Source organism: Intestinimonas butyriciproducens (assembly GCF_016901775.1).
Taxonomy (GTDB): Bacteria; Bacillota; Clostridia; order Oscillospirales; family Butyricicoccaceae; genus Pseudobutyricicoccus.
This window is the reverse complement of the sequence record NZ_JACJKW010000015.1, coordinates 1-57,671: the sequence shown is the minus strand read 5'-3', so window position 1 is coordinate 57,671 and position 57,671 is coordinate 1. Positions and strand designations below refer to the sequence as shown.

The 57,671-nt window shown below is 51.9% G+C and carries 54 protein-coding genes and 5 pseudogenes (1 of these 59 running past the window's edge); 13 read left to right on the top strand and 46 right to left on the bottom strand.

What is annotated here, in order from left to right; translation table 11 throughout:
• Positions 1–2,208: the 5' portion of a hypothetical protein gene (locus tag H6A25_RS09100; RefSeq protein ID WP_204751834.1), read on the bottom strand. 759 nt of this gene lie to the left of the window's left edge; 2,208 of the gene's 2,967 nt are visible here — the first part of the coding sequence; the start codon lies at positions 2,206–2,208; its stop codon lies beyond the left edge, outside the window.
• Positions 2,208–5,507: a UvrD-helicase domain-containing protein gene (locus H6A25_RS09095; protein ID WP_204751832.1), complete on the bottom strand. Its 3,300-nt coding sequence runs from the start codon at positions 5,505–5,507 to the stop codon at positions 2,208–2,210. Before H6A25_RS09095 ends, H6A25_RS09100 begins: the two co-directional genes overlap by 1 nt.
• A 371-nt stretch (positions 5,508–5,878) precedes the next feature.
• Between H6A25_RS09095 and H6A25_RS09090 the strand changes: the two genes are divergently transcribed.
• Both H6A25_RS09090 and H6A25_RS09085 read left to right on the top strand, forming a co-directional pair.
• Positions 5,879–7,387, top strand: coding sequence for a DNA methylase (locus tag H6A25_RS09090; RefSeq protein ID WP_204751830.1), 1,509 nt, complete (start codon positions 5,879–5,881; stop codon positions 7,385–7,387).
• Positions 7,384–7,812, top strand: coding sequence for a hypothetical protein (locus tag H6A25_RS09085; protein WP_204751827.1), 429 nt, complete (start codon positions 7,384–7,386; stop codon positions 7,810–7,812). Before H6A25_RS09090 ends, H6A25_RS09085 begins: the two co-directional genes overlap by 4 nt.
• Before the next feature lie 263 nt (positions 7,813–8,075).
• Here the strand turns inward: H6A25_RS09085 and H6A25_RS09080 are convergent, their stop codons facing one another.
• The 10 genes from H6A25_RS09080 to H6A25_RS09035 all read right to left on the bottom strand — a co-directional run bounded on the left by H6A25_RS09080 (position 8,076) and on the right by H6A25_RS09035 (position 22,654).
• Positions 8,076–9,647: a hypothetical protein gene (locus H6A25_RS09080; RefSeq protein WP_204751826.1), complete on the bottom strand. Its 1,572-nt coding sequence runs from the start codon at positions 9,645–9,647 to the stop codon at positions 8,076–8,078.
• The gene (locus H6A25_RS09075; RefSeq protein WP_204751824.1) at positions 9,605–9,784 is read right to left on the bottom strand and encodes a helix-turn-helix domain-containing protein; all 180 of its coding nucleotides are present in this window, start codon (positions 9,782–9,784) and stop codon (positions 9,605–9,607) included. The genes H6A25_RS09080 and H6A25_RS09075 overlap by 43 nt, the downstream gene beginning before the upstream one ends.
• A complete protein-coding gene (locus H6A25_RS09070) occupies positions 9,769–10,209 on the bottom strand; it encodes an RNA polymerase sigma factor (protein WP_204751822.1) in 441 nt (146 codons plus the stop codon). The genes H6A25_RS09075 and H6A25_RS09070 overlap by 16 nt, the downstream gene beginning before the upstream one ends.
• 266 nt (positions 10,210–10,475) lie before the next feature.
• Positions 10,476–13,010, bottom strand: coding sequence for a leucine-rich repeat protein (locus tag H6A25_RS09065; RefSeq protein ID WP_204751820.1), 2,535 nt, complete (start codon positions 13,008–13,010; stop codon positions 10,476–10,478).
• A gap of 64 nt (positions 13,011–13,074) precedes the next feature.
• Complete coding sequence (locus H6A25_RS12820) at positions 13,075–17,673, bottom strand: S-layer homology domain-containing protein (RefSeq protein WP_243423305.1); 4,599 nt, start codon at positions 17,671–17,673, stop codon at positions 13,075–13,077.
• Between the two features lie 43 nt (positions 17,674–17,716).
• Positions 17,717–18,799 (bottom strand): S-layer homology domain-containing protein, encoded by a 1,083-nt coding sequence (locus H6A25_RS09055; protein WP_204751818.1) that lies wholly within the window; start codon positions 18,797–18,799, stop codon positions 17,717–17,719.
• A gap of 29 nt (positions 18,800–18,828) precedes the next feature.
• Entirely contained in the window at positions 18,829–19,965 is a 1,137-nt protein-coding gene (locus H6A25_RS09050) for a hypothetical protein (protein ID WP_204751816.1), read from the bottom strand.
• A 44-nt stretch (positions 19,966–20,009) separates the two neighbouring features.
• The gene (locus H6A25_RS09045) at positions 20,010–20,363 is read right to left on the bottom strand and encodes a hypothetical protein (RefSeq protein WP_177660187.1); all 354 of its coding nucleotides are present in this window, start codon (positions 20,361–20,363) and stop codon (positions 20,010–20,012) included.
• A gap of 495 nt (positions 20,364–20,858) precedes the next feature.
• Positions 20,859–22,328 carry a LuxR family transcriptional regulator gene (locus H6A25_RS09040; RefSeq protein WP_204751814.1) on the bottom strand — a complete coding sequence of 490 codons (1,470 nt, stop codon included), beginning with the start codon at positions 22,326–22,328 and terminating at the stop codon, positions 20,859–20,861.
• A gap of 41 nt (positions 22,329–22,369) precedes the next feature.
• Entirely contained in the window at positions 22,370–22,654 is a 285-nt protein-coding gene (locus H6A25_RS09035; RefSeq protein ID WP_204751812.1) for a type II toxin-antitoxin system RelB/DinJ family antitoxin, read from the bottom strand.
• A gap of 386 nt (positions 22,655–23,040) precedes the next feature.
• Between H6A25_RS09035 and H6A25_RS09030 the strand changes: the two genes are divergently transcribed.
• Together H6A25_RS09030 and H6A25_RS13195 are read left to right on the top strand one after the other, a co-directional pair.
• The gene (locus tag H6A25_RS09030; RefSeq protein WP_204751809.1) at positions 23,041–23,370 is read left to right on the top strand and encodes a plasmid mobilization protein; all 330 of its coding nucleotides are present in this window, start codon (positions 23,041–23,043) and stop codon (positions 23,368–23,370) included.
• Positions 23,331–23,711 (top strand): annotated as a pseudogene (locus H6A25_RS13195) (relaxase/mobilization nuclease domain-containing protein); the annotation flags it as partial. The gene H6A25_RS09030 and the pseudogene H6A25_RS13195, both read left to right, overlap by 40 nt.
• A gap of 733 nt (positions 23,712–24,444) precedes the next feature.
• Here the strand turns inward: H6A25_RS13195 and H6A25_RS12810 are convergent.
• The 14 genes and pseudogenes from H6A25_RS12810 to H6A25_RS08970 all read right to left on the bottom strand — a co-directional run.
• On the bottom strand, positions 24,445–25,611 hold the full coding sequence (locus tag H6A25_RS12810) for an antirestriction protein ArdA (RefSeq protein WP_243423311.1): 1,167 nt from the start codon (positions 25,609–25,611) through the stop codon (positions 24,445–24,447).
• On the bottom strand, positions 25,608–26,096 hold the full coding sequence (locus H6A25_RS09020; protein WP_204751805.1) for a DUF3846 domain-containing protein: 489 nt from the start codon (positions 26,094–26,096) through the stop codon (positions 25,608–25,610). The genes H6A25_RS12810 and H6A25_RS09020 overlap by 4 nt, the downstream gene beginning before the upstream one ends.
• Before the next feature lie 5 nt (positions 26,097–26,101).
• Positions 26,102–26,311 carry a transposon-transfer assisting family protein gene (locus tag H6A25_RS13190; RefSeq protein WP_204751803.1) on the bottom strand — a complete coding sequence of 70 codons (210 nt, stop codon included), beginning with the start codon at positions 26,309–26,311 and terminating at the stop codon, positions 26,102–26,104.
• Positions 26,312–26,454: 143 nt separating this feature from the next.
• Positions 26,455–26,937, bottom strand: a pseudogene (locus H6A25_RS09010) (ImmA/IrrE family metallo-endopeptidase); the annotation flags it as partial.
• A complete protein-coding gene (locus tag H6A25_RS12805; protein WP_243423303.1) occupies positions 26,876–27,544 on the bottom strand; it encodes a hypothetical protein in 669 nt (222 codons plus the stop codon). The gene H6A25_RS12805 and the pseudogene H6A25_RS09010, both read right to left, overlap by 62 nt.
• Before the next feature lie 462 nt (positions 27,545–28,006).
• Positions 28,007–29,116, bottom strand: coding sequence for an XRE family transcriptional regulator (locus H6A25_RS09005; RefSeq protein WP_345941601.1), 1,110 nt, complete (start codon positions 29,114–29,116; stop codon positions 28,007–28,009).
• A 249-nt stretch (positions 29,117–29,365) separates the two neighbouring features.
• Positions 29,366–31,039 (bottom strand): C40 family peptidase, encoded by a 1,674-nt coding sequence (locus H6A25_RS09000; RefSeq protein ID WP_204751797.1) that lies wholly within the window; start codon positions 31,037–31,039, stop codon positions 29,366–29,368.
• Positions 31,005–31,382: a hypothetical protein gene (locus H6A25_RS08995; protein ID WP_204751795.1), complete on the bottom strand. Its 378-nt coding sequence runs from the start codon at positions 31,380–31,382 to the stop codon at positions 31,005–31,007. The genes H6A25_RS09000 and H6A25_RS08995 overlap by 35 nt, the downstream gene beginning before the upstream one ends.
• Positions 31,383–31,491: 109 nt before the next feature.
• Positions 31,492–31,920: an RloB domain-containing protein gene (locus H6A25_RS08990; protein ID WP_345941600.1), complete on the bottom strand. Its 429-nt coding sequence runs from the start codon at positions 31,918–31,920 to the stop codon at positions 31,492–31,494.
• Between the two features lie 19 nt (positions 31,921–31,939).
• The gene (locus H6A25_RS12800) at positions 31,940–32,167 is read right to left on the bottom strand and encodes a hypothetical protein (protein ID WP_243423310.1); all 228 of its coding nucleotides are present in this window, start codon (positions 32,165–32,167) and stop codon (positions 31,940–31,942) included.
• 161 nt (positions 32,168–32,328) lie between these two features.
• A complete protein-coding gene (locus tag H6A25_RS08985) occupies positions 32,329–32,574 on the bottom strand; it encodes a PrgI family protein (protein ID WP_204751791.1) in 246 nt (81 codons plus the stop codon).
• Between the two features lie 16 nt (positions 32,575–32,590).
• Entirely contained in the window at positions 32,591–33,421 is an 831-nt protein-coding gene (locus H6A25_RS08980) for a hypothetical protein (protein ID WP_204751788.1), read from the bottom strand.
• Positions 33,422–33,493: 72 nt separating this feature from the next.
• Positions 33,494–33,850: a glutamyl-tRNA amidotransferase gene (locus H6A25_RS08975; RefSeq protein ID WP_243423302.1), complete on the bottom strand. Its 357-nt coding sequence runs from the start codon at positions 33,848–33,850 to the stop codon at positions 33,494–33,496.
• Positions 33,840–34,715 (bottom strand): annotated as a pseudogene (locus H6A25_RS08970) (VirD4-like conjugal transfer protein, CD1115 family); the annotation flags it as partial. The pseudogene H6A25_RS08970 and the gene H6A25_RS08975, both read right to left, overlap by 11 nt.
• A gap of 157 nt (positions 34,716–34,872) precedes the next feature.
• Between H6A25_RS08970 and H6A25_RS08965 the strand changes: the two are divergent.
• Entirely contained in the window at positions 34,873–35,130 is a 258-nt protein-coding gene (locus H6A25_RS08965) for an AbrB/MazE/SpoVT family DNA-binding domain-containing protein (RefSeq protein ID WP_087348856.1), read from the top strand.
• 1 nt (position 35,131) lies between these two features.
• A complete protein-coding gene (locus tag H6A25_RS08960; protein ID WP_087348858.1) occupies positions 35,132–35,530 on the top strand; it encodes a putative toxin-antitoxin system toxin component, PIN family in 399 nt (132 codons plus the stop codon).
• A gap of 69 nt (positions 35,531–35,599) precedes the next feature.
• Here H6A25_RS08960 and H6A25_RS08955 read toward each other — a convergent pair whose 3' ends face one another.
• The 4 genes from H6A25_RS08955 to H6A25_RS08940 all read right to left on the bottom strand — a co-directional run bounded on the left by H6A25_RS08955 (position 35,600) and on the right by H6A25_RS08940 (position 37,942).
• Positions 35,600–35,770, bottom strand: coding sequence for a transposon-encoded TnpW family protein (locus tag H6A25_RS08955; protein WP_430651171.1), 171 nt, complete (start codon positions 35,768–35,770; stop codon positions 35,600–35,602).
• Positions 35,771–35,835: 65 nt separating this feature from the next.
• Positions 35,836–36,699 (bottom strand): ATP-binding protein, encoded by an 864-nt coding sequence (locus H6A25_RS08950; RefSeq protein WP_204751784.1) that lies wholly within the window; start codon positions 36,697–36,699, stop codon positions 35,836–35,838.
• Positions 36,696–37,430 carry a phage replisome organizer N-terminal domain-containing protein gene (locus H6A25_RS08945; RefSeq protein ID WP_204751782.1) on the bottom strand — a complete coding sequence of 245 codons (735 nt, stop codon included), beginning with the start codon at positions 37,428–37,430 and terminating at the stop codon, positions 36,696–36,698. The genes H6A25_RS08950 and H6A25_RS08945 overlap by 4 nt, the downstream gene beginning before the upstream one ends.
• Positions 37,431–37,543: 113 nt before the next feature.
• Complete coding sequence (locus H6A25_RS08940) at positions 37,544–37,942, bottom strand: cysteine-rich VLP domain-containing protein (RefSeq protein WP_044992645.1); 399 nt, start codon at positions 37,940–37,942, stop codon at positions 37,544–37,546.
• A 258-nt stretch (positions 37,943–38,200) separates the two neighbouring features.
• Between H6A25_RS08940 and H6A25_RS08935 the strand changes: the two genes are divergently transcribed.
• On the top strand, positions 38,201–38,476 hold the full coding sequence (locus tag H6A25_RS08935; protein ID WP_204751780.1) for a type II toxin-antitoxin system RelB/DinJ family antitoxin: 276 nt from the start codon (positions 38,201–38,203) through the stop codon (positions 38,474–38,476).
• A 90-nt stretch (positions 38,477–38,566) separates the two neighbouring features.
• Here the strand turns inward: H6A25_RS08935 and H6A25_RS08930 are convergent.
• Positions 38,567–38,698, bottom strand: a pseudogene (locus H6A25_RS08930) (topoisomerase I); the annotation flags it as partial.
• Positions 38,699–38,943: 245 nt separating this feature from the next.
• On the opposite strand from H6A25_RS08930, the gene H6A25_RS08925 reads away from it, so the two are divergent.
• Positions 38,944–40,368 (top strand): ATP-binding protein, encoded by a 1,425-nt coding sequence (locus H6A25_RS08925; RefSeq protein ID WP_204751778.1) that lies wholly within the window; start codon positions 38,944–38,946, stop codon positions 40,366–40,368.
• A gap of 34 nt (positions 40,369–40,402) precedes the next feature.
• Here H6A25_RS08925 and H6A25_RS08920 read toward each other — a convergent pair whose 3' ends face one another.
• Positions 40,403–41,044 (bottom strand): RcpC/CpaB family pilus assembly protein, encoded by a 642-nt coding sequence (locus tag H6A25_RS08920; RefSeq protein WP_345941599.1) that lies wholly within the window; start codon positions 41,042–41,044, stop codon positions 40,403–40,405.
• A 4-nt stretch (positions 41,045–41,048) separates the two neighbouring features.
• Between H6A25_RS08920 and H6A25_RS08915 the strand changes: the two genes are divergently transcribed.
• The 5 genes from H6A25_RS08915 to H6A25_RS12960 all read left to right on the top strand — a co-directional run bounded on the left by H6A25_RS08915 (position 41,049) and on the right by H6A25_RS12960 (position 45,909).
• Entirely contained in the window at positions 41,049–41,288 is a 240-nt protein-coding gene (locus tag H6A25_RS08915) for a hypothetical protein (protein ID WP_204751776.1), read from the top strand.
• A complete protein-coding gene (locus H6A25_RS08910; protein WP_204751774.1) occupies positions 41,285–41,917 on the top strand; it encodes a hypothetical protein in 633 nt (210 codons plus the stop codon). Before H6A25_RS08915 ends, H6A25_RS08910 begins: the two co-directional genes overlap by 4 nt.
• A gap of 284 nt (positions 41,918–42,201) precedes the next feature.
• The gene (locus H6A25_RS08905) at positions 42,202–43,962 is read left to right on the top strand and encodes an ABC transporter ATP-binding protein/permease (protein ID WP_243423301.1); all 1,761 of its coding nucleotides are present in this window, start codon (positions 42,202–42,204) and stop codon (positions 43,960–43,962) included.
• A complete protein-coding gene (gene cydC / locus H6A25_RS08900) occupies positions 43,955–45,649 on the top strand; it encodes a thiol reductant ABC exporter subunit CydC (RefSeq protein ID WP_204751772.1) in 1,695 nt (564 codons plus the stop codon). Before H6A25_RS08905 ends, cydC begins: the two co-directional genes overlap by 8 nt.
• Positions 45,646–45,909, top strand: coding sequence for a hypothetical protein (locus H6A25_RS12960; protein WP_204751770.1), 264 nt, complete (start codon positions 45,646–45,648; stop codon positions 45,907–45,909). The genes cydC and H6A25_RS12960 overlap by 4 nt, the downstream gene beginning before the upstream one ends.
• A gap of 90 nt (positions 45,910–45,999) precedes the next feature.
• On the opposite strand, the gene H6A25_RS08890 is transcribed toward H6A25_RS12960, so the two are convergent.
• The 14 genes and pseudogenes from H6A25_RS08890 to H6A25_RS08825 form a co-directional block, all read right to left on the bottom strand.
• Positions 46,000–46,296: a DUF3847 domain-containing protein gene (locus tag H6A25_RS08890; protein ID WP_204751768.1), complete on the bottom strand. Its 297-nt coding sequence runs from the start codon at positions 46,294–46,296 to the stop codon at positions 46,000–46,002.
• Complete coding sequence (locus tag H6A25_RS08885; RefSeq protein ID WP_204751766.1) at positions 46,236–46,778, bottom strand: RNA polymerase sigma factor; 543 nt, start codon at positions 46,776–46,778, stop codon at positions 46,236–46,238. Before H6A25_RS08885 ends, H6A25_RS08890 begins: the two co-directional genes overlap by 61 nt.
• Complete coding sequence (locus tag H6A25_RS08880) at positions 46,775–47,236, bottom strand: RNA polymerase sigma factor (RefSeq protein WP_204751764.1); 462 nt, start codon at positions 47,234–47,236, stop codon at positions 46,775–46,777. Before H6A25_RS08880 ends, H6A25_RS08885 begins: the two co-directional genes overlap by 4 nt.
• Positions 47,237–47,246: 10 nt before the next feature.
• On the bottom strand, positions 47,247–47,699 hold the full coding sequence (locus H6A25_RS08875) for an RNA polymerase subunit sigma-24 (RefSeq protein ID WP_204751762.1): 453 nt from the start codon (positions 47,697–47,699) through the stop codon (positions 47,247–47,249).
• A 103-nt stretch (positions 47,700–47,802) separates the two neighbouring features.
• Positions 47,803–48,215: pseudogene (locus tag H6A25_RS08870) on the bottom strand (RNA polymerase sigma factor).
• Positions 48,216–48,694: 479 nt separating this feature from the next.
• The gene (locus tag H6A25_RS08865; RefSeq protein WP_073261157.1) at positions 48,695–49,066 is read right to left on the bottom strand and encodes a metal-dependent transcriptional regulator; all 372 of its coding nucleotides are present in this window, start codon (positions 49,064–49,066) and stop codon (positions 48,695–48,697) included.
• 18 nt (positions 49,067–49,084) lie between these two features.
• Positions 49,085–50,833 carry an ABC transporter ATP-binding protein gene (locus H6A25_RS08860; protein ID WP_204751760.1) on the bottom strand — a complete coding sequence of 583 codons (1,749 nt, stop codon included), beginning with the start codon at positions 50,831–50,833 and terminating at the stop codon, positions 49,085–49,087.
• Positions 50,834–52,618 (bottom strand): ABC transporter ATP-binding protein, encoded by a 1,785-nt coding sequence (locus tag H6A25_RS08855; RefSeq protein WP_204751758.1) that lies wholly within the window; start codon positions 52,616–52,618, stop codon positions 50,834–50,836.
• Between the two features lie 128 nt (positions 52,619–52,746).
• A complete protein-coding gene (locus H6A25_RS08850; protein WP_204751756.1) occupies positions 52,747–54,213 on the bottom strand; it encodes an ABC transporter ATP-binding protein in 1,467 nt (488 codons plus the stop codon).
• Entirely contained in the window at positions 54,210–54,962 is a 753-nt protein-coding gene (locus tag H6A25_RS08845; RefSeq protein WP_204751754.1) for an energy-coupling factor transporter transmembrane component T, read from the bottom strand. The genes H6A25_RS08850 and H6A25_RS08845 overlap by 4 nt, the downstream gene beginning before the upstream one ends.
• On the bottom strand, positions 54,962–55,558 hold the full coding sequence (locus H6A25_RS08840; protein WP_204751752.1) for an MptD family putative ECF transporter S component: 597 nt from the start codon (positions 55,556–55,558) through the stop codon (positions 54,962–54,964). The genes H6A25_RS08845 and H6A25_RS08840 overlap by 1 nt, the downstream gene beginning before the upstream one ends.
• Positions 55,559–55,699: 141 nt before the next feature.
• Complete coding sequence (locus H6A25_RS08835; protein WP_204751750.1) at positions 55,700–56,665, bottom strand: helix-turn-helix domain-containing protein; 966 nt, start codon at positions 56,663–56,665, stop codon at positions 55,700–55,702.
• A 126-nt stretch (positions 56,666–56,791) separates the two neighbouring features.
• Entirely contained in the window at positions 56,792–57,145 is a 354-nt protein-coding gene (locus H6A25_RS08830) for a TnpV protein (protein WP_204751748.1), read from the bottom strand.
• Between the two features lie 26 nt (positions 57,146–57,171).
• Positions 57,172–57,671 (bottom strand): DUF4368 domain-containing protein (locus H6A25_RS08825; protein ID WP_204751746.1); only part of this gene is annotated, 500 nt, incomplete at its 5' end.

Sequence of the window (57,671 nt, the reverse complement as noted above, 5' to 3'; positions counted from 1 at the left end):
CGCCTGCTCCCCCACCCCCAAAAGCCGGAGCAGATGGTATTCTTCGGTGGTTTCATCCCCGTACTGCCGCACATAGCTGATGCAGGAATCGCATTGGTTGTAATACAGCCCATAAAAAAGACAATAGCGAAGAAATGAGCTCCTTTCGCAAAGGGCCGCATAATACACCTGAAATTGCAGATCAATGGGGGTATAGGCCGTTTCAATAAAGCGCTCAGAAAGGGGCCAGGGCAGCAAATCGTTGACCGATTGGTTCATATCCCGGTCGGAGACGCAGGCAAAGTGGTAGATCTTGTTCTGCCCCGGCCGGTTTTGTTTCTTGCTGCTCAGGATATCGCCGTCGATCTGCTCGAAGTTTTTCACCAACCAGTTGGGATCGGGCTGTTCCTTTTGTTTCAGGAAAAAGTAAATTCCATTCCGCAAATCCTCAAAGGTACCCTGCATCTTATTGGATTCGGAAGTCAGCTGCACCTCTTCAAACCGCACCAGCAGTTTTGTAATCAGATCCCGCTCTTCCTCATTGGCCAGATCGTCCTGCCGTTCTTTCAAAAACTTCTCCAAATTGCAGAAGTGCTTCCGAAAAGACAGGTAGTGGGAACTGATTTGCTGATCGTCTGAGCGAAACAAATCGCAGGCGATCTTATTGATGGACTGGATAGCCCCCATCAGATCGGTAATATTTTTCTGACTAACCTTGTACTCCTGGTAAATAGTCATGCGCCGAAAGGGAAAGGCATTGGAGCCTGCAACGGCCCTCCGAACCTCCTGATACTGAGGTAAATAATCCTTGTGCAAACGCTCCATCAGCTGGGAATAGGTGGCCACATTGGCGAAGAGGGGCTCTAAATTCATAGCTGTTTTCAGCAGCTCTGCCGCCTGGTATTTAGCCAGAATGCCGGAATTCAGACACTCCCGGATATCCCTGTATTCAATACGGATTTCTCCTGCTTCCCAGTCCCACAAACGGTACAGCGCCGAAAAAAACTGGCCAATGGGGTAGGAGAGAAAATGACGGTTTCTGGAATATTCCGGATAATAAATCTGCAGCAGTTCCTCTACATCCTTGTTGGCCGTGTAGATCAGCTCGTTCATCCGGCTGAGCACCGCTGCCGTCCCCATCTTTTTCTGCGGCCGCTCATACAGATACCGCTCATTTTCTATACGCTCTTTGGCTTCCTCCACCCGATCTGAAATGTACCCCGCATATTCCGACACATTTTCAAAGAACTTCACCTTCATGTCCCGGTATAGGGCAAAGTTTGCTTTGAAGCGGGGATTAAGACGGTTTGCGCCATCTTCACACATCAGGCCCATGGCTTCGGCCAAGGCGTGTCCCGGTCTGGGCAGCTGGCCCGGCACCCGATAGGTCTTGATGTTCTGGTCTGCGTGGGTTTCCGCTCCAAAATATTGGTAGATATAATTCCAGGAAGAATACATCGCTGGAAACTCTTCCTGGAAATTGTGCAGAAAAATGATCTCTGTGCCTTGCTGCTCCAGAGCTATGATAAACCGCAGTTGTATGGGAGAAAACTGATGCACCCCATGGATGACAAGTTTTTCTCCGCTCCACTTTTCCGCCGCAGCAATGCCTCTGTCATACATGGCCAGCCGTTTGCGGTAAAATTCCTGATTTCGTCTGGAGCTTTCCTGGTTTCTGTTTTGAAAATCCTCTTTTTCCTGGGCGGCTTTGTCCCGAATCACCTGTTTCATCACCGGAATGGTGGGCGGGGCCGGAAAAGCAAACAACGGATTCTTTTCTTCCTGTATCCCCCTCAGAAGCTGGATGAACAGCCGTTGTTCCTTGTTGGCCGCCTCCGGATGCAGCGACGCCGCAGGAATATCCAATTCCACAAAAAGGCGGATGGCTTCCAGCATGGAATTTTTATTGTGCTTCAGCGCCGACAGAAAGGCATCGTCAAATTCACCGGTCTTATCGTTTTCAGGCAGTTGTGCATACACACTGGTCAGATATCCATACTGTTGGATCTGGCCTGTGATATTTCTTGTCCAGGAGCGGAATACCCTTTTGTCGCCAATGATCTCATCCAATGGACAGATCAAGCAGTGGATGCTGTCCTGCATCACATCCACCAGGCCATTGACCAGAGTACGGGATGAGCACAGATGAGGGATGGCCTGAATCTCCTCCCAGAAATCTGTCTCGTGTAGCCGGTAGGGATCGGTATATGTATAAATTTTATAGGACATTATACTTCCCCCTCCCAAATCATGCTTTGCCAGCTTACTGTGTTTTTGTTGTCCACTATCAGCCACGAAAAGGACCGTATGGCCCGGGTCATTGCCACATAAAGAATGCGCATTTCTTCCCGCTGCCGCTCTTCTGCCTCTGTGACCATATCAAAAAAACTGTTCTGATAGGTTTGCTTTTCCACTGTCCGGATCTGGTATCCGATGCGGTAATGCCCATCCTCCAGGGATGTGCTGATATGCAGATTGGCATTTTTCGGCCGGTTGATGGCATTCCAGCAATAGGGCAAAATCACAGAACCATACTCCAATCCCTTGGCCTTATGCACCGTGATGCTTCGCACAACAATGGGATTTTCTTCCGGATTGTAGGTGGGATTGCGGCTGTCCACATTCTTGCAGGAGCGGATGTTACTCAGCAGAATATCCGCCAGCGAGTTGATGGTCAGCACATCCAGGTTGCAGGCTGTCATCAGCTGCTCAAACAAAAGGTCTACATTCTGGCGGTAATAATCTTGCTTCCATTGGTTCTCTCCCCCATAGGAAACCCATGGTTTCAGGGAGGAATAGATCGTGCGCATCACCTGCATCACCGGCTGGATACGCAAACTGCGCACCACTTTATTCCAGCTAAATTCCTGATCGCCCCACTTCCCATCAATCAGGCGCTGCAGCGCCTTGGCCTGATCGGTGTCGGTCACTTTGTTCCGCTGACGCCAGCCGCCCTTCTGCTTCTGGCGAAGATGATACAGATAGGCCTTGCTGGCCCCGCCGCCAATAAAGTTGGAAGCCACCAATGTATAAAGATAATCCGCTTCATCATAGTGAAGCAGCGCATTGGCCAGGGTCAGCATATCCAGCGCCGGCTCGGTGCGGTAGAGATCCCCGCCGGTATTGGTTATGACTTCAAAAGGTAGCTTCCGCCGTTTGGCTTCCTGACGGATGGCATCGGCCTGCCAGTTTTCACGCACCAGAATGGTAATTTCCTTTTCTTTGCGGCTCAATGTACGGCCATTCTGCTCTTCACATTCTATGCGGCGAATCTGCCGCTTCACTTCTTCAAACAACGACCCCATCAGGTATCGCTCTTCACTCACATGAATTGCCTTGTAAAACTTAGAACCAGAGCAGTCCTCATTAAAGGACCTGGTTCCGACCAGCTTGTCCTCCTGCGGATCATAAACAAGCAGCGGGTCCTTCTCCCCTTCTGTGATCCCCCACTGCGAAAAGGATTTATCAAATAATTCCAAAAGGCCTATGTCGGTTCTGAAGTTTTTGGTGAGAGAGAATGTCAGCCATTGATCTGTTGTTTCTTCAATATGCAGCTGATCAAAGGCCTTTTCCTTTGCACCTCGGAACCGGTAGATGCATTGTTTGATATCACCCACCACAAACAATTTATATTGCAGCAGCTGTGCAATGGATTTTAGTGTTTCGATCTGCACATCGTCAGTATCTTGAAACTCATCCACAAACATAAACTGGGGTGTGCCGGTCTGCATCTTCCGCAGCCGCTCCACATTGTCCGGATTCTGAATGCATCGCTTCAGCACCGACATCATGGTGCTCAGATGGATCTGATTTTCTTTGAGCAGCTGCGCCGAATAGGCCTTCTCCACATCGGGAACCAAGGATGCAAACAGCTGGTGCAGTTCCTTTGCGCCATCCCAGCCCAGCTGACCATCCAGCTCGCCAAAGCTAGATGCATCCACATTCTGCACATCCACGCTTTGATTGTGAAGATGGTTAATAAACTCCAGAATATTATTCTGTATGGCATACACCGGCTGGCCCAGTTTGGCTGTGTAGTTGTCACCATGCTGTCTTACCTTTTCTTCCAGGTATTGGTCCAGCTTTTCTTCCACAATCTGCTTTCTGATGTACTCCCCCGATGTGACATGGAGTTCCGCACCATACCCCAGCTCCATCCCCAACAGGGAAATCAGGTATTTGCCATAGGAATGAATGGTGCTGATGCGCATATTGTCGATCAAGCCCATAAATTGCAAATAATTTACATTGCCGGTGAGCAGATAGAAGTTGTTGAAATATTGCTTGATTTTCTCCTTCATCTGATTGGCCGCATCGTTGGTAAAGGTGATCATCACAATGCGATTGGCCATCTCCTGCACATTGCAGCTTTGTGTCCGACAAAGAAAACCGATGCGGGAAATCATGGTATATGTTTTTCCGGTACCGGCGCCGGCCCGGATCAGAATATTTTTCGATGCTTCTGCGTGCTCTATTTGGTATTGCTCCCAGTTAAAGGCGCTGTGCTGGCCGATCTCATGGAGACGCCGGTTTTCCTCTTCCCCTTCTGTCTTGCCATCGGCCACACAAAAAGACGGAATATCTCCGCTGAGCCCATCATCGGCCAGGCCGATCAGACAGTTAAAGATACGATATTCTGATTGCGAGGAAATTTTTTCCGTTTTTTCTTCTTCCAGACACAGCTTCAGATTTTCTCCCCAGGCTGTAAGCCCCCGTTGCGTCAGGGCCCCTGCGATCGCCTGCACCAGTTGTTCCATTAAAGCCCTATCCCGTACAACAGCGGTGATCTTCGTTCCATCCAGATAGTATTGCACAATCTGTCGGATCTGTTCCTGGGAGGGATGCTCGCCTTTTTGGAAAAAATAAAAAAGTGAGTATATGGTATCCCTTTCCAGCGGGACGGTGCGCACCATCTCTTCTTTTTTGTCTTCATCCAGGCTGCTCAGATCCAATTCCGACTCAAAAATCTGCCGCACCTGAAGCATGAGCTGCTTGTCCAATGGATTGCAATGGGAAAGGCTCCTCTGGCCATTGCCCATGGCCAGGTTCATTTTCCGATACAAAGCGGCTTTGTTGACAAAGTCGTCTTTCAGCAGTGTGGTCTCCGGTTCACAAACAGATTCCAGATGCTTATTCTGATATTCCTCCGCTGTCAGCTGGGGAAAACAAACCAGAGGAAAGATAAATGGCGTCTTTCCCGTTTTCTGACGGATTCGATTGCGCAATGAAAACACATATCCCCGGGCCTGCTTCGTGGGACTTGCACCCTCTTCCCCTCCGGAAGAAGTCCGGATGACGATTCTGTCTCCATTTTCCACCCGCTGAATGGTTTGCGGCCGCCAGGCCTTGACCTCGATCACGGCAATCCCCTGATCAGGAAGCAAAATGCACACATCAAACTGCGTGCCGAAAACCTCTCTATTGCGATAAATGATGCAGGAGTCGTCCAGATACTCCACGCATTTCTCAATGACATAATCTTCTCCCCAATTATCCGTATGAGGATCAGACCCAATAAAATGTGCCATTTTGTCACATCCTCGCTTCGCCCATTTGTCTGAAAGTCACAAACCCTGCTAAGGCCGATACAAGAATATGGTACCATAAATAACAAAAAACGACAACAACCACAGCCTCATCTCAACTCAAATAAATAGTTTTACTCATAATTCGGATCATCCCTTCAGACGCTCTGCCCGCCAAGTCTAATAAAACTCTTTGCCATCTGTCGTTTTTTATAAATTACCTATTCTTTCTGTTTCTAAAAATTAAACTCTCTCGCACCCAATAGCACAATATGGTTGACGCACAAAAGAAAACTATGATATGATGAATACGAACAAATGTTCGTTTTATCTCATCCCCTATTGGGGACATCCGCAAAGGAGGAAACCGGAGCATGAAAAACCGCACCTATATCGCCATTGATCTGAAAAGCTTTTATGCTTCGGTGGAGTGTCGGGAGCGGGGACTGGACCCCTTGGACACCCATCTGGTGGTGGCGGATGAAAGCCGCACCGACAAAACCATCTGCCTGGCGGTGACCCCCTCTCTGAAAAGCTATGGCATTTCCGGCCGTGGAAGGCTGTTTGAAGTCCGGCAGCGTATCAAAGAGGCCAATGCAGACCGGCGCCATGATGCACCGGGCCGCCGGCTGGCAGGCTCATCCCATTTCCTTTCCCAGCTCCAGGCCGATCCCTCCCTTGCCATCGACTTCATCATTGCGCCGCCCCGTATGGCCCATTATATGGAATACAGTACCCGCATTTATCAGGTATACATGAAATACATCGCCCCGGAGGACATCATCGTCTATTCCATCGACGAGGTCTTTATGGATGTGACAAACTACCTTGCCGCCTACCGGCTCTCTCCCCGGGACCTGGCCCGGAAAATCATTCTGGATGTGCTGGAAACCACCGGCATCACAGCCACGGCCGGCATCGGCACCAATCTTTATCTGTGCAAAGTGGCCATGGACATTGTGGCCAAGCACATTCCAGCCGACCAATACGGTGTGCGCATCGTAGAGCTGGACGAAATGAGCTACCGGCAGACCCTCTGGGCCCACCAGCCCCTCACCGATTTCTGGCGGGTGGGCAAAGGCTATGCCAGAAAGCTGGAAGAATACAGAATGTTCACCATGGGAGATGTGGCCCGGGTTTCTCTTACCAATGAGGACTTGCTTTACAAGCTGTTCGGCAAAAACGCAGAACTTCTCATCGACCATGCCTGGGGCTGGGAACCCTGCACCGTGGAAGCCGTCAAGGCCTACAAACCTGCTTCCAACAGCATGAGCTCCGGACAGGTTCTTCACCAGCCATATGATGCTGAAAAAGCAAGACTGGTGCTGCGGGAAATGGCGGACAGTCTTTCCCTGGATCTGGTGGACAAAGGCTTTGTCACCGATCAGCTGGTCATTACCATCGGTTACGACATGGAAAACCTCACCAATCCCCTCCGCCGGAAAACCTATCACGGCGAAATTGTGAAGGATCCCTATGGGCGGCAAATACCCAAGCACTCCCATGGCACCATCCCGCTGAGACGCTTTACTTCTTCTTCCAAACGGATCATGGACGCCGCCGGAGATCTGTTCGACCGGATTGCAGACAAAAACCTTTTGATCCGGCGGCTGAACATCACCGCAAACCATGTGATCCAGGAAGCCTCTGCCCCCTCCCCCCAAGGGGAGTTTCAGCAGCTTGACCTTTTCACCGACTATGCCGCTCTGGAAGCCAAACACAAGCAGGAAGAAGAAGAGCTGGAGAGGGAAAAAAGAATACAGCAAGCCATGCTGCATATTAAAAAGCGATATGGAAAAAACGCCATCCTCAAGGGAATGAACCTGGAGGATGGCGCAACGGCAAAGGAGCGGAACAGGCAGATCGGAGGGCACAAGGCATGAGCACAACTGAGAAATACGGTGACATCATCCATCTTCCCCACCCTGTCTCGGAAAAACATCCCCGGATGCCCATGCAGGACAGGGCCGCCCAGTTTTCCCCTTTTGCCGCCCTCACCGGTTATGAGGAAGCCATTTATGAGACCGGGCGTCTGACAGAGGAAAAAACGGAGCTGGGCGAAGAGGAAAAAGCAATACTGGACAGAAAACAGCGGCTCCTTCTGGAAAAACTGGATGAGTTGCCTTCTCTCACCGTCACCTACTTTGTTCCCGATGAGAAAAAATCCGGCGGTGCGTATATAAGGAAAGCTGGGAATCTCAAAAAAATCAATCCGTCTGAACGGTGGATGCTTCTCACAGACGGCACAAAGATCCCGCTGGATGATGTGATGAGCATAGAAAGCAAGCTTTTTTGCTATGTTTTCTGAATTCTGCTTCTCAATAGACCAAATAAAATATGATTTCTTTTAATCTATTTTTGTGCTGCTCTAAACCAAATCACCCAAATTCATTTCAAGAATCAATAAAAGCACCATCTTGTAAAAACAGATCATCCGCTCTATGAGTCATGAAGATCATAAAACTAGTAGAATTGTACGCATTCTACATTGCTTTGCTACTCCTTCTTAAAGTTAAAAGTCACGCTTTTCCTAGGAAATGCGTGACTTTTAACCTGCCGATCTTTTCCCTATCAAGAAACTAGATTGATCAATTCTTCAAAGCTTGTTATCACATCATATGTGATGCTGCTGTTGCTGATTGCCGCAAAATGGGCTTTGGCGCACTCAATCTTAGCCTCCTCCACACCGCGCAGCTCCATAGTGTCGTTGTTGCCTTTGGTTTCCGCCACGAAATAGACATGCTTCACAGTACCTTCATGGAAAGCAATCGCCCAGTCGGGGCTATATTTGCCTACCGGTGTAGAGATAAAGAAGGATTTCGGCAGTTTTACATAGACGGCAACTTTTTCATTGATATCCAACTGCCCGGCGAATTTGCGCTCTCCATCCGAATCGTAAATCAGATAGTCGTAGATGCTCCGGTCCACCGGCATGGCATTCTGCCCCAGCTTGCCCCGCAAGGTTGCCGCAGTAAAGATGTCAGTATCATAGACTGCATCCAGCTTATTGTAGGCAATATGCTGGATGATTGCCGTAGCTTTCTCGTTGTTGATAATTTTCCCCGCCTTGAGGATAAACTCCTCCGGGTTGAGGCGGTACATGGCAAACTTGATTGGTGCCATACCTGCCAAAATTGCAGCAACTGTGGCACGGGTCAGGCCTGTCTCTTCCACCAGCTTGCCCACCAGATCATAACGCACACTGCCCAGTACAGAACGGTCCGCCACCTCCTGGTCTCCCTTTTTCTGCCGGAAACCTTCTCCCTGAAGCAGCTGGTCTTTCGACTGGATCTTCGCCTCCTGCTCGCCGTACTCCTTTTTTACAAAAATGCGGGAGACCTCCAGATGGCTATTCAGCTTGTCAATGGCTTTCTGAATGAGATCCTTTGTGTCAAAAGAGACCGTATAGAAGGACTTCTGGTTGATCTTCTCCCAGAGTACCAGGAATTCCTTCTTTTTCAGCTTATCTGGGTCCACCTTGGCCTCTATATTATTTCCGTGGGCGTCCTCAAGCTCAACAGAGTGGCTGTCATAGATGGTAGACAGGATGGATACCACGGAGGCGGCGCAGTCTTTGACTTCGTCCGCCACTTGAACGGTACCGCTGGCTTTGTCGGCGTAGTACTTGTCCGTCAACTCGCCCCGCTTCACATAGCCGCTGCCGATCAAATCCTCGTAAATTGCCTCCGCCAGGTCCTGTGTGACCTTGACCTTTTCGCCGTTGGCATTGACCAGCTCCCTGCCCAGGAACAGCTGTGCATCCACCTTCTTGGGCCGGTCAGCCAGGGACTCAGCCAGGCCGTTCTGCAATGCTGTAGCAAACGCCGCAAATCCCATATCAGTAACCAGCGTCAGCTTGTTCAACTCCTGCACTTCGCTGCCCAGCACACTTTCATCCATGCGCTCACCCTGCTGATTGACGCACAGACGCAGGCCACGGCCGATTTCCTGTCGGTTCTTGATTTCCGAAGCGCTCTGGGGCTTCAAAGTGCAAATCTGAAACACATTGGGATTATCCCAGCCTTCCCGGAGAGCCGAGTGGGAAAAAATAAACCGCACCGGTTCCTTCAAACTGAGCAGCCGCTCCTTGTCCTTCATAATCAGGTCGTATGCGTCTGTATCATCAGAAGTTTGCTTCCACATTCGTCTGTAAGCGTTCTTGTCGCCAAACTGCGTATGTACCGCTGGTAGTGGTTTAATACAGCGCCTAAAGCCTGTCCGTCACCGCTTTTTGCGGCAAAAATAACCGATAAAGGCAGATTTTTCACGTTTGCGGCCATTCAAAACCCTCCTTTTCCAGATATTTGCGCATCAGTTTCAGTATGTAGGCACGGCGTTTTGAAATGTTTTGCCTTACTGTGTCAAGTTCTTTCCCGATTTCAGCGTCCGTCATTTCAAGGAAGTATGACAGCAGAATGACGTCCCTTTTATCCGCCGGAAGTTTTTCCAACGCTTCCGCCAGCAAATCGCCGTTGACAACTACCTCTTTTCCGTGAACATTGAATACATGCTCCGAATTGAAGTAATTATCGTATACCGCCAATTCGGAAAGTTCTTTATCAGAAAGTTCGTCAAACACCTTTTCTTTTACCGCCTGATTACTTAATTCCCGATAGATGTATTTTGCTTCGTTCTTCAAAACACGGGTGCAAAAACCGCCGAATTGATTTTGTATGCGCTCCTCATAAGACTTGGATTTTTTCATTTTCTCACCTCCTTTCTTTGCGAAAGTCGGTGTTGTTTTTCCCTTTCATTTAAGGAGTGCAAAACATGTCCTTTTGGCAACTCGGAAATTAAAAAAAGTTAAAAATTTTTCAGAATAGATTTCTTATAGCCTCAAATCAAGAGGGGCGCACGCTGATTAAAAAGCCGGCGAAAAAAAGAAAAAAGCCGTCCGCAGGAAAGTAAAACCTTCCTGCGAACGGCTTTCGCTGTATCTTTCTGCCTTCGTTTGCGAAGGCGTATTATTTATTACTTTTCCAAAAACCGCTGCAAAATCACTGCGGCTTCTGCGCGGGTGGTGGCGCCCTGCGGGTCGAGGACGCCGTCGCCCTTGCCGGAGATGAGCCCTGCGCCGACCGCCCAGGACACGCCCTCCTGCGCCCAGCCAGATACCGCGCCCGTGTCGCCGAACTGCGACAGGTCGCCACGCCCGGAAGTTTCCATACCCTTAAAGCCCGCATACCGCTGGAAAATGGCGGCAAGCTGCTCGCGGGTGATGCGGTCGTCCGGGGCAAAGGTGGAGGCGTCATAGCCCTGTACAATGCCGTTGGCGTTCGCCCATGCCACCGCCTTGGCGTACCACGCATCCGCCGGTACGTCCGCAAAGGCGCTTGCACTTGCCGAAGGCTCGCCCGCGGCCCGCCACAGCACCGTCACCAGCATACCGCGGGTAACAGGTTCATTGGGCGCGAACGAGGTGTCCGACACGCCGGAAAAGAGGCCGTTATTCACCACGTACTCCACCGCGCCTGCAAACCAGTTGTTTGTCCGCACATCGGTAAAGGAGCCGACCATTGGCGCGGCGCTCGACGGCGCAGAGGGCAGCCCTTCCAGCATGGATTCATCAAAGATGACAACCTTCAAATGCTCATCAAAGCCTTCATCAACACCGTTGAAGGGGACGTAAACATCCATATTGGGTATGGCCACCACACCTGCGCCATCGCCGCCGACACGGGTATTCGGGTACACCCGTTCCATGTTGGGCATCAGGATGGTTCCGCTGCCCGGCTGGATGGCGTCAGAGGTGTATATTTCAACAGTTCTGTAGCCGTCAAAGCCTTCTATCACCTTTGCCTGGTTCAGGTTTATGACGGGAATGGAATCTGATGTCAGACCATGAATGTTAAGAATTGTATCCGGCAGGGTTAGCGCATCCATCGGGCAGTGTGACAAAAAGTTATCCCATGTGGTGATGGCGGCAGGCCAGTTGGTGATCTGGCCAATGTTGTTACCCGCAAACGCCTCCCAGCCCATATATTCCAAGCTGTCCGGCAGGCGGACATCCATTTTTGATGTCCAATAGCGATCTTGCCGCCATACATCATCCCCATCGACCACCTCTACCTCGTAGGTCATATGGACGCCCGAGAAAGCATGCTGTCCGATATACTTCACTCCGTTGGGGATTTCCAGATAGGTAAGATCAACCTGGCCACTTCCGACAAACGCAGAGTCGCCGATATAGGTCAGGGCATCCGGTAAGTCAAGCATTGCGCTTGTGGGAACGCCGGCCTCGTGGTCGATATAGGTGACGCTCTCCGGAAGTCTGAAATCAGTTATTTTGGGGTCGTGCATCCCATAAGGAAATGCGTTGGGTCCGATATAGCGCAGCCCGTCCGGAAGGGACACGGTAGTGGAATGCCGGCTGGATTGCCACGCCGCCAATCCCAGCGTACCGGGACGGACATCGACATGGAGCGATGACCAGGGATCCAGTTCGGTTTCCTTAAAGCAGAATACGCTGCCAAGATAGTTTTCACCCCCCGGCAGGTTCTCCCAAAATGGGGTATTCTGAAAACTTCCCGTGCGTGAACTTTCATCGGCCGCATAGAGCACTTCCAGTGTGTTGGGGAAGGTAACATTGGTCAGTGAGGAGCAGTTGGCGAATGCAAGTTGTTCTATCCTTTTCAGCCCTTCCGGCAGCACGACATTGTTCAGACTATCGCAGCCGGAAAATGCGGCATCGCCAATCTCTTTTAAGCCGCTGCCAAAGTTGACTGTAGCCAAAGCCGACAGATCGGAAAAACCCTCTTCCGCAATATATTCCACGCTGTCCGGCAGCGTGATGGAGGTGACGTCGCCGCCATAGGGGGAGAAAGCGTCAGTAGCAATGCCCCTGACGCCGTCCGGCACGGTGACCACAGTATCATCGCCTGCATACTTCACCAGCTCTCCGCCAATGACAATAAAGGGGTCTCCGCCACGAGCCCTTACCTCGTTTGCTTTACGAACCGCCATATAGGTCTCGTTGAATGCGTTGGCGCCGATATATTCTACACCGGCTGGGATGGTGAAATTGTCTATGTTGCAGTTCATAAAAGCACGTTCACCGATGGATTTCAACGTGGAGGGCAAGTTGATTTCCGACAAACCCGGGGCGCTTGCAAACGCATTATCGCCAATGGTTTCCAAGCCTTCCGGCAGTGTAACCTTCGTCAGACTACTCACATAGTAAGCTGTATTTGGGTAATAGGCAAATGTTTCAATGTACTTCACGGTGTCCGGTACAACGACACTTTCCACCGTATCGGTGTCGTCACCCAGAAGATCAAGGTCTCCTATCCCCACCACGGTGTAGCCGTTGATTTGCGAGGGGATCACCAGGTCGGTTTCCGTGCCGTTATAGCCCATGATTTCAATGGTGTCCTCGGTAACAAAGCGGTAGTCGTAGACAACGCTTGGGTCTTCCGCCGCCATGGCGGTCACCGGCAGCAATCCGGCCAGCAGGCAAATGGCCATGAGCAAACCTAAAATGCGCCGCAAATTTCTCGTTCGTTGCATAGTAGTTTCCTCCTTTTTCAAAGTTTGGGGAGCAGGGGGGCAGCGCCCCCCTGTTTCCCTGTTGCTATTTTGCCACATCCTCGATGAACCGCATGAGGATGGCTGCCGCCTCGGCCCGGGAGGCCTGGCCTCTGGGATCCAAAACGCCGTCCCCCTTGCCGTTGATCAGCCCCTCCGCGTTGGCCCACTGGAGGGCCTCAAGGGCGTAGCCGCTGATCTCGTCCGCATCTGTAAATTTGTTCAGATCTGCTTTTGCGCTTACGTCATAGCCCTTGTACTGAGCGTAGCGGTAGAGGATGGCTGCCAGCTGTTCCCGGGTGATGGGATCATTGGGTCCGAAAGCCGTGTCGCTGTATCCTTCGACAATCCCGTGTTCCGCCGCCCAGGCCACCGCATCGGCATACCACGCGTCCAGAGGAACATCCAGGAAAGCAGTGCTTTCCTGGATTGAGGGCTTGCCCTCAATCCGATGGAGGATTGTCACGATCATGGCCCGGGAGGTGGTGCTCCCCGGTGCGAAGGTGGTGCTGGTGGTTCCGTTCATCCACCCATTCTCGTAGGCATAGGCCACCGCATCGTAGTACCACTCGTCTTCAGGTACGTCGGTGAAAGGCAGTTTCTCCGCTTCTTCTGGGACGAACTCCGCCTCCACGGTCACCTTACCGCTGGGCATCTCAAAGGTGTACTTGCCGCCGCCTTTATTGGTCAGTTCCAGTTCCTCACCCTTGCTGTCGGTGACGGTAAGGGTATCCAGCTCGTAACCTTCATCCGGCGTGACGGTCAAAGTCACCGTGTCACCCCGGGCGGCTCTTGTCCGGCTGCTCTCCACTTCACCATTCTCGCTGTCCTCCACCGTGATGGCATAGGTGCTCACGCCGCCACTGCCGCCACCGGGGGTGGGATCGGGCACCTTTGCTGCCCAGGCAAAGGCGTATTCCACATTGTTGTAGATATTGTCCTCCAGCTTCTCGGCATTGGTGAGCTTTTCGGCAATGTCCGTCATAGCGTAAGCCTTGCCGCTGCCACTCAGGGCTACATTGACACTCAGATTACCGACGGCCTCGCCCTCGCCCTTGTCCAGCGTGAGAATACCTTGATTGGTGATGCCGCCGCTGCCGTTAACAGTGCCTGCGGAACCGATGCTCAGATGCCCGGTGATATCCACGGCACCGTCCACCGTCAGTATAGAGTTGTTGGCCACATGGAATTCGCCGGCCACAGCGAGGGTGGAGCCGGTCTCCACCGCCAGGTTTACATTTGCGGAGGCGTCCTCCGTGCCGACCTTCAGTGTCCAGCGCTTGCCGGTGGGGACGGTGGCCTGGGCGTTTCCGGTGAGCGTGGCGGCGATTTTTCTGCTTGCGATGTCGCCGAAGTCCATCGTCATGCGGCCGGTGGTGAGGTTCACATTGCCGCCGGTGCCGATCCAGTCATCATCGCCCACAGCAACAGAGCCGCCGGCGGCGATGGTGGCCTTGCCCAGTATCCCGCCGGAAAGCAGGGAGGCGGGGCTCAGGGTGACTTTGCCGCCCTGTTCCACCGCGACCTCGGCGTACATTGCCACGGAGAGGGTGCCGCCGGAGGCGTCCAGCGTGCCTTTCACAGTGAGGGTGGAACCGCTCCGGTCGGTGCCGGAGATCGCATTCAGCGTACCATTGACCGTCAGCTTCGCGCCGGTCTCAATGACGGCATCCAGCGGGGTCTTCGTTGTGCCGTCCGTGCTCTGGAGGAGCCACGCCTCCTGATTCTCCGGGATCTCTGCCACGGCATTCTCGCTGAGGGTCAGCAGATCCTCCCCCATATCAAGGGTCAGCGTGCCGGAAGTGAGGTGGATTCGGGCGTTATTGTCTGCGCCCACAAAGGCTTCCGTCGTTCCATTAGCCGCCGGGATATTCAGCGTACCACCGGCCTCCACGGCGATGGAGCCGGGGCTGTTCAAGAAAGCGGGATTCGCCAGCTGCAGGGTCTTGCCTTCCGGCACCGTCAATGTGGCGTTTTCGCTGATTTTAAGTTCGGCCGTACCCGGGATGCTCAGAGTACTGCTGCCGTCTGTGCCGACTACTTCGGCGCTTCGCAGCAGAGTGATAACACCCTCATTTTCTCCCAGAGCCGCTACCGCACTTTCCAGGGTTTCATATTCCGTCACCACTTCTCCCTGGGTGACCGTGGCTGCCGCGGACGGAACGTCCATGATCGTTACGGACAGCAGGTCGTAGGGATAAACACCAAAGCCCACCGTGTATATCTGCGCGTCGCTACCGTTGTATTTGACGGAGAGCTTGCTCGGAATCTCAAAATAGTGTCCGCTGGGCACGGCCAGATCCAGATACAGTCGGCCACTGCCAGACCACCATACAGACCACCATATATCCTCAACCGTAACGTCTCCATCCACCTCGAATTGCGCCAACTGTTCCTCACTGAGGGAATAAATCGTTTCATCACCCAGCGCATCCCGCAGGACTTCCGGTCCGGTGATGTTGATCGAGGTGATTTTCTCCGGCTCAGATGTAGCGCCATCAACCGTGAACCAGTAACGATAGCTTTGTTTAAAGTGGGGGTCGTCATTGGTCAGCGCTTCTTTGCGCGCGTAGTTGATGATCTCGTCAATATCATTATAGTTTACAAATTTCTCCACCTCAAATGGGCCGCCAAAGGAATATTCCCCACTGGTTTCGCATTCGAAGTCTACCGCCAGCATATAGGTTTTTCCGGACTCAAAAGTTTCCGGTCTATCCTTAAGCACATATGTGGAGCCCACATAAGGCACCTCGTACCAATGGCCGTTTGCCTTCAGTCCCAGGGAACGGCTCGTTACGACTGCGGCGGCATATTTCTCCTGCACCAGGGTTGAGGCTCCCGCCACAGGCTTGTTGATAGCAATGGGGACGCTGTCGTGATCCCAGATTGTATCATCGCCGGACATACTAGAGACGCCCGCGTTTTTATACACCCGCAGATGGTCGCGGTATATCTCGGCCGTTTTCCCATCATTCGATACCCGAACCGAAGCTGCTCCATTGATTGACGCCGTCATATTGGGGTCAAACTTCGCGCCTTCCCGTGCTTCTACTGTGACGAAGAAGCCGTACCGAAACCGTTGGGCAAAGTGCGTATCCGTCGACTTCAAAGAACGCCATGTAGAGCCCTGATCCTCGCTGATCTTCAGCTCCGCTTCCTTGATGGTGAACATCGCCATATCACCGTAGGAGTGGATATAGTCATTGATTTGGAAGTTGTCCTCCTCAATTTGGATTTCCACCTTATCATGGGGCCATGCCTTGCTATTAATCTCGACATAATTGATTATGATTGGATTATCAGGGTTAAACAGCATAAACACTTCGATGGAATAGTCGGATTGGGATATGATTCTGGCGGTCTTTCCGTTTACCGTGACCGTGATCTCCTCGCCAAATTTGTATCCATCCGCTGCCTTTAGTTCAAGGCCAAGGGCATAGTGCCCGTTTTCATCATAAGCGTTGCTGCTGTATTGCCAATCCCAGTCTTTTGCTCCATCCCATTTGTAATAGCTTACTCTGGCCTGGTATATCCCTGCCACACTATCATTGATATGGGTTTGTGCCGCTTCCTGAGCCTCGGTGAAATTGATTCCGCTCGTTGGCTCCGGAATATCGGAAAAAGTCAGCTCTGAAATCTCCGTCGGCACCGTCGGCGTACTACCTACGGTAAACCATGCAACAATCGAGCTGATGTCTCCGTGCTCGGAAGTTTCTATTTCTATTCGATCGGGTGAGAGGCCACCGAAGGTAGCCGTCGCATTCTCCGAGATCACGCAGTTAAATTCAGCCTGCAATTCTATGTACAGACGGTAACACTTACCATTCTCAAAATTGTCTTCCCCGGAGACCAGATACTCTATGCCGCTGCCGCCGGGACCGGCGCACAGCTGCCAGCTAAAACCATCCACTTGGTACAGCGCATCCTCCGCTGTCCTCGGTCTTCCCAGCGGCTGCCCGGCAGCCGGCGCTTCCATATCCAGTTCAATTCTTTCAATTACGGTCGGGTTATAGGGTTGTTCTTCCTTGCTCCCAGTCTCATTGATATAGGCCGGGCTTTGCTCTGCCCAGTGCGGTACCGGTCCCGGATAAGAATAGGTATAGCCTGCTTGCATAGGGGCTACAGTGAAATAAAACTCGCCCGGATCCTTCAGCCATCCGCCAAAATCCCTTTCAGTGGCTTTAACGTCTTGAGCCCACATGAGTTTGCCGTTTTGATAAAGGGTGAGCCTGTAATTGCCTGCATTCTTCACAGCGTCCCATTTAGCAACCGTACCGTCCCAGCGAAGGTTTGTGGGTACAGCCAGGTCCGGATAGTCCGGGGCATAACCGCAAACCGTGCAGCTGCCATCGGTGTCCATGAGGTGGGCTGCCTTATCAGTCTGTTCTCTGCAGCCCTCCTCCAGACAGTCGCGCCAGTGGTTTTTTTCATCCCAGCGCCAAACGAGCGCCCACGGATGTGTGTCTGTTGGCGAATTTGATACTTTCTCCTGCTTCGGGTCATGGGGCTCAATCTCAAAGCGCAAGTTGGTGGGCGCCGCCGGCGCATCCGATGCCAGGGCCGCTGTAGTGAGCAGCCCCGCCGACAGGCACAGGGACAGCAGCAGGGAGGCTGCCCGCCGCAGTCGTTTTCCAGTTTTCTTCATTGCCTGATTCCTCCTTTGACAAAGCAATTATTTGATATAATCTTTATCCAATGAAGCATTGGACCCAGTAGATCCCCATTTCACCGCCAAGGACTACCCCGATTCCCACCTGATCCACCTCCGGATCCAGGATGTTGTAGCGGTGGTCGGGGGAGGCCATCCAGCCGTCAAAGATGACCTCCGGTGACACATTGCCGGCAGCGATGTTCTCACTGATCAGATAATAGGAGATGCCGGCGGCGTCCGCCCGGTAGTCCGGGCCGCGGCCCTCTGGATCCACATGGTCATAGTAGCCACGCTGGATCATGTCCGCGCCATGGTTTCGGGCAATGCCGGCCAGGGCGTTGCTCCAGGACAACGCGGGAAGTCCGTTCTCCGTCCGTGCCGTGTTCACCATCTCAAAGAGCACCTGCTCATACTCCTCGGAATAGCCCTCCACAGTGCCCGGCACCCCCTGGGCAGGCGCGCTGGCGGCCACATCGTCGATCAGGCCGTCAATGATGCCGTTAAGCTTTTCCACATCGGCTTCCTCAGGATTCAGCCGGCTGAGCAGGGTGCACAGCTCCGCCCGGGTCATGTATTCGTAAGGCGCGAAGCCGCTGCCCGTTCCTTTCATGATGCCCCTGTCCAGCGCCGTGGAGATTACGGCGCACACGTCCGCGTCGCCGGCGTATCCGGCATAGTCGCCCATGGACTGGGCCGATGTGCTCTCATAGTCAAATTCGATGTCATGGGTCATGAGGATGGCGTAGGCCGCATCCAGCCGGGTCAGGGGCTCCTCCGGATAGATATAGTGCCCCGGATACAGCGGCAGCAGCAGGCCGGCTCCCATACAGGGGGCGTACCATGCGTCAGAGCGGACGTCTGTCCAAAGGATATAAGCGTCTGACCGTTCCGTCAGGCCATACATGGAGGTCAGGATCCTCATGAACTCCGCCCGGCGGATGGTGTTGTTCGGCCCAAAGGTGCCGTCCGGATAGCCGCTGAGATACCCCTTTTCCGTCATGGCCTGGATGGTTTCCTCCGCCCAATGCCCCCGGGTATCGCTGAAGGCGAAGGCCTGCAGGGGCAGCGCGGCCAGGAGCAGCGCAAGGAAAGCAGCAAGCAATTTGCTATGTATCTTCATATGGAATCCCTCCTGTCCAGGATTTTATCCTATTCAATATAGCCGGAAATTGGCTTTGTATACATACTGTCGTCGGTTACAGGCTCGTAGCGCCCGCCCTGGTAGGTATCGCTCCAGCCGTTTTCCGCCCGGTAGATTTCGCCGGTTTGAGTATCGTAAACCCGTTCATATCCCAACGTGGCGTCACTCTGCTTCTGGCTGATAATATCCTGGCTGGTGCTGCGCGCTTCCCAGGAGGACATGATGCCGTCCAAAACAGCATTGCCGTTGGCGCTGAACTGCATCGCCTGCGCCACCTGCTCCTGCCCCGCCTGCTGCACGCTTTGCACATAAGCCTGGGAGTATTCCAGCGTCCCCATGCATTGGGTCAGCACGTCTTCCCACTCAATCAGCGTATCCTTTGCAGCGGTGACCGCCATGATATTGTACGCCATATAATAGCCGCCGTCCGCGCTGGGGATCTGATAGCCCGACGGAGCGCCCGCGGCAATCTGAACCGGTCCGAAATCTACCACCGTGGCGGCGAACATCCCTTCGCCTTCCCTGCCATCCTCTGTGAAGGTGGCGCGGAGCAGCTCGTCGCCCAGCGCCGCCTGCCCGAAATTGCCCGCAGACGGGAAACGCTCGGTAACAGTGAAATCCTCAAACCGTGGGAAGGTGTAGCCCGCGTAGCCTGGTTCTGCCTGCACGGCAAAGTCCGCATACTGGGGGAACAGCTTATAGAAATTTTCAGTGGACGGCTGCGCCAATACCGGCGCAAGGGTAAATAGGTACGCCTGGCTGTTGCCCGCTGCATAAGTGTACTGCCACGCCTCCTTCCCCGCCTGGCTGTGCAGCAGGGCGTCCGCTTTCAGCAAAACGAACATCTGGTTCAGCGGCTCCTCCGGGTCGGTTACGCGGATACTGTGATACATCCCGGTGCCTCCGCTGGATACCGACCAGCCGGCCGGGATTTGCATGCTGAACGAACCGTCCGGCGCGCTGTACAACTCTGTCTCGGTTGCTTTTGCTTTGGTTTTGGTAATGGTAACGTTTCCGCTGTCCGGCGTCTGAACCGGCATCCCGGTTTGCACGGGCGGCGCTTTAACGCCGCAGGCGGAAAGGACTGCTGCCAGCAGGGTAACGGATAACACCACTGGCAAGCGCCGCTTGCATTTGATTTGCACAGGCCGTCGGCCTCCTTCCGCATGGCAAGTATATTCGGCACAGCTTACTGTGCCGCCGCGCCTGTATCTTCCGGCGGCTGGAACCGGACGCCCTTCATCACCAACACGTTTTCTAGATGCTGGGTGATCCGGTCAGCCACGGCGGTCAAAGCACGCTGCTGTCCGGGAATGGACAGTCCGCAGCATGGCGCAAGCATAGCGAGTGTCATAATGGTTCCGCAACCGCCCTCTTTCACTGTGATAGAAAACTTGCTTACATTGCCGTAAATGTTTGCCTCCGCAATCACGTCCTTCGCCTCGCCATCGCCGTATTCTGCCTCCATCTGATCCAGCATGTCATATACGGCAAGCTGGACATTTTTTTTTGCATACGGGAGCATCCTTTCCATTACTTCCATTTTTCTGCCTCCTTCTTACAATTATTTTTTGAATGCCCGGCAGAGCATCCCCATTTGAGTCCATCCTGTTAATGTTGCAGATTTTTTTATTTCCCTCCAAACAACTGTCGGTCTCTGAAAAAAAATATAGCATAGTCCTGAAAAAAATATAAGTTTACAAACGTACATTTTTTGTTTTTCAGGGTTGAATTTTGTAAACCCCCGGCCATTTTGGGGTTATCAAATGTAAACTCTGGCCTGTTTTGGAGGGGTTAACATTTGTAAACCCCCTATTTTTCATGTATTTTTTTCTATTATTTGATATTTTGAGGCTGTTTTTACGAACATATATTTGCATATGAAAAAAGCAATAAAAAAAGCGGGGCAAACGCCTCGCTTTCCATTTCAAAGAATCAATGGATTATGTTTTTGTTTTTAAGATGTAAAATCCGCACGATATTTTTAAAATAGCACAGAAAAAGACAAACGCCATTTAAGAAGGGAGGAGAAATATACTTACAAATTTTCCGTTTCCGTTTTAAAGGGCTGGCCAATAGGTCCTTTGATTGTATTTCGTTCGCCCCATTGATAATAAAATTGCGTTAAATCCAGCCGGGTTCCTGTCTGCGTCTTGTCGTTCAGGCTGCGGATATGTTTATATAAAGCCGTCCTGGAAATCGCCAATTGTTCCGAGATTACCTGGAGGTTTTCGTTTGGCTCGGCAAGCAGCTGCTGAAAAACCTCCTTCTCACGCGGCGTCAGGGAGAAAACCTGTGTAAATTTTGAAAACTTGTCTGCCTCTCTGCGCTGCGCATCGTTCATCCTGGTAATCTCCCGCATTTGCGCGGCATACGCGGCCATTACAACCATAACCGCCGCGAACAAGAGCAGCACAAGCAGGATTGTGATAATACCGCCGCCTGCAAACAGCAGCGTAACCGAACCGTTTGTAACCAGGACGGCGCTGAGATTGTTAACCGCGCGGCCAAGACCTGCCCACAGCGCTGGAAACCGCATATGCAATGACAGCTCCATAAAGCTGGTGGTAAAGTATACCGCGAAAAAACCGGCAGTCAGGTAAAACACCACAAGCCCGATCAGGAACGGGTCTCCCAGCCATATTACCGCAACACACAACGTGGACAGCATCATCACACAGTACATGATGAGGTTCATAAACTTTCTTTTCCGTATATCAAACAAAAACCCTGCCATAAGCCCGCTAACAGCCAGGAGGATCCTTGGCCATTGCCCGACGTCCGCGTGTCCCGACGCGTGAGGGAGTGTTACCGCGTTGTCCAATGTGCTGAATACGCAGGCCATCAGCGCGACAAGCAACGCCAGCAAAAGCCCTGCCGACAGCTTTTTCCGGGACATGGCCGCCTCCTCATTTTGCCCGCTGCTTTCCGGTTCCGTTTCTTTCACATGCTTTAAGTACCGCTGCTGTGTCCACAGCATTAAGACGCACAGCATGGCTAAAAAAGCGGATAGAAAACCCGCTTCTGCGGTTTCGACATTGACCAGGTTGTTGTTTAAAAATTGCAGCAAAATCCCCAGGGCATAGGCTATCCCGACAATCCGCGCCAGCGCCGCGCTTGCCCGAACAATGCGCGCCGCTATGCTGTGGACCGCGCTGCCAAAAAAGCCAAGGACAAAAAACAGCACCATGCCGGATATGAGAATTGCCGCATAGGATAAATGCTGCTGCATAACGAATATACACACAATCGCTGCCAGCGCTAATGCCAGGGTAATGATACCCTGATACTGTCTTTTTACAAGGCGGCTCAGCGCCGGATACAGTAAAAAACCGGCTACGCTTACGCCCAGCGCATAGTTTTGCGCGTTTACGGCCTTTCTCGCCTCCGCGGTCAGCGCAATCATATTTACATACAAGTATTCCGCGCCTAAAAAGATAAAGGTAAACAGGCCAATTAAAAGGATGGCGCTTACCGTTGTCCGTTTCCTCAGTTCATCTATCATCATGTTTATGCCTTTCTATGTATTTTTCATTTTCATTATGTCTTTCATGAATCCAAACCCTCACGCAGTTCCTTTGTGTCTGTAAATTTTTCCGCAGGGATGCTATCATGTATGGTATCATTCATTTCTTTCATAGTTTCAAGCATTTCGGCATTGGGTATGTCGGTTGCGATTTCAAAAGGAATTTTACCCTGACGCACAACCTGACGCAAAAATATATTCATTGCAGTGGTCATGTTCAGTCCCATCTCTGCAAACATGGATTCCGCCTGTTTCTTTAATTCCGTATCCATGCGGATACTTATATTCGTTGTCGCCACTGTACCCATTTCCTTTCACTCTTAATATATTCACAAAATATGTACGTTGTCAATACAAAATCATTGTTTGCCAGGTATACCTGTGGCGGATTTTGGAGGTTTTCAGTACGACAGAATTTTCATATGCTTTTTTCAAAAACGGGTTGCTGAAAAGGCGTTTTCCGCACTCCTTATATATAGGGGAAAAACTAACTTTTACGGAATAGCAAGCAAAGCGAATGAGTACCCATTCGCGGTTTTTGCACTTTGTCGGCGGCCCCGAACTGTGCAAAATATTTTTGGGATAGTCCCAAACCCTTTAAGTGACGCCCGAAAACTTGTTTTCGCTGGCGGAACTTATGCAGACAATGGCTTGTCCATTGTCTGTAAACCCTAATTTATCGGAGGCTTACGCTATGGTGAACAGGAAACGCAATATACAGCTTAAAATATGGCTGACAGAGGAAGAACGGCGGCTGATTGACGAGAAAATGAAGCTGCTGCCTACTTCCCAAATCGGCGCGTACATACGGAAAATGGCGATTGACGGGTATATTATTTATACCGACACCGCCAACATAAAAGAGATGAATAAGGAGCTCCGCGCAATCGGCCGCAACATAAACCAGATTGCAAAGCGCGTCAATTCCACCGGTGATATATACCGCGGGGATATTACGGAGCTTCGGGAAAGGCTCGGCGAGATATGGCAATTACAAAGAACCATCCTATCAACGCTACGCTGAAAAAGGCGGTTGACTATATCTGTAACCCTGCCAAAACGGACGGTACGCTACTGGTATATTCCTACGGCTGTGCCCCGGAAACAGCGGATATTGAATTTGAATGGACGCGGGAAAAGGCGCGGGAGCCGGGCCCGCATTTAGCCCGGCACTTGATACAGGCGTTTAAGCCCGGCGAGACCACGCCGGAACAGGCGCACGAGATAGGGAAACAGCTTGCGGAGGAGGTTTTGGGCGGCAAATATGAATATGTGCTGACAACGCACATAGACCGCGGCCATATCCATAACCACATCATTTTTAACGATGTCAGCTTTGTTGACTTCAAACACAGCCATGTCAACCGGAAGTGGAAAAGCCGCGTCCGACGTATCAGCGACCGGCTGTGCGGGGAGCACGGTTTGTCCGTCATACCGCCAAATGAGAATAAAGGCAAAAGCTACATAGAACACACCGCCGCCCAACAGGGCACGAGCTGGAAAGCGCAGATAAAAGCGGATATTGACAAGGTGGTTTCACGGGCAACAGACTTTGAAGATTTTCTCCTGCGTATGGAGATTGCCGGCTATGAGATAAAGCAGGGCAAATACATTTCATTCCGCCCAAAGGGAAAAGAACGGTTTACAAGGGGCAAGACCTTAGGCCCGCGCTATACCGAAGAAGCAATCAAAGGCAGGATCGCCCAGAGAACAAAATCACCGAGACCGGAGCGCCGTATCAATCTTTTGATAGATATTCAAAACAATATCAAGGCGCAGGAAAGCAAGGGCTACGAGCATTGGGCGAAGCTGTATAATTTGAAACAGGCGAGCAAAACGCTGAATTTCCTGACCGAACACAACATCAGTACGTATGAGGAATTGGAACGGGAAACAGAGAAAATACACGCCTCTTTTGACGACGTTTCGGAGCAAATCAAGGGGACGGAAAAGAGTATAAACGAAACCGCCCTCCTGATAAAACACGCTGAGACCCACTCCGCTTGTAAGCCGGTTTACGAGAAATACAAAAGAGCGAAAAACAAGGCCGCCTTTGAAAATAAATACCGCAGGGAAATCGTTTTGTTTGAGGCTTCGGCTAAATATCTGAAAGGGAAAGAAGCGCTGCCGATTGACGCATTAAACCGTGCCGCCGGAGAACTGGCACAGCAGAAAAAGGAACTGCATAGAATGGAATATGCTCCGTTCGGAAAAGATAGTTTTCCTGTTTTCCCAAATACACCTTGCCGTCGTCGCCCACAAAAGCAATCATCCCTTTATAGTTGCTGTTGCAGGCCGACTGAACATGTATCAAATGGCGCCCCGGCTTTTCAAAATCTCTTTCCTGCTTTTCCGGTATGTCTGCCAAAAATATCTTTTCATATTCCGCAAGCTCCGACGGAAGCACATCGTTTTCAAGCTGCCCCAAATCTGCAAGCATTTCCTTGATTTTATCAAGGTTGTTTTCTAAAAGGCAATCGGATAAATGTTCGGGTACGTCCACGGCAGAGTATTTTTCGCCGTACTCTTTATCGTGGGAACGGAAGAAGCTGTCAAGGTCTAATGCCAGTTCCATAGAACGCTCAACCTTCCTATCCAAAAAATCCGGTTCGCGCGCAAAGGGTACAACCCGGTACTGTTCGGGAACAGTAAAAATATCTCCGTTATATACCTCCGCAAAACGGGCGCGGTTCGTTTCAAGATAACACCCGTCAAGCAGGACGCCGCCATCTTCTTTGCATAAATCCTTGCCGCATTTTTCAAAGTTAATGTAATCAATTAAAAATCCAAGCCCGGATATGTCAACTCCGCGTTCAGCAAGAAAATACCGCGTTACATCTTCATAATCGTATATATTGTCTATAACATTGTAACACTCCGTATTCTGCGCAAGGTTTATGAGGTCTGATATATACATGCAATGCTCGCCCGCTTCAATCGCCGCCGAAAAAACAAGTTTCTCGTCAGGCGTCATACCGTCCAATAGCTCCGCAAGATAATTCAGTTCGTTTATGCTGTTTTCATATACCTTATTCCCTGATACATAGGTAGTTTCACAGATGTTGTCTATTGTTTGAAAATCCTCGTAAGGCGTTTCAAACCTTATCAGGAAATATAAATCACGGCTTGCATTTTCGGGCAGCCCTATTTCTTTGAGCGCGCTGTTTATTGCCTCCGCCGTTGTGGGAAAGGTAATATCCACGGTATTCTCAGGGTCTTGTTTATTTACAAGGGTAAACTGAAATACATAGCTTTCACCGCTCATAAGCTCTCGCCTCCAATCTCTTTATTTTTCGTTTTGGGAATGTCCTTTTTCTCCGCGGTATTTTCCTTTATTGCCGCAAGCTGCTGCCGGATAGAGGGCTTTTTATCCTCCGCCTTATACGGCAGGGCAATGATTTCCCCGCCGATACTTAAAAAGGTCTCCGGGTTTTTGAACATATCCCCGTATTTTAATACCTGCTCGTCCGATAAGCTCCCGAAATTTTCTTCTGTAAGACCCGTAACAAGGAATGTCCCCGCCATAATTTCAATCATATTTTTGTCGTCGTCATAGATGGCGCGGTTCAGAGGAAGGCCGTTTATTTTGCCTTCCTCATTACAGATAATACAAACAGCGTCCTCATACGGATAAAAGGCTTCAATGAGGCCGCCGACTTCTTTTTGCAGGGATTCCAAACCGCTTTCAATGTCTTTTATGTACGGTTCCTTGCACGGCTCTACAACCAATGCGCGAATGGTATCACTCAACCTCATCACCCCCCAAACGGCGGTATAAATTCAATCGCCGAAAATTCAAGGTCGGTCATAGCCCGGAATTTTGCTATGATATTTTTGGTTATACTCTTTAATTCGTCGTCCTCCATATAAAATAATGCGTCCTGCATATCGGCGATTAAAGCGCTTTTACAGGACATATCAAAAATACAAATCAAATTTATTTCCTCGTCTGAAAAATGTATCATAGGGAAAGTTCCTCCTTTTTGGGTGCGGATTTTTTTGGCGCCGCCGATTTCCCTTTGTTTTCGGCAAGCTGCTTTTTGATAGATTTCTTTTTTCCGGTTTGGGCTTTTACAGGCTTTGACCGTTCAGCGGCCTTGTTCTGCGCCTGTTCACGCTCTAAAAATTTATCCTCGATTGCGTCAATAAATTCTGCCGCCGTATTACGGATTGTTTCAAGAGAGGCTTTCAGTTCCTCCGTTTCCCGTCCGCTGCTCCAGCTTGCAATATATCCGAATGAGTAATCGGAGGTATCAATACCAAAGTGCTGGCATACGGTATACGCCACGCTTTCCGCCTGCACCTCACGGGTGCGTCGGTCAATTTTAACCGCGTCCGGTTGAGCTTCCTTTTCAGGTAAAGCGTGCAGCTTTGCGTGGGCGATTTCATGAACAGCGGTTTTGACCGTCTGCAATTCGCTGATGTTTTCTTGAATTGCAATGCGTCTGTCCTCTAAATGGTAATATCCGTTGGCGCCGCTTTCTATTTGTTCAAAGGCTACAGGGACTGGGGAAATCTGCTTTAACGCTTCAAAAAATTGATTGTATTCCTCTACGTTGCCCGTGAGCTGATGAACGCCGAGCGTAGGCAAAGCCATCCGGCTCCATGGAGCCTTCCACATACTTCTGCGCGATTTCCTTCGCTTCTTCCAGTGTGGGATAGTCCAGTTTTTCATCAAAACCATTCTCAAAAGGGTGATAAACAACAACCTCATACCGGGATGTCTGTTCCCGCTGCGCAGCCAACACAGGGGCGTCCTCCACACGAAATCCCATCGGTGGAGGGTCAAGCTCCATCAAAAACTCCTGTGACATCGTGTGTCCCTGCTTGTCCCGGTAGAAAACAAGGGTAAAGGGTGCACCGTAGAAGGTTTCCTCTTTAATATCCCGGACAAATCGCTCTGCATCCGCATACTCCACAGTTTCCACTGGCATTCCATCTGTTCCAAGATATTCGATACAGCCCACAGGTCGGGAAACAGAAAAAGCAGAGGATGCTTCCGCATTCTCTGCTTCATCAATTTTCTGTATTTGTTCTTTCTCCGAAGGGAACAGGCTTAGTTGTTGATCAGCTCCGCCATCAAGATTTCTTCTATCTGAGCTGTGCATTTGATCACAAAGCGGAGATTTATATGCCTGGATAACAGTGGAACGAGGCTTCGCCCAATCCTTTCCGTTTTCTGAAAGCCGTTCCATCATACGCCGGACAATCCCCCTATACTTTTTCACTTTTATTCCCTTCAAATTGATCCTCCTTTCCCAGCAAAGAAAAAGTGGGAAATCTCAAAGGATTTCCCACTTTTTAGTTCCCCTGACCAGATCAGGGGCGCTTCTTGCCCCCTGATCTTTATAGAAAGGGGGGGCTGACAATGGTTACATATTCTGATCTGATTCAGACAGGTATTTTAGTCGTTGCCATTATTGCCCTGTTCATTCAGGCCAATAAAAAGAAGTAACCGCCCGGCCTTCCCAAACCAGCGGTTACTTCAGTAATCAGGTAGGGGGCTAACCGTTTGCCGGTGGCACCCTTTTTCTATGTTCAGTATAATTCAAGGCCGCTGAAATGTCAATATTACTGAGATACTTCCGGTCTGCCTACGCTGTCAAAACCTTTTTGCCGGAGAGCACCACATTATTCGATCCGCTGAAGCAATGGATGTTTCACCGCTCTGAAGCTCTTTCTGCTCTTTCCCGTTTTTTCATTCGGGACAGCTCCAACAAATAACGAACACGCTTTTGCATATGTCCTTCAATGGCTTTCAACCGTTCTTCCGGAAGATTGAGGTGAGGATGCCGGGTAAAGGTAAATCCAATCAGCTTTCTCAGCTGTTCTGCCTGCACCTTCCCCATCACTTCCCGGCAGATAGCTTCATAAGTGACGCTGCCATAAGGGGTCGTTCGTGTACGGGCATATGCATCCAAGTTGGCCAGATCGGATTCCATGGCAAAATTAAACAGCGACAAGCCATTATCAAAAATTGGTGCGGCTCCCAGCACTTCGCCGGTATGGTTATTGCGCAAAATACCAAAATTGCCGAAATGCCGATCCTCATTGTAAATTACGGCGTCAAACACCAGCATACTCTTGACTTGCTCATAGGCATCCTTACCCAGCTTTTCATAATAAGCCAGACAAGCTGGCAGACCACCAGAAGTGACGATCCGTCCAATGGGAACAAATGCAGTGTGTATGTCGGTAAACAATTTGCACTTGGAAGCCAGGATACCTTTCCAATTTTCCAAATCATACTGAACAGCATGAAGTCCCATCGCTTCTGCCACCTGGCAGGCGTAGTATTCACTATATGGCTCTTTTCCGGTATTGGCCGCACCGGAAGTTCCACCTTTGTACAGCCAAATTCCCTCTTTGCCCAAAAACCGCCAGGCTTTGGGAAGCATACCACCTGTGGTCAGTTCCGGCGAAGTAGTAAACACTTGATGGCTGCTTCCCGCACCAGTGTAGGCTACCAAAGCCAGGATCTCCGAAAAGCGATTTTCGTACAAATTATACTCTGCAAAGCTGCCCTCAAAACCAGCAGGGACAACCCAATAGCTGTCATTCAAAGATAGCCCTTTGCACACATCAATAATGCCTTTTGTGTCATTGACAGACAGCCCCAAGGTCTTTAAGATCTCGTCCACAAAGGTGCGGTTTTTGGGAATTACCCGCCGCCGCAGCCATTGAAGCAAATTTTCATCACAGCTGTCTCCGTACCATTCCAAAGGAAGCAGACTGCGTTTTTCTGATTTCACCCCGGTCACATGAGCCACAAGGCCCTGGATTCCTTTTTCCTCCAGGGTAAAGGTCAGCAAGGTCTCATCAAACAACCGCAATTCGTACTCTTTCGGCATTTGCTCACCTCCATTTAAAGTTATTATACCACGAAACAACAGTGAAGTGGTATATTGGCCGTGTTTTCGGTTGTCCCGCTTGCGGGACGAGAAAACGGCTGTAAAAACAAAGTATACTAGCTGCAAAGCAGCTAGTATACCAACTGTCAGACTGAAAAGCCATTTCTTTTACCGAAATGCTTCTGGTCTGCCTACGCTGTCAAAACCTTTTTTGCCGGAGATCACCACATTATTTGATCCGCTGGAGCAATGGATGATCAGCAGATTGCCATCTTCATCCCGGCCCCCTACGATACCCACATGGCTGTCATCACCATAAAAGACCAGGTCACCCGGCTGAGCATCTGCCCAGGAAACCGGTGTGCAATAATCATGCTGGGACGCTGCGCCGCCACCGTGGCCAGGCTTATATCCCAGGGCGTTGTGAAAGACCCAATCCACAAATCCAGAGCAATCCAAGCCGTACGGCCGATAAGTCCCTGTGGTCTTGCTGCCCTCTGCGGTGACCTTTTGCATAGTTCCCCACCGGCTGTCCCAGCCGATGGCGTTGCTCTTGCCGCCCCAGAAGTAGTTCACCTTGCCCACCAGGGTCAATGCCTTTTCAATCACGGCCTTGCGGTCAGGATTGAGACCCTCCGGCAAGTTTTCCAGCAGTTTAAGAGCATCCTCCTGGGTAATGGTCAGATCTCCAAGCATATCGTCAAACATTCCCAGCCCATCCAGCAGCGCATCCAGGTCGGTATTCTGATATTCGGTGAAGTGGTAAAAATCCCGCATCTCATCCACGGTCTTACTTTCGATGTGTAGAATGAGCACCTTTACCTTCAGCTCTCCTTCTTCCACCTCTACTACCTCACCCCAGACCTCCACCATATCCCAAAACACTTTCTTCAGCCGTTTTACCCGATCTTCGTCAAAGGTGGCCACATCGGTGGCATCTTCTCCATCACTGCCCGCTACTTTAACAGCGAATACCGCCAGCACTTCCCGCCAGTCCGGCAGCGCACCATCAGTCTCAATCCGGCTGTAAGAGCCTTCAAAAGAACTTTGGATCTCTTCCAGCTTTTCCGTGTATTCTTCATTGACCTGGGCAATAGCCGCAGACGGGGCGATAGTTCCAGGAGTGTCATTCTCTCCAGCTGCAAAAATGCCGAAAGGAGAAGCAATTACTGCTCCCAAAGCCAACACGAGAAAGAGAAGAAATGCGAAAATACCACCACCAACAGCGGCAATCAACACCCGGGCAAACATAGCCGCTGCCTGAGCTGCCTGTTTTGTGGATTTCTGTGCCCGTTTTCGTGCCGCAGCCACGACCTTCTTCGCTTTTTTTACCACCGTTTCTCTCAGGCGCTCTTCCGCCTGCTTCTGTACCCGCGCCTTTGCCTGTTTGGCCATGCCGCTCTTCAGCATCGCCGCACTGCCTTGTTTCGCAGCTTCTGCGGATTGCCTAGCCGAAACAGAAGAAGTCGATCGGGATTTGAGGGACGCACTTACAATAGTGTTTCTTTCTTTGAGCGCACTAACTGAAGGGTTCCGCTCACGGAAAGCAAATCTCGTACGCTGTTCATCCGTAGGCCCTTCTCCTGCTGACTTTATCTTCAGCGCTTTACCCTGTTCTTTCAGGCCAAATTCTGATATCGAAAGTTCGTTTTCTTTTTCAGCCAGGGATGCCCATTCTTTTCGCAGCACAGCAGTTTTCTGTGCATCAGAGATTGCTTTTTGCCGCCCTCTCTCCATGGGTGTGGGGGGTGTAATCTGTGAAGTTAGAGCAGCTTCCACTGGTGGAGCTGGGATGATCTCTGCTTGCTTAGCCTGGGCCGCCTTTTGGGCTTGTTTTTTCAAATAAACTGCTTTTAGACGCTGCGCTGCATGGGGGGGAAACTTGTCCTATATTCCGAATCAGCTGTTCTTCTGTATGCAGCGTTAAATTCGCCACCTGCCCCCCTTCCATTTGGGGCTGCCCCTGCCCTTCCTGAGCATTGAATTCTTCCGGCTTCCCCTGCTCCGGACGCATTCGGGATAGCTGGGAAACATTCTGCTTCCCACTTCTTCCAAAGCGGTCGATCTCCTTCCCGATCCTGGGCACCGGCATTCTCAGCCCCTGCGCATCCTTAATCCGCCACACTTTCCTTTCCAATGTGTGCAGCGTGGGTTCGGCCTTTTCTTTCATCTTGATATCTCTCATGGCTTCACCTCTTTCTTCCAAAACAAAAAGACAGACTGGTCAGCCAATCTTTCAGCTATCAGTCTGTCTTTTCATCCTTATTCACTTTTTCAGACTTTTTTCGAAAACATCATCTCAGTTGAAGCAAAAAATCAATTGCTTCGTGCACATTGGAAAAAGTCAGACACTTTTGGCATAACCATCGGTTTCTCTCATCAGAATCTTCCAAGCCGGGCAGTCCTTCTGCAAGCAAATTAGATATGGTCCTTTGGGCATTTTTAACTGCTGTTGGATAATTCTTTGCGATTTTGGAAGTAACTGCCGCATTACCTTTTTCATACTCCGGTACCCTTGCGCACAGCCGATCCATCACCCGTTTCTTTTCTTCCGGCGTTTGGATGGAAGGAGCAAGCATCTCATAATGCAGCATCAGCCAATATTCGATACAGCCCGTTGTCATCAGTAATCTGACTTTAATATTAGAGTCTTTACGCAAGGAGCGCAGGTGACGGATAATTTTCAGCCTACTATCCCACTTCGGGACATCTTTGGTTTCCACATCAAAGAAAAACCATATTTCATCGGTTACACCAAGCCAGAAGCATTTGCTGCTGCCGCTCCATAGATGCCACCGCATAATTGATATCGGAAAACCTCCATGTTTTTGAAAACTTGCCTGCCACCTGGAAAATTCCATCTTTGTAGATCCGCTTGATCGGGATGCTCTGCTGGGCACTTTTCGGTACCTGAAAGCCATCCCTCTCCGGATCAGGCTTGATCCAAGGCAAGCTGAATTGCACTGCCATCAAATTCCCCCTGTCTCACTGTCTTTTTTCTTTTTCGGCTTTTTCCTTTTTCGGTTAGCCTGTTCTTCTTCCTTTATCACCATAGCGAAAGCATCAAAATAATAGTTTTGTGCCCGCCATACCCGTTTTCCGGCACACAGCAGCTGCGTTTTACAGATAGTCTACAGGAGCTGTTCCAGGTGCATTCCGTTATACTCAATAAAACCAGCAGCGCCCATGGGCACTGCACACAGGATGCAGATCCAGCTCACAGCTTCCTCCCCTAAAATAGGAACGCATACGAAATAAGCCCCCACAGCGATTGCCACTGCTGCGGCTGAACACACAAACTGACGCAGTGTCAGGCCGAAAAAGATATTTTCTTTGTAGTTGTTGATTTCTTTGTTGATCTTAATCTCAATGGCCATGCACTTTCCCCCTTCTTTACAGGCCGAACATTTCCTTCACCACGCTGTTGGCCCCGAAGATCATAATGATCAGCAGCGCCATATTGAAGAAAGTCTCTTGAAGGTAATTCCACACCTTCATCATGGCGCTGCCATCCACAATCGCTGGCGATCCGGATGAAGCAAAGGCGGAAAAGATGATACAACATAGCACGATCACCACCCCTTGGACACAGAGGGCCGCATAAGAGCGGAGAAAAGATTTTCCCATGGAACTGGTTCCGGTGCCGCCGAAGGTGGCCAAGGCCAGCGGCGCAACAGCAGTATACATATAGATTTTGAAAAATCTCCCGTAAATCACCAGGATCAGTCCGAAGGAAATCAACACGATCCCCAGGCTGCCCAGCAGAGCCAGTGCCCACATGGGGATGCTCTCCAGGAATTTCATCTTATCGGTGGCTTCAATGATTTCCGCAGGCAGTGATACCTTGGTATTTTCCACGCCGCCCAGGCTGCTCATGGCCGTACTGGCAATCCCGGCACCTATGGAAAAGATAGTCTGCATCAGCTGAAGGCCGTAAGTGATGGCCACTTTTGCCAATAAAAAATGCAGAAAATGTTTGATGGCATACTCCGGACGCTGAAAGTCCCGGAAGTTGATGGTGCTCTGGGCCACGCCGATCAAAAAGAAGAGCACCAGAAGGGCATAGCCAGCGGCTTTCATTGCTCCATTGATATTGACGATGGTTATCCATATGGAACCACCTTTAAAGGTTTGCGGCGATTGCAGCAGCAGTTCCCAGATGGTCTCCATGGTGGTGTTCCACCGATTCAGGGAATCCTGCAAAAGTTCTGCCGTCCAAGTCATAGCGTCACTTCCTTTCCCTGGGGGAAGGGCTCCTGGCCCCTCCCCCGCTTATTTTGCTTATGTGCCATAAGATCATCCACCAGTCACCATGGCCAGGATATCCTGGGCAAAGGCAATGATCACACCACCCAGGAAGGTCAGGAAACCCTGAGACCGCTGGGTGGCATCATGGCTCTTGACAGACAGGCCCACCTGCACCACGCCGAACAACAGGATGATCATACCGATGGCCTTGATGGCGTTGCCGATAAACTCGGACAACTTGGTAATGGGGGTCAGGGGATCGGCAAAGGCCATGGTCATCACACCGATGAACAGCACCATCGCCATCATGGCGATCCGCAGCCCATGCTGGATCTTCCGGCATCTTCTTTCCCACCGAACCAGCTCTTCCTGGCGTTCAGCGGACACTGCTTTTTCATTCTTCATCGTACCCTTCCTCCTTGTTTTCTCCCTGGAAGAAATCCTCTTCCTCATCGGGATCATCCAGGATCGTAATATAGTCCAGATCTTCCTCTCCATAAGGCAGATCAGGCAAACGATAATCAGGTACTTCCCGCTTATGCACATAAGCGGGTGCGCCGCCGTCGCGGCTTTTTTTGATGTTGGGATGCTTCATAATGTCATACTTCTTATCCTTTATGGGGCGTTCGCCACGGATGAAAAGCAGAGCATCGTTATCATCCAGCATCCGCACTTCGTCGGATGTCAGCAGCTCTCGTCCTGTATTCTGATAATTGGTAGAGCTGCTTCCGCTGCGACCACGGGTGGTTCCGTAGGTGCGTGTGTCCAGTGTCTCCTTGCCCAGCAGCTTGGAAATGTATTCATGAGTGCTTTGTTCGTTGCCGCCCAAATAGAGCAGCACATCACAGTTGCCCATGATCCCCTCCCACTCGTCCTTGTACTGTGCCTTGATGCTGGCAATGTTCTGGACGATGATATTGAGGAAAATCCTCCGGCTGCGGCAGGTGGCCAGGATCTTGGGATAGCTGTCCGGCTGGGCCACATTGGCCCATTCATCCTGGATGCACCGCACCGGCACCGGCAGAGCGCCGTCATGCAAATTGTCCGCCCGATAATAAAGCTCCTGGAATGCCTGGGTATAAAGCATCCCCACCAGGTAATTCATACTGGCGTCGTTGTCCGGGATCACACAGAAAATCGCCCGTTTCCGCTCACCCAGGCTGCCCAGATCCAGCTCGTCCCGGCTGGTCATGCGGGCAATCTGGGGCAAGTTGAAAGCTGCCAGCCGTACAGCAGCGCTGACAATGATGCTTTTGGCTGTCTTTCCCGAAACGAGTTGTCAAGGACTTTTTAATCAAATTCACGAAAAAGTCACAAACAAGCGCCTCTTTTTTGCCCGGACGTGTTTACTTTCCCCAGCGCATGGGATATAATATAAGCAGAGATAAAGAAAACTTGAGTTCTAAAGAATAGAAAGGGTGACTTGTATGAATTTGGCGAAAATCTCTGCAAATGGTCAAATCACTGTGCCGGTAGAAATCAGGCGGCAGCTTGGGCTGAAATCCGGCGATAAAATCCTGTTCCTCCAAAAGCAGAATGGAGAGATCGTTGTCAGCAACGCCTCCGCTGCGGCCATCCGAAAAGCACAGGCCGCCTTTGCCGGGGCTGCTGATGCACTGGGCGTATCCAGCGAGGATGATATTCAGGCGCTTGTAGACGAAGCGCGTTATGGAAAGGGACGGTAAAATGCGGATATTGGTAGACACAAACATTCTGTTTTCCGCATTGGTCTTTCCCCGTTCCAAACCGGCGCGGGCGTTGCTCTACATCGCAGACAATCACGAAATTGTCCTGTGTGACCGCAACATCGCGGAGCTGCGGGATATTCTCGGACGGAAAGCGCCAAAGTATCTCCCGGATGCCGAAGTGCTGCTGGCAGAGATGTCCTATGAGTTAATTCCTGCGGTAGACCATGCGGAAAAGCTGATACGCGACGCAAAAGACCAGCCGATCTTAAACGCGGCCATTGTGTCGGATGTGGATATTATCCTCACCGGCGATAAAGACTTTTTAAGTCTGGATATGGAACATCCAAAGTGCATGACCGTCGCACAGTTTCTCGAAAGCGAAGGCGTGGAGGATTGACCTCTGCGGCTTTTCTCCTGGCATGGAAAGGGCCGGAAGCCTGTTTGAAGGTTTCCGGCCCGCTGTGTTTTACATCTGCTGTATCTCGTTTTTGAGCATACGCTTGATTTTGTCGCTCATGGTTTCGGTGCTGGTATTGCTGAAATGGACGCGCACCTTGTAGGTGGTCTTGCCGATTTTCTTTACCAGCGCGGGGGCGTCCTCCGGCGCTCTGGCGGGGGTGGTGCCTGCGGTCTGCATGGTACGGGTTTCTTCGTTCATGGCGCTCCTTTCTCCGGGCGGGGCTGCGCCGTCCGGCAAAACAATCAGTCGCTCTTACGGTTCACAATGTCTTTTGCCGCCTGTTTGGTGGCCCCGGCGTTTTCCTCCCGGAAGTTCTTTCCGGCAAAGAGGATCGGGGCGCACCGCTCCAGGATACGGTCATAGATACGGGCGTGGGCCAGGTCAGGCGGGTTCTTGAGTTCGGCCAGTTTCAGGTTGGTGGTGATGATCATGGGCCTGCGGCTGCGGTAGCGGCTGTCAATGACGAAAAACATCTGCTCCATCGCATACTCGGTGCTGCGCTCCACACCCAAATCGTCAATGATAAGCAGGTCGTACTCGTCAAAGCTGGCGATAAAGTCTGCCCTGTCCTCGGAGAACATCCCTGTCAGGCGGTTCAGAATGGTGGGAAAGTTCGTCATCAGCACCGGCACATCCCGGTCAAGCAGGGCGTTAGCGATACAACCGGCGAAAAAGGATTTGCCGGTTCCCACATCCCCAAACAGCAGCAGGCCGGTGTTGTTCTTATAAGCCTCCTTCCAGTTCTCCACATAGGCGCGGGCCTTGTCCATCAGGGGATTTTGGCCGTTGTCGTTGGCGAAGGTGTAGTCGTACAGATAGCGGTCTTGCAGGCCCTGAGCCTTCCGGCGCTTGATACGCTCCATGCGGCGCTGCCGTTCCTCGGCGGCCTTGCGCTGTTCCTCGGCCTCCCGCTGGCACTGGCAGATACAGCGGGGCATGAAGTAGCCCGGTTTCCCAAAGCATGGCACAACGGTCTGCCTCTGGCCGCCGCACTTCTTACAGTGAATGAGGCCGTCTGCCGGGTCTATGTACTCGTCCCCGGCCAGTTCTACACCGGCGGCTGCCTTGTCGATCAGCGCCCGGATTTCTGCGGTAATCTCAATCATACGGTTTCATCCTCCTTTACGCTGTAATCCCGGTTGCGAGAGGGCGGGGCTGCTTTCTTGGCGTCCTCGCTGGCCCAGCGCCGGATGGTGGCGGCATGGCTCTGATACCGCTTGCCGGTAGAAGCCATGTACTCGGACAGCTTTTCGATGTACTGGCCCCATACCGTGGGAAAGCTGGCCTGCAGGTCTGCCAGTTCCTCGTCCGTCAGAAAAACATTCTGGTAACGGCCATAGGCGCGGGCGGGGCGTCCCTTCTCTATCTCTCTCTTTATCTCTATCTCTTTCTCTAACTCTATCTCTATCTCTGGTGGACGAATGTCGGACAAATGTCCGCCGTTTGTCCGGGGCGCGGAAAGAGCCTTGTTTTGGAGCCTCGCCGCCCGCTTTCGCTCGGCCTCGGTGGAGGACTGGCCGATCAGCAGCTCGATATTGCTCATGTAAAAAGTGCCGCTGTCCAGCACTTCTACAAGGCCCAGCTTCAGGAAGATTTGCAAGGCCCTCTCCACAGTGCCAATCTGCTGGCGGGTGATGGTGGCGATCATCTGCGCCGTGTAGGGGATATTCTCGTCAAGCTGGAGCCGCCCGCCGTGTTTCAGGGATTTCAGATACAGCTTGAGCAGGATGTTGGAGTACAGAACACCGTCCTGCATACTTTCCAGCAGCACGATGGAGTCATCGTCAAAATAGTTTTCTTTGAGTTTCAGGTAGTAATATTTTCGATTGTCTGACATGGGTTCCTCCTTGGGGTTCGTTTTGGGCTTCTGTACGCATTTAGAGGGCCGTTTTGGGGGTCAGAGGATAAATCTATCAGGCCCCCGCCGACACCCTCGAAAAAGTCCTTGATTTACAAGGGGTTTTCGGCCCCTAAAGCGTGACACTTAGCCCTCTGTTTGCGCTTGCGCTGGGCGGCCTTGATACGCTTCATGCGCCCGGCACATTCCGGGCAGTATTTGGCCCGGTTGGAGCCGGGGGTGAACAGCGCCCCGCAGACGGCGCACCGCTTGGCGTCCAGGCGGTGGAACAGGGCCGTTTCCAGTTCTCTGTCCAGCGGCAGCACCGCCGCCCGGAACCACCGGCACAACAGGGAGTAGGAAATGGACTGGACGCAGACACATTCCTCCCCATCGTCCAGCGCGATACAGTTGCCGCCGTCATAGTTGCAGCACTCATGTACCAGCCGCCGCGCCCTGCGGTACTGGCGGTAGTCCATGACGGGGACGGGTTCAGGCTTGCTTTTCTTCATGCTGGCACTTCCCACACCCGCCGCAGTTGCCGCAGCCCTGGCAGGCATGGGCCTCCGGCTCCGGGCCGGTGGGCGCGCCTGCCAGTTCCGACTGCAAGAGGGCAGGGGCAGGCGGATATTCAGGTGGACGGTGACAAGATAGTGAACGGTAGTCATAGGCGGTTCCCTCTTTTTTGTGAATTTCAAGGCTATTGAGTTGATTTTGCGTTGCAAATGGCATATACTATAAGTGCAATAAACTTGAAAGGGGCTGATACAATGGCTAACACGACAAATTTCAGCGTCCGTATGGACAGCGACATCAAAAAGCAGTGTGAAACGCTTTACAACGAATTAGGCGTAAACCTTACCACAGCGATCAATGTCTTTCTGCGTCAGTCGCTCCGCGCCGGTGGCTTTCCCTTTGAAGTCAGGCTGGAACAGCCCAACAAGGAAACCATTGCCGCCATGTTGGAGGCAGAACGGGTTGCGCGTGATCCCAGCGTGAAGCACTACTCCGATGTGGAAGAAGCCCTCCGGGAGCTGAAAAGATGAAGCGCGACATTGTTTGGACAACAAAGTTCAAAAAAGACTACAAGCTGGCGATGAAGCGTCACATGGACATCGGCCTGCTGGATGACATTAGGCCAGCTCCACCAGATGGCCGACACACCAGCTCACAAGATACCCGCCACTCTCCAGGTAGCCGTCGCACCGTTTGACGGCGTCCAACACCTTGCCCACGCTCTGTGCCACCGAGGGCTTCTCGCAGATCATGAGTTTAAGCACCTGACCGGCACTGTGATTTACGGTTACTTATGGGATGAAACACGGGAGCATTGGCTCGTAGACGAGGAAGCTGCCGAAGTTGTGCGCCGTATCTTCGCCCTCACACTGGCGGGCTACTCACTTTCACACTAAGCTCCTTTCCCAAGGGAGGAATGCCCTTGACTTTTTGCAAAACAAATGTATAATATAAGATAGATTATCATAAAATAAATTATGATAAAGGAGGCGTCAACATGAAGTTTATCGGCAGACAACGAGAACTGGAGTCTCTTGAAAGGGAATACCAAAAAGACAGCAGCTTTGTTGTGATTTACGGCAGGCGGCGTGTAGGAAAAACAACGCTGATTAAAGAATTTATCAAGGGTAAGCTGGCATTCTACTTTCTCGCAACGGAGGAAGTGGAATCACAAAGCATAAAACGGCTGTCTGGTGTTGTGTCCCGGGTAACACAGAATCCGTTGCTGCAGCGTGCAGCCTTTTCCGACTGGCTGGATTTGTTCCATATCATTGCGGAATTCCGGCCGGAGGAAAAGAAAGTCCTGATTATTGATGAATTTCCTTATCTGGTTAAGTCCAATCCGGCGTTCCCGTCTATTCTGCAAAACGCATGGGACGAGGTTCTCAAGGACAGCAATGTGATGCTGATTCTTTGCGGCTCCTTGATTGGAATGATGCAAAAACACGCGCTGTCTTATGACAGCCCCCTGTATGGCCGCCGGACTGCACAGATCCGGTTGGCGCCTTTGTCGTTCCCGGATGTGTATGCCGCTCAGCATCTTTCTTTTGAGCGTGCGGTGGAGCAATATGCGATTACCGGCGGCGTACCCAAATATCTGGAGTTTTTCAACGATCAGGAAGGACTGCTGGAACAGGTGGAGTCTGCGGTTCTCTCGAAGAACGGTTTTCTGTATGAAGAACCAAACTTTCTGCTGAAAGATGAAGTGGTATCCGCTGTCAACTATTTTTCCATTATCCGCGTGATGGCGGATGGAAACCACAAGTTGGGGAGAATTGCGGGAGCTCTGGGGACAGAAACTTCCGCGCTGACGCCATATCTTTCCACGCTCAGCGACCTTGGCTTTGTCGTGAAGGAAACGCCGGTTACGGAGAAAAATCCGGAGAAGTCCCGTAAAGGCCTTTATTTCATCTCTGATAACTTTGTGCGTTTCTGGTTCCGGTATGTCTATCCATATAAAGGGGAACTGGAACTGGACAATACGCAGATTGTTCTAGATGAAATCCGAAAAGACTTCGTACAGAAGTTTGTGGCCTTCGCCTATGAAGATATCTGCAGATCCATTTTTGCAGACCTTTGCAGGGAAGGTGCCATTGACTTTGTTCCCTCGCGGATCGGAGCTTACTGGCTGAATGATTTGGACAGCGATACGGAAATTGATGTGATGGCGGTGGACCATCAAAACAAGCGATTCTTTGCCGGCGAGTGCAAATACCACAATAAGCCGGTGGATGCGCCTGTCTTTTTTGCTCTCCGCGATAAGGTGCAGGCTTCTGGCGAAATCCAAAAGGTATGGAAAGGCTATCAGCCTATTTTTGGGATATTTTCTAAAAGCGGTTTTACCCAGCGTCTTGTTGACTTGGGCAAAGAAAATCCACAGCTTTTCCTGATTAACGAGGATCATCTTTCTACCCAGCAGTGAGGAATCGGGCGGTGAATCTATTCACCGCCCATTTTTATTCGCCGTCTTCCGGGATGCTGTCCGCAGGAGTTGTTTCCACACCGCCTTCCGTATTTTCGGTGCCCGCTTCGCCTGTGGACTCGCTATCTGCGGCGCCTTCAGCAGTTTCTCCGCCATCCTGGCTTTCAGCATTTTCTTCAACCAGTGTTTCGGGGAAGTAGATCTCCTGAAGCGTCTTGTCCTGCTCAGCCAGCAGTTCCTCGGCCAGCTGGTCGTTGTTGCGGGAGATCAGCGCCACATGGGCCACGCCGTCATTTTCCATTTCAGTAATGATACGGGCCTGCTCCGGGCTTGCCAGCACAGTGATGGTGGCAGACTGCTGCGGCTCTTCGTCCTCGGTAGGCTCCTTGGTATTGTCCACATTGATACCGTCAGAGTCGGTGACCGACAGCACCTTGACAAAGCGCAGTTCCGGCACCTCTTCCGCCGTCTCCAGGAAGTGATAAATGCGGATGATGTCGCCCGGCTGCAGCTTATCCGACAGGCCGGAGGCCAGCGTTTTCACAGTCAGCGAGATGGCGACCTTGCCGGAGGGGATGTCGTTGAGCGCCACATCCGAGGAAACAGGGACGGTGCTGACCTTGCTGGTGAGGATATAGTCGCCCTCTGCCAAATCAGCGTTAGGGAGCTTCCGCATCCCCGTGGACGACCCGTTCTTCCTGGAATGGCAGCAGGGGGCAAAGTTCCTCTGTGAGAGCTTCCGGGAGCTGGAACAGGCCAGTGAGATTGCAACCGCCGTCTTGGTGAGGCCCATGGTCTACCAGCGGCTCTATCTGGACTATTCCCTCCAAGGGGAGTTCCTGCCCCAGTTCCGGAAGAACATGGAAGCGGTCCGACAGCTTGTCGCCGGGCTTCGGGAGAAGGTGGAGGCAGAACCATGAGCAAGGACCGGAACCTCAACCAGATCATCCGCAAAGATGCCCGCGGCTGTTTTGTGGAGAGCCTAAACGATGTGTTCTCCATCGGCAAGGCGCACCTGGCCTTTGTGGCCTACGACCTGCACAGCCCAGCCGGTCAGCGGCAGACCGACAACATCCACATCTACCTGGATATTGCCGAGTTGCTGGAGCTCTGCCGGAAGGCGGAGTCGGGGGAGCTGCGCCAGGCGCTGCAGGCCAAAAAGCGGGACGGGGACAAAGGCCCTCTGTACCAGTGCATGGGCGGCACCTCGGCGGAACGGCTGCGGCAGCTGGGAAAGCCCAGGCCCGACGGCAGGAGCCTGTCCAGGGTCTTTCAGCTGCTGCCCGGCAGCCGGTCCGATTTTCTCCTGGTGGCCGACAGCGGCCCTGGAGAGCGGGACGCCAAGGGACTCATCGTGCCCCGCTTCGGGAAGAAATCGGAAAACCATGTGGCCCTCAGCATGACCATGGAGTCCTTCTGTGAGCTCCTACTGCTCACCAGGGCCCATTACCAGGCCTGGCTTTCCGCCAGCTACGCCAGGGGTGATGTTTCTCCCCAGGAGGGTGAACTTCCCAGCGTGGGTGAGGCGGCAGAAAAAAACCTCTTCTAACAGTTTCCAGCGAAAAGGGCTGCCTCCCAGTGGGGGCAGCCCTTTTTTTCCTTCAGAAGGACGGTCTATACATCTTTTGAAGTATAAAAGCAGCAGCAAGTTTTTTCACGATCTTTCTACATGATGGAAGTGCGAAGAACCGTTTCGCGCTAGGAGAAAACCCAGCTTTCCTCCCGCCCTTGACAAAGACGGCGGGAAGGTCGTATACTATCCTTTGTAGTTAGTTATAACTAACTAGCGGCTTCCCAACGGGGAAAGCCAAGGTTATGAAAGGAGGCGAAATCATGCTCTTGCTCAACAAAACCCTCTTGCGGATGGCCAAGGGCCTGTGGGGGTGGATTTTTCTCATCACAGCGCTCAAGCTGCTGACGCTGGTGGGCACGGCGGCCTTTGCCCAGATTATCTCCGGGTTTCTGGGAGATTTGGTCAGCCCCCAGATGACGGCGGCCGCTGCGGGGCAGGCCGTCCTTTCGGCGCTGCTGACGGCCCTGCTGCTTCTGGGGGCGGAGCTCCTCACCGGCGAGGCGGAGTACCACTGCACCGCTAAAGCCCGGCTTTCCCTGCGGCGGGCCATTTTCTCCAAAGCGTTGGAGCTGGACGTGGGCAATATTGAAAAGATCGGCCCCGTGTCCGCCATCACCTCCGCCGTGGACGGTGTGGAGGCCATGCAGGTCTACTACAGCAAATACCTGCCGGGGCTGCTCTACTGCCTGGCGGCGCCCTTTTACCTCTTTTGGCGGATGGGCCGGGTGTCTCTTCTTCCTGCGGCGGTGCTGTTCCTGGTGTCCCTGGTGCTGCTGCCGGTGAACAACCTGTTCCGGGGGTACATTGAGAAGCTGAAAGCCGGCTATTGGGCCTCCATGGAGGACCTGACCGGCACCTACTTGGAGAATGTTCGGGGACTGAGCACCTTCAAGCTCTTTGGCAGGGACGGGGACCGGCAGCGGCTTTTAGAGGAAAAGTCCCAGGATTTCAACCGCAAAGTGATGGGGGTGATGAAGGTGAACTTCTCCTCTTTCCTCCTGACGGATGGGCTCATCTACGCTTCGGTAGCGGTGGCGGCGGTGCTGGCCGCCGGGCAGCTGCTCACAGGGGAGCTGTCCTTTTCCGGCGCGCTGATGGTGCTGCTTCTGTCCTTTGGCTTCTTCGGTTCCGTGCGCCAGCTGATGAACGCCACCCACTCCGCCCTGGCCGGGGTCTCCGCCGCGGACAAGGTGGAAAAACTCCTTGACATCGACACCGCCCGGCCCTGCCATCCCGGCCTGCCCCGTCAGAACCGCCCCTTTGACGGAATCCGCCTGGAGCACATCTCTTTCGGCTACCAGGGGAGACAGGCGGCTCTGCGGGACGTGTCCCTGGATGTTCCCCGGGGGAAAACAGTGGCACTGGTGGGGCTTTCCGGCAGCGGGAAGTCCACCATCGCCAGTCTGCTCATGCGGTTTTACGACCTGGAACAGGGCCGCATCCTGCTGGAGGGGTGGGACTACACCTCTTTCCCGCCGGAGGAGCTGCGAAAGCGGGTGATTTTAGTGCCTCAGTCGGTGAGCCTGTTCTCCGGCACCATTGCCGAGAACCTGCGCATGGCCTCCCCCAACGCCACCCGTGGGGATATGCTGGAAGCCCTGGACCAAGTGCGGCTGGGGGATTGGGTCCGCACCCAGCCCCTGGGATTGGACACACCGGTGGGGGACACCGGCGCCAAGCTCTCCGGGGGCCAGCGGCAGAAGCTGGGCATCGCCCGTGCTCTGCTGTGCAGGGCGGAGTACATCATTTTCGACGAAGCTACCTCCAGCGTGGACATGGAGAGCGAGAGGGAAATCTGGAACTGCATCGAGGAGCTGGCCCAGACCAGGACGCTGGTCCTCATCTCCCACCGGCTGTCCACCATTCGCAGCGCCGATGTGATCTATGTGCTGGAAAACGGCGCCATTGCCCAACATGGCAGCCATGGGGAGCTGATGGCGGAGCCGGGCCTCTACCGCCGCCTGGTGGAGGAGCAGGCCCAGCTGGAACGCAAAGGAGAGGAGGGCTTGGCCCATGCCTAAGCGGTTTTCCTATTCCATTCCCCAGATGACGGGGCGGCTGCTGCGCATCGCCGCCCCGGTGAAGGGGACGCTGGCGGTGTCCACCCTGGCCAGCATCCTGGGGAACCTGGCCCAGATGGGGATTATGGGTTTTGGCGCCCTGCTGCTGCTCCGCTGCGCCGGGTGGGTGGAGGGCTCCCTCTGGGTGTTTGCCGGTCTGATGGCCCTCTCCGCCCTGCTCATAGTGCTAGGCCGGTATGTGGAGGGCGTGGTCTCCCACGCCGGTGCCTACAAGCTGTTGGCCTCCATGCGGGTCGCCCTGTTTGAGAAGATCCGGGCCCTGGCCCCCGCCTGCCTGATGGACCGGCAAAAGGGGGACATCCTGAATATCGCCGTGTCCGACATTGAGACGGTGGAGTTTTTCTTTGCCCACACCATTGGCCCTCTGTTCACCGTGATAATCCTGCCCTGCGTCACCCTGGGGCTGGCGCTGTGGTTTCACCCCCTGTTCGCCGCCGTGCTGCTGCCGGTGTACCTGGTAGTCAGCGTGGTGTTCCCGCTGATTGCCGTGAAAGCGGGCCGTGGCGTGGGGCTGCGCTACCGCACCCGGCTGGGGGAGTTGAAATCCCTGGTGCTGGAGAGTGTTTACGGCCTGAAAGACATCCAGATCTTCGGCTTTGGCCCGGCCCGCCTGGCGCAGGTGGAGGAAAAGAACCGGGAGATCAACAAAGCCGCCCACGGTCTGACCCTCCACCGGCAGACGGTGTCCAGTGCCCCCACCTTCTTTGTGTACCTGGCCAGGATTCTCATTATCGCCACGGCCTCCTACTTGGCGGTCCAGGGCAGCTCCCACCCGGTGGGGACGGTGGTGCTCTCCTTTGTGGCGGCGGCTTCCTTTTCCTCTACCCAGTCGCTGACCATGGTGGTCTCCAGCCTGCTGGAAACCTACGCCGCCGCCGAGCGTTTGTTCCAAATCGAGGACACTCAGCCCCAGGTGACGGAGCCCGCCCGTCCCAAGGCCTGCGGCCCCATCCGAGAGATCTGCTTTGACCAGGTGGGCTTTTCCTACGGGGGGAATCCCGTGCTGCGGGACTTCTCCCTCACCCTGTCCGGCCGGGAGAAGGTGGGCGTCATGGGGGAGAGCGGCGTGGGGAAATCCACCGTGCTCCGGCTGCTGCTGCGGTTCTGGAACCCCCAGCAGGGGCAGATCACCATAAACGGCATCCCGATCCAGGAGATTTCCCTAAACGAGCTGCGCCAGCGTATCGCCCTGCTGGAGCAGGAGACCTTCCTCACCAGCGGCACCCTGGGGGAGAATATCGCATTGGGGAAGCCTGACGCTACAAGGGAGGAGATACGAGAGGCCGCCCGGCAGGCTGGGTTGGCGGACTTTATCGAAACCCTGCCCCAGGGCTACGACACCCCTATGGGGGAGATGGGCGCCCGGCTCTCTGGGGGAGAGCGCCAACGGGTGGGCATCGCCCGTGTGCTGCTGCTGAACCCGGATGTGATTGTGATGGACGAGCCCACCAGCAGTCTGGATGTGCTCCACGAAAAGGAGCTGCTGCAAACGCTGGAGGAAGCCTGCCGGGACAAGCTGCTGCTCCTTGTGTCCCACCGGCCCTCCACCCTCACCGGCTGCGGCCGCATCGTCCGCCTGGAACAGGGGCGGGCCGTAGAACAAAACGTTAGGAGGAATGGGGAATGAAAGCTGCAAAATCCCAAACCATGCTGCCGGTGGCGGGCACAGATATGCTCCTGCCCGTGACAGAGCTCACCGGGGCATCGGTAGGCGGCTGCGGCAACAGCGGAACGGCCCTCGCTACGCTTGATGATACTGACGGGAAAATAACAAAAATCTATGGGGATCGCCTCCTTTCGGTGAGGGATATTCAGGCCGCAGGGGACGGGACAGCCGCTTGCGGATATTCCGTGACCTGTGGCGCACAAGGGGTTTGGGGAGTGTAGCGCCCCATCGCGCTCGGAGAGCGCAACAGCCCCCGGCAGGGCGCACGACACCGGCAACGGTGTATAAGTGCGCCATTCCAGAGAATGGACTTATGGCTTCTCCCCGGATTTCGGCAGTTTTGCAGCCAGTTCCCCCGCCCCCGGAAGATGGGACAGGGCAATCAGGAACTCCTTGACCTCTACGCCGGGAAGGCCGGGGGCCAGAGGGAACACGCCCTCCAAAATGGCCCCGCGTTCAATCAGGCGGCAGGTGCGGGCCTTGCGCTCCTCGCCCCGCTGCTTGTTCTCCAAAATCTTCTGGCGGTTCTCAAGCTGCCGGATCTCCTTCAGGACTTCTTCGCGCTCGTCTTTTTTCTGTTTCGCTTGGGTGGTGATTTCTTTGTGCATATCGCGTCCTCCTTCAGCGGCTCCATCCAGCCGTGTTTGATAAAATATTTCCGCAGTTTCAAAATGGCGTCCCGGACGGTATTGGTAACAAGGCTCACACTGGCAATCCCCTCGTCCTCCGCAATCTCCCGGTACTTCTTGCCCTCTACAAAACGGGCGTGCAGGCGGCGGGCCTGCGTGGGCGTTAAGGTGGCAAGAGCCTCCCGGAGCCGTTCCATCATCAGGGCGCGGGCGGCCTCCTGTTCCCGTTCCGTTTCCTTCTCCATCAGAATATCTTCCGGGGAAATGGTCTGTTCCGGGAAATGGTTTTCTATGCCGGGGGAAGCGTCCAGAGAATAACAGTGATAGTGCTGCTTGGCGTCATTGGCGTCCTCTGCGCGGCTTTCCTCCACAATGGCGTCTGCCACCTCGTCCGGCACTTCCACAAAGGTGTCCTTCTTGCAAATCGGGTAGTAGTATTTTTTCAGGTTGATGGTTTTCATAGGCCGCTTGTCCATTTCCGGCGTATGAAGTACCGGCGCAGCCGCCGGAGCGCCGCATGGATGGACTTTCCCGTCTGGGATGGGGTAATACCCTCCATCGCGGCAATGTCCTTTACTTTCATCCCCAGCATATACCGGGCATGGACGCGCCGGGCCTGCGTTGGGGGCAAAGAGGAAAGGGCCTCATAGAGCCGCCGGAGCAGTTCGGCATATTCGGCCTGCGCCTCCTTTTCCATCAGGCAATCCTCCGGCGATGGCTGCGCCCAGCCGATGGCGGCCTTCTCAATCCCATCATTGCAGTCAAGGGAGTAAAACGCCTTGTAGCGGTACATTTTGCGCTCCCTGGCGGCCTCGGCCCGCTTGTCCAGCAGGAATGCCTCGACAATTTCATCCGACACCTCCACAAAGGTGTCCTCGGTGCAGAACGGGTAATACTGTTTGAGGTTGATGGTCTGCATAGGCCCGCCCTCACTCTGCCGGGAAAAGGCAGTCATAGCAGCGGCGCATATTCCGCAGGCCCCGCCGGATGGCAACGCTGACCTTGCTGCTGTGTACGCCCTCCCTCCGGGAGATTTCCGGCTGGCTGATACCGGCGATGTAGTAGGCCCGGACGCGACGGGCCTGTGTGGGGGTGGCATGGGCCAGGGCCTCCGGCAAGGCGGCCAGCAGCCGCAGATGGGCGGCCCGTTCCTCGCGCTCCAAAAGGATTTCCTCCGGCGATCTTCCCTGTTCCAGCGCGTAGTTCTCTGTCCAGCTATATGCGTCCAGAGAGTAGTAGGCGCGGTGGTAGACCTTCCGGCGCTCATAGTTGTTCATCTCGCGCTGGGCCTGCCGCATGACCTCCCAAACTTCATCGCTGACCTCCACAAACTCGTCATGCCGGTAGTGGGGATAAATCCACCGCAGATTGATTGTTTTCATAGGCTTACCTCCTGAAAATGGGAGAGGCGGGCAGCTTGTCCGCTGTCCGCCTCCCGCTGGGATAAGGGAAACAATCCCTTTCACTTGGTAGCCCGAAAAGGGGTCATTCGTATGGGTGGTTTCTCAAATTTTTTTGAAAAATTTTTCTGACTGCTTCAATGGAGCCTTGCACCGAACTCTTGGAGCAGCCGCATAGGGCAGCAATCTCCAAAAACTCAGTCCGTCCAGGGCATAGAGAAGGAACTGGCGGCGCTGGGCCTCGGTGCAGGTGTCCAGGACGGCCATCAGCTCGCCCAGCGTTTCCATGCGGCACAGGTATTCCTCCGGCGTTTCGCCGTAGATACCCACGCCCTCGGTGGCAACTATGTATTCGTCAAACTCCCGGCCATCCCAATGCCGCCGCTGCTCATGGGATAGGTTTTCGGCTTTGTGGTCGGCCCGGTCAAGAAATTCATAGACTTCCAGCGTGACCTCCACGGCCACAGCTTGTCCGTTGTAATGGATGGTGACTTCCATCGGCCTTTCCTCCGTTCAGATTTTTGCGGGAAAATCTGAACGGGGCGGCGGGGAACGACACCGGGGGCAGGGTTCGGGCCATGCTGGCCCGATGTTCCGGCCCCATAGGTATGAAAAAGCGCCCGGACAGCATGAAGCTATTCGAGCGCAAAAAATACGGTATTCAGTTACATTGTGACAATTTTCGCACCGGCTGCCAGACGGGGCCTGTTCGGTGGCCGGGCTTTTTTTGACGATAGTGCAAATATCGTCTGAATTTGTCGGCGGTCAGTGTGCTTCATGGCGGCTCCCTCCGTAAGCCGCCGTGTCAGCGTGTAGGCGTCACTCCTTTGTCGAGGACATAAGGAACGGCGGCCTTGATGTTACTCAAAACCGCCGCAGTACCTTGAAAAGCCATTATGGGCGCACGAAGCTGCCTGCCCTGCAACGGTTTTTTTCTTTCCCCGTTCAGCGGGGCAGGATAGCTTGTCTTATTCGGTTTATTCTTGCTCTTGTGCGGCTGCCTCTTTCAGCCGCGAAAAGCTCTCATCGCTGATAATGTGTTCAATCCGGCAGGCATCGGCCTCCGCAATCCTGGGGTCAACGCCTGCGGCGATAAGCTGCTCGGTAAAGAAGCAATGGCGCTCATAGATTTTTTCGGCCACCTCGCGGCCTACATCGGTCAGATGGAGAAAGTGATCTTCGTCCATTGTAAGAAAGCCGCCGTCCCGCAAGGTAGCCACTGCATGGCACACGCTGGGCTTTGACACCTCCATGTGCCGGGCCACATCTACGGAGCGCACCATACCAAGTTTCTTTTGGAGAACAAGGATGGTTTCCAGGTAGTCCTCCCCGGACGCATGAAGTTTCATTAAGACCTCCCTTCGCTATTAGGCCAGGCTCCAACCGGCAGCGTTTTTTCGGATATTAACAAAGTCCTGATAAATACCGGGCTGCTCCAGAAGCTCCTCATGGGTGCCATGCTGTGCGATTTGGCCGTTGTCAATTACCAGAATTTGATTGGCGTTCTGGATGGTATTCAAGCGGTGGGCAATCACCAGCAGGGTCTTACCTTTTACCAGCTCCGAAATGGCCTCCTGAATATAGCTTTCATTGTCGGTGTCTACACTTGCAGTAGCCTCATCCAAAATGACGATGGGTGCATCCTTCAAAATGCAGCGTGCAATCGAAATTCGCTGTTTCTCGCCGCCGGAAAGGGTAGCGCCGCCTTCACCCACCACAGTCTGGAACCCGTCAGGCAGAGCCATAATGAAATCATAGCAACGGGCTTTCTTTGCCGCCTCATAGACTTCTTCCTCCGTGGCATCCGGTTTTCCCATACTAATGTTGTTATAGATGGTATCCTGGAACAAATACACGCGCTGGAATACCATGCTGATCTGATCCATCAGTTCTGCCAGCGGCACATTCCGAATATCCACGCCCCTTATTGCAACCCTGCCGGATTTTACATCCCACAACCGGGCCAACAGATTTGCAATGGTGGATTTGCCGCCGCCTGACGGCCCCACAAGTGCAGTCATGGTGTTTTTCTGCATAGAGAAGCTGATATTGTGCAGGACTTCCTTGTCCTGATAGGCAAAGCCCACATCACTAAATTGTACTTCTGGCTGGTCCGGCTGTGCCTTTGACGGAATATGTTGATTTCCGTTATTGGGAAGCTCGGGCTCGTCCAAAACAGCTTCAATGCGGTCTAACGCAGCATTCATCACGGTCAGGCGGGTTGCTTCTCCATAAAGAGCTTTCAGAGGTCCAAAGAGATCAAAGACAAACAGCAGCACGCCCAAAAGATAAGCCAGGGAGAGTACGCCTTCCTGATGTAAAAAAACGGACAAACCGAAGATAACAGCAATGCCCACGCCATAGAGAATGTTTAGGCCAGTGGTCCACGGTGTCATTTTCTGCTCAAACTTCGTATTGGCATCCCTTGATTTTTTGAAGTTTTCTGTTAATTCATCAGATTTTTCTCCAAGCAGATTGTAACTTTTGATAACGCCAATTCCTTCAGCAAACGATAAGACCGCATCCGTCAAATTCTCGCTCTGATTTTGACGCCCGACAGCTTCCGTTAAGGAAACCCTATTCATATATTTTGCAACCAGTGATGCCAGCAAGGTAATGATTACTGCAATCATTCCAAGTCGCCAGTCCAGTACGAACATAAACACAGCTAAAACCAAAGTAGACAGCATATAGCTCATCATGTTTCCAATGGTACTCATAGAAACTTCCTCAATGAATACCATATCCGTACTGAGAACAGAGCTGATTTTACCAATATTCCCCGATGTAAAATAACCCATCGGCATTTTTCTTAAATGATTTCCCAACTCCATCCTTTTATCAGCAAAGATCATAAATCCAGCGGCACTTTGCAGACGGTCGCTCAAATAGTGAACCACTGTCTGAACCACTACAATGGCTAACAATCCAAGTCCGACAAACAGACAGGTCTTTCCAGCCAGCGTATTATCCGCAAACCCGGCCAAGACAATAAACGCCATGAAGATTGGCATTTTGGAGAGAATGGACTCGACAAATGCACATAGAAACGCAGCTTGAATACGGCTTTTATACCTCCCGGAGAGGTTCAGGATTCTTGAAATCAATGCAAACATTTATCTTCCCTCCTTTGCAGTAGATACTTTCCACTCGGAGCTGTCCTGTGCAGCTTTCCATAGTTTTTGATACTCTGGGCAGGACTGGATCAGTTCCTGATGTTTTCCGGTAGCCACCAGATTACCATGATCCATAACACAAATCTGGTCAGCGTTCATAATTGCGGGCAGCTTGTGAGCGATGACAACCAAGGTCTTACCCTGCACCAGTTCTGCAATAGCAGCCTCCATTTTTCCCTCATTCTCTGGATCAGCGTAGGCGGTCGCTTCATCGAGGACAACGATAGGAGCATCTTTTAAGATCGCTCGCGCCAAAGAAATGCGCTGGCGCTGGCCGCCGGAAAGCATTTTCCCTGCATCACCCGCCATAGAGTGAATGCCCTGGGGAAGTTTTTCGAGGAACTCCATGCACTGAGCTTTCTTTGCTGCCTCCATTACTTCCTCGTCTGTTGCGTTCAGTCGGCCAACCCGGATGTTTTCCAACAGAGAAGTATTAAACAGATATTGATCCTGAGCCACATAGGAAATACGGCTGTTCAATGCCTCCAGGCTCATATCGCATAGTTTCTGCCCTCCAATGGAAATGCTCCCTTTCTGCGGATCGTAGTAGTGAATCAACAGTTTTGCAAGGGTACTCTTTCCAGAGCCGGATTCACCAACCAGGGCAGTTTTTTGTCCTGCCTTTGCCACAAAGGTAATATCGTGGAGGACTTCGTTTTCCGCTATTATCGGGTTTCCATCCGGGCCAGGCTGGGCCGTCTGATATGCAAAGGAAACATGATCGTAAGAAATGTTAAAATCCTGTCCGTGAAAATCATCTTCAGCAGCTTTTAACGGTGCCGCATTTAACATCTGTTCAAGTGCTGTAATCTTATAATTCAGATTCGGAATCGTCTCCATAAAGCTCAGTGCTTTCAGGAGAGGAATCCCAATGCTGAGTGAAAGGCAGAGGACTAAAACCAAATCAGGCAAAGTGCTTATGCCACTGAGAACAAACCACGCCCCAAGAGGCAAAGTCAAAATAACAGTGCAGGGCAGCAAACTTCCGTATATCGCCATCCAGGGCCAGGCGGCCTTATACCATGCCAGGGTATAATCACGATAGTTCATTACATCATTGCGGAAGTTCTCGTAAGATTCACTCTCCCGGTTGAAAACCTTGACAACCTCCATGCCATTGATGTACTCAATGATTGTATTGTTCATTTTCTGTGCAGACTGATAGTACGGTCCCATACGCTTCATTCCAACAGAGTACATAATAACCATAGAGAGCAGGCTGATCGGGATAGAGGCCAAAGACATAAGAGCCAGTTTCCAATCTGCGCAAAACATGGCAATATAAATTACCAGCGGAATCAGTAAATTTGCGATGCCCTCAGGGACAGAATGGGCAAGGAGCAATTCCAGGCTGTCCACATCATCAACAAACAGCTTTTTGATTGTTCCTGTTCCTTTTTCCTCCACAATGCCAAGAGGAAGTTTCTCAAATTTCTTTTGCAGAGATACCCGCAGCCGAAGCAATGTGTTATATGCGGCTTTATGAGAAATTGATAATCCCCATCCATACAAAATCGCCTGCAAAATAAGACAGGACAAAACCCCTATAACACGCAATAAAACAAATCCTGTCTCAACAGAATCGCCCATAACCAATGGCGAAATGACCTGATAGGCCAGCACAAAGGGCAGGACGCCCATAAGAACGCTAACCAGTACGACCACCGTGGCCGCATACATATTTTTCTTATATGGCCCTGCGTACTCAAAGATTTTTTTGAACATATAAGCCCTCCTTATATTGAGCCGTACTGTCTGCGCTTCAAAAACAGGAGGCCGCCAAAGTGAAGCGGCCTCCTGTCATTATCTTTCTATTCAGTCAAGGCGGCCCTGACATTCATAATTTCTAAAGTTCACTGGCGGATTCGGAAAAAATCCAAAACCTTTTTACTGCCGGATTCGTCCAATGGATAGCTTTCTTTGATTTGCCCTTTTTCCATATGGACTACATAAGAGCATCCCGCCATCACCAACTCCGGATCGTGCGTAATAACAAGAAGCGTTTTGCCCTGATCCGCGAGTGACTTCAAACTCCGCGCAACCTCCCGCATATGTTTGAGATCAAGCCCGCTGGTTGGTTCGTCAAACACAATGATCTCCCGGTTACTCACAATGGCAGACGCAATCGCTACTCGCTGCTTCTGCCCGCCGGAAAGAGAAAGCGGGTGCCTGTCTTTATATTCTAGCAGATCAAACTGTTCAAGGATTTGCTCCACAACAGTCTCATCTTCATCATCCATGCTCAGAAGAACTTCATCTGTCACGCTTTCGGTAAATAGCTGATGGCTGGTATCCTGCATCACCATATAGCAATGTTTGAGCCGGGCTTTCCAATCAAGGGATTTTCCATCAATCTGCAAGACGCCACATTTCTTTTCCAACCCGCAAACACAGCGGGCCAGAGTAGATTTTCCAGCGCCATTTAGGCCGATAATGGCAATCGTTTCTCCAATGGGCAGTTCTGCACTCGGAATATGGAGGCTTTCCGGTTCCTGCTTTTTATACGCAAAGCAGAAATTTTGAAATTCCATCTGTTTAGTTGTATGCGCCTGATACTGATTAGCGGGTTTCAGCTTCGAGAGAGAAAACGGTCGCAGCCCCATTTCCTTTCGAGTGCTATCCGATAAGCTGTCAAATTCAGCAGGTGTGTATTCTTGCTCAATCTCCCCATCTTTTACATATAGTACACGGTCCACAAGATCGTGAAGGTAGTAAAGGCGGTGTTCTGCAATCAGAATTGTTTTGCCCTGCTTTTTCCAGAGGCTCAGGACCTGCCGCAAGTCATCAATGGCAGCCATATCCAAATTAGAAGATGGTTCGTCAAGAACCATAATTCCCGGCAGCAATACACTTGATGAAGCACAGGCTATTTTTTGCTTTTCCCCACCGGACAGAGCAAACACGCTCCGCCCCATCAAATCTTCGATATGATAATCGGAAATTGTCCTGTCCATCCTTTGCAGGATGTCCTCCTGAGGATAGCCCAAATTTTCACAGGCAAAGGCTAATTCACTATCCGTATCTACGTTGAAAAACTGGCTTTTAGGATTTTGGAACACAGATCCCACCATAGCAGCCAAGTCGTAAAGCGGCGTATCGGATACACTTTTTCCGTCCAGAAAGACATTGCCCTCTAAATTGCCCTCATAATAATGAGGCACCAGCCCGTTTACCAAACGAGTGATTGTTGTTTTCCCACAGCCGGATTCCCCTGTGAGTAAAACAAATTCCCCGGTTTTTATGGTTAGATTGATATTTCTAATACCTCCGCCGTAGGATTCTTCACCATAAGAAAAAGAAACATTTTGAAAATCTATCATGGCAAAATCCCTCCTGCGGAAATTATCGGGGAAGCAATCGCCCAAAACACTACAAAGCAGCAAAACAAAATCAGCACCACATCGGCAAAATTAAATTTGAGCTGGCAAATGTTTGTGCGTTTAACAGGAGCGCCGAGACCACGGGTAATTGCCGCAGCGGAGAGTTCCTCACCGATTTTCACGGAGCAGGTAATCATCGGGATCAGCTTATACTCCAATATCTTTGAAGATTTTTTCCCTCCAAGCTTAATTCCCCGCATTTTCATAGCATCGCTGATTGCTTCTGACTCCTGAAAAACAGTCGGAAAGAAGCGGAACATGACTGTTAAGGGAATCGTCACCTCTTTGGGCATATGGATTCTTTCCATGCCGGAAATCAATTCGCTGACAGTTGTTGTTTTCACTGCATAGGCAGCAATCGCAACACTGGGAAGGATTCGGCAGAAGAATCCTGTTGTAAACAGAACGAGGAAATTCAATATCCCCGTAAGGTGCGGCAAAACATAAATTTGAACAGCATAAAAAACAGAAAACACAGCAATATAGCCCACCGCTTTTGCACATTGTTTTGAGGTAAGCAGCAATATAGCCGGAACCGCACAAAGAACAAGGCGGATCAGCCCCATAGCTTCTCCGCCTGTCCCTCCCATGACAAAAATACTGATGATGAAGATGAGCAACAGCTTTGTACGCGGATCAAGCCGCAGGCCTGTTTCTGCTTTTTTGCTGAGTAGAATTTCCCGCGCCATTATGCAATACCAGCACGCTGGAAGTGCTTTTTACAAATGGCCTTTCCAATCAGACCACCAACAATACCAAACACAAAGCAGGCAACCAGCAGAATAGGCGCAATCCACATAGGCATATATGTATTAAGGGTAGCTGCATATTCAGCGCCGTATCCTTCGGTCAGCATTACCATATAGCTTTCACGGTTCAGGAAAATGGGAGCAAAATTGCCAAACACCCAGATGCTGAACACGCCGCAGGAAAGGACTGTACTTTTCGCGCTCTTGTAGTCAGCCTTTTTCAGGATCACATCAGCCAACAGGCCGCCAACGAGACCAGTTACCATAGTAAGATAGCCGTTGCCGAAGAACACCATGACCAGGCCGATCAGGAAACCCATGATTGCGGTCATCCCGAATTTTTTAGCCTTTGTAACATACAGCATATAGGGGATGCCACCAATCAAAGGGCACAGCACCGCCATCAACGGAATAAAAACGGGGATGAAGCCAAGCATCGCCACCAGCATGACGATGACAACATAGATGACGGTGTAGATGCCGATAGTAATTAAATCTTTTCCCTCAAGCCGGGAACTTTTTTTCTGGGAACTCATACCAGTATCCTCCTTATCTCTGAGAAAATGAAAATGTGGTGCGGTTAGCTCCTTCTAACCACACCACTTATAATAGCAATTTGCGCTCACGATTCCAACCCAAAACCAATTTTATTCTACCCAAAATCAGTATTTTTGCGTTTATCCAATCGTAACTTCTGCTTTATAGTTTTTTGGATTCACTCCGTATTTCCTTTTGAACGCTGCCGCAAAATTGCTCGCTTTTGAATATCCCACCAGTATAGCCACCTGGCTGACATTTAAATTGCTTTCTAACAGTAGGCTTGCCGCCTTTTCAAGCCGTTGGTCGATGATATACGCATGAACTGATGTTCCGAACAGGGAGGAAAAGCCCTTTGTCAATTTTGAAGTGCTTATATTGACCTGCCGCGCCAATTCCTCGCAGCTCGGAGCCAGAGCGAGCTGACTGTCAATAATTCTCTTTGCCTCTATGATGGAACCCCGGTCACTTCTGGAAATTGCAACATAGGTTGATGCGAGAATACTCAGCTCCAGGACCTCGCTCAAATATACCGACAGCAACTCAAAGACCTTGCTTTCCAGAAACAGGTATCCCAACCCGCCGCGATATTGCGTAAAGTCTTTCAGTTCCGCAAAAATGTGTTCCATGTAGGGAGTAATATTCACCTTTGATATGCCGTCCAGTAGTTTTTTCTGATAGACATCAATCTCACCGGCCTCAAAGTAGTCATTCAAAATCTTGTAGAAATAGGATAGAGGTATTTTCACATTTTTGAAAAGGAAATTGCTCTTTTTAGAATAGCATAGATATTCCATTTTCCCGTGGCCGCGATAAATACAGGATTCCCCTTTTTGTATGCTGGCACTTTGCCGGTTGTCTGCGATATTCCAGGAAACACCGTCATTGAAGCAGAACAGCATTTGTATGTATTCTTCACTGCTCACTCCTTGCACATTCATATCCGAAAAGTAATTCATTCTCCAATCTGAAACAACGGCCCCCTGCTTCGTAACAATCTGCGAAATCTGACCGGTTCCCATGTCTGCCGGAATATCTATGGTGATTGTCTGCGGTGAATTAGAGAGCAGATCACGATAAAGATTATTCATGTATTGATTTGTCATGTATGAGCGCCCTCCTCATGGTTAGTCACGGCTAATCATAGTTTACAACACTAACCCAGAAAAGTCAATTTGCTGCTGTAAAAACACAGAAGCCGTATTAACCGGCCTCTGTGTGTATTGTGTATGTTAATCCAAAATAAGTTCAGCTAATATAACTTCCTCCGCCTGTGCTTTCAGCGTGTTCATCAGCCCCACCCAGCGCATGGAGTCACGGGCTTTCAGTTCTTCGGTGACGCCCGCCGCTTCCATCATACGGGGCAGCATGGCGTCCATCCGTTCACGCGCCGCCCGGTCAATCTCCAACAGGTGCGGGTACAGCTTTTCGCTCAAAATTAGGTTGCTATAAAGGCCGGGCCGGTGTTCCTTCAGATAGCGTTGCCGCATACGGCCATACTTGCCGATGGGGGCCTCCGGCTGCTCAGACAAGTTCAGGTCGGGGATGTAGTAATCCCCGCAGCGGGTGTAAGTCAATTCGCTCATGTTCATTCTCCTTTGCACTGTGATGGTTAAACTGCGGCGTTGGCCGATACGGTTGCCTTGCGCGGCTCCTGCCTGGGTAACTGGCTGACGGTGGTAAAAATGCCCTTTTCCATGTCCTCGGCCCGGATTGCGGCCTTTGCCACCTCCACTTGGGCTTTGCGTTTGGCGTTGTAGCGTTCTTCCCATTCCTTCTGCTTGCCATTTGCCTTGCGGCGTAAGTAGTTCTGGTGAAGCCTGTCCTTGCGTTCCTCCTTCTTCCGCAGTTCTTCCTGTTCCTCCGGGGTCAGGGGAACCGGCTGCAAGGCGGGCGGGATATACCGGCCCACAAAGTTGAAGTAGATTTCAACCTCCTGCGTGGTATCCTGGCTGCCTTTCCGGGCGCGCTCATGGACAAGGATTTTCTCTACAAACTCGTTGAGCATGGTGTTTGTCAGCGTGTCGAAGTTCTCGTACTTATCAATCAGGGCAATAAACTTCTCCGCAGATTTCCGGCTCTGCTCATAGCCGGTAACGGCCTTTTCCAGTT

Coding starts and splice junctions, on each gene's coding strand:
- H6A25_RS09075 (WP_204751824.1), bottom strand. CDS start 9,784: ATGGCCGCAAACGTGAAAAATCTGCCTTTATCGGTTATTTTTGCCGCA.
- H6A25_RS08905 (WP_243423301.1), top strand. CDS start 42,202: ATGCTCTTGCTCAACAAAACCCTCTTGCGGATGGCCAAGGGCCTGTGG.
- H6A25_RS09030 (WP_204751809.1), top strand. CDS start 23,041: ATGGTGAACAGGAAACGCAATATACAGCTTAAAATATGGCTGACAGAG.
- H6A25_RS08830 (WP_204751748.1), bottom strand. CDS start 57,145: ATGAGCGAATTGACTTACACCCGCTGCGGGGATTACTACATCCCCGAC.
- H6A25_RS09070 (WP_204751822.1), bottom strand. CDS start 10,209: ATGAAAAAATCCAAGTCTTATGAGGAGCGCATACAAAATCAATTCGGC.
- H6A25_RS08975 (WP_243423302.1), bottom strand. CDS start 33,850: ATGAAGAATGAAAAAGCAGTGTCCGCTGAACGCCAGGAAGAGCTGGTT.
- H6A25_RS08910 (WP_204751774.1), top strand. CDS start 41,285: ATGAGCAAGGACCGGAACCTCAACCAGATCATCCGCAAAGATGCCCGC.
- H6A25_RS09055 (WP_204751818.1), bottom strand. CDS start 18,799: ATGAAGATACATAGCAAATTGCTTGCTGCTTTCCTTGCGCTGCTCCTG.
- H6A25_RS08845 (WP_204751754.1), bottom strand. CDS start 54,962: ATGGCGCGGGAAATTCTACTCAGCAAAAAAGCAGAAACAGGCCTGCGG.
- H6A25_RS08855 (WP_204751758.1), bottom strand. CDS start 52,618: ATGTTCAAAAAAATCTTTGAGTACGCAGGGCCATATAAGAAAAATATG.
- H6A25_RS09035 (WP_204751812.1), bottom strand. CDS start 22,654: ATGGGTACAGTGGCGACAACGAATATAAGTATCCGCATGGATACGGAA.
- H6A25_RS12820 (WP_243423305.1), bottom strand. CDS start 17,673: ATGAAGAAAACTGGAAAACGACTGCGGCGGGCAGCCTCCCTGCTGCTG.
- H6A25_RS12960 (WP_204751770.1), top strand. CDS start 45,646: ATGAAAGCTGCAAAATCCCAAACCATGCTGCCGGTGGCGGGCACAGAT.
- H6A25_RS08955 (WP_430651171.1), bottom strand. CDS start 35,770: ATGCAGACCGCAGGCACCACCCCCGCCAGAGCGCCGGAGGACGCCCCC.
- H6A25_RS08985 (WP_204751791.1), bottom strand. CDS start 32,574: ATGGCCATTGAGATTAAGATCAACAAAGAAATCAACAACTACAAAGAA.
- H6A25_RS08960 (WP_087348858.1), top strand. CDS start 35,132: ATGCGGATATTGGTAGACACAAACATTCTGTTTTCCGCATTGGTCTTT.
- H6A25_RS08965 (WP_087348856.1), top strand. CDS start 34,873: ATGAATTTGGCGAAAATCTCTGCAAATGGTCAAATCACTGTGCCGGTA.
- H6A25_RS08860 (WP_204751760.1), bottom strand. CDS start 50,833: ATGTTTGCATTGATTTCAAGAATCCTGAACCTCTCCGGGAGGTATAAA.
- H6A25_RS08980 (WP_204751788.1), bottom strand. CDS start 33,421: ATGACTTGGACGGCAGAACTTTTGCAGGATTCCCTGAATCGGTGGAAC.
- H6A25_RS08890 (WP_204751768.1), bottom strand. CDS start 46,296: ATGCACAAAGAAATCACCACCCAAGCGAAACAGAAAAAAGACGAGCGC.
- H6A25_RS08865 (WP_073261157.1), bottom strand. CDS start 49,066: ATGAAACTTCATGCGTCCGGGGAGGACTACCTGGAAACCATCCTTGTT.
- H6A25_RS09080 (WP_204751826.1), bottom strand. CDS start 9,647: ATGTGGAAGCAAACTTCTGATGATACAGACGCATACGACCTGATTATG.
- H6A25_RS12800 (WP_243423310.1), bottom strand. CDS start 32,167: ATGGCAGTGCAATTCAGCTTGCCTTGGATCAAGCCTGATCCGGAGAGG.
- H6A25_RS09065 (WP_204751820.1), bottom strand. CDS start 13,010: ATGCAACGAACGAGAAATTTGCGGCGCATTTTAGGTTTGCTCATGGCC.
- H6A25_RS09095 (WP_204751832.1), bottom strand. CDS start 5,507: ATGGCACATTTTATTGGGTCTGATCCTCATACGGATAATTGGGGAGAA.
- cydC (WP_204751772.1), top strand. CDS start 43,955: ATGCCTAAGCGGTTTTCCTATTCCATTCCCCAGATGACGGGGCGGCTG.
- H6A25_RS08875 (WP_204751762.1), bottom strand. CDS start 47,699: ATGAAAACAATCAATCTGCGGTGGATTTATCCCCACTACCGGCATGAC.
- H6A25_RS08950 (WP_204751784.1), bottom strand. CDS start 36,699: ATGATTGAGATTACCGCAGAAATCCGGGCGCTGATCGACAAGGCAGCC.
- H6A25_RS12810 (WP_243423311.1), bottom strand. CDS start 25,611: ATGAGCGGTGAAAGCTATGTATTTCAGTTTACCCTTGTAAATAAACAA.
- H6A25_RS08945 (WP_204751782.1), bottom strand. CDS start 37,430: ATGTCAGACAATCGAAAATATTACTACCTGAAACTCAAAGAAAACTAT.
- H6A25_RS08925 (WP_204751778.1), top strand. CDS start 38,944: ATGAAGTTTATCGGCAGACAACGAGAACTGGAGTCTCTTGAAAGGGAA.
- H6A25_RS08880 (WP_204751764.1), bottom strand. CDS start 47,236: ATGCAGACCATCAACCTCAAACAGTATTACCCGTTCTGCACCGAGGAC.
- H6A25_RS08840 (WP_204751752.1), bottom strand. CDS start 55,558: ATGAGTTCCCAGAAAAAAAGTTCCCGGCTTGAGGGAAAAGATTTAATT.
- H6A25_RS09085 (WP_204751827.1), top strand. CDS start 7,384: ATGAGCACAACTGAGAAATACGGTGACATCATCCATCTTCCCCACCCT.
- H6A25_RS08850 (WP_204751756.1), bottom strand. CDS start 54,213: ATGATAGATTTTCAAAATGTTTCTTTTTCTTATGGTGAAGAATCCTAC.
- H6A25_RS09090 (WP_204751830.1), top strand. CDS start 5,879: ATGAAAAACCGCACCTATATCGCCATTGATCTGAAAAGCTTTTATGCT.
- H6A25_RS09040 (WP_204751814.1), bottom strand. CDS start 22,328: ATGATGATAGATGAACTGAGGAAACGGACAACGGTAAGCGCCATCCTT.
- H6A25_RS08995 (WP_204751795.1), bottom strand. CDS start 31,382: ATGAGAGATATCAAGATGAAAGAAAAGGCCGAACCCACGCTGCACACA.
- H6A25_RS08835 (WP_204751750.1), bottom strand. CDS start 56,665: ATGACAAATCAATACATGAATAATCTTTATCGTGATCTGCTCTCTAAT.
- H6A25_RS09045 (WP_177660187.1), bottom strand. CDS start 20,363: ATGGAAGTAATGGAAAGGATGCTCCCGTATGCAAAAAAAAATGTCCAG.
- H6A25_RS08920 (WP_345941599.1), bottom strand. CDS start 41,044: ATGCGGAAGCTCCCTAACGCTGATTTGGCAGAGGGCGACTATATCCTC.
- H6A25_RS08940 (WP_044992645.1), bottom strand. CDS start 37,942: ATGAAGAAAAGCAAGCCTGAACCCGTCCCCGTCATGGACTACCGCCAG.
- H6A25_RS08885 (WP_204751766.1), bottom strand. CDS start 46,778: ATGAAAACCATCAACCTGAAAAAATACTACTACCCGATTTGCAAGAAG.
- H6A25_RS12805 (WP_243423303.1), bottom strand. CDS start 27,544: ATGATGGAACGGCTTTCAGAAAACGGAAAGGATTGGGCGAAGCCTCGT.
- H6A25_RS08935 (WP_204751780.1), top strand. CDS start 38,201: ATGGCTAACACGACAAATTTCAGCGTCCGTATGGACAGCGACATCAAA.
- H6A25_RS13190 (WP_204751803.1), bottom strand. CDS start 26,311: ATGATACATTTTTCAGACGAGGAAATAAATTTGATTTGTATTTTTGAT.